The sequence below is a fragment of the Paraburkholderia sp. BL10I2N1 genome (assembly GCF_004361815.1).
Taxonomy (GTDB): domain Bacteria; phylum Pseudomonadota; class Gammaproteobacteria; order Burkholderiales; family Burkholderiaceae; genus Paraburkholderia.
This window is the reverse complement of sequence record NZ_SNWA01000002.1, coordinates 2,861,475-2,917,643: the sequence shown is the minus strand read 5'-3', so window position 1 is coordinate 2,917,643 and position 56,169 is coordinate 2,861,475. Positions and strand designations below refer to the sequence as shown.

Below are 56,169 nucleotides of genomic sequence, written 5' to 3'. Positions count from 1 at the left end.
TGCGGCACCCGGCCTTCACTGCTCTGACGCAGCAGTTCAAGGGGATCGCGATGCAGGTCGCCGATCGCGGCGTGACTCGACCGTTGCGTACGTTCCCGCGCAGCGCGGCCTGCGCCTTGCCGTTCTGCGACGAAAGCCTGTGCAAGGGATCGAAAGGCCGCCCTCCAGATTGTAATAAAGAATCACCATTCTCTGAATGGTTGATTACAATCACCACACACGAGACTGGGTTCAGGAATCAAGAGCCGACTTATCCGATGCAGCGCCCTATTCCATTCTTTCTGACGCATCCCATTTCAAAACGACGTCACCTCGCCGACACTGGCGCTTTCTTGCCGGGATCCGACCTGATCGCAGCAAGCAAGCGCACTCACCTCAATCGACCCGGCGAGAACCTCACGGCGTGAAATCCACCTCCTTCGTCAGATACGGCGTGCTCAGCACTGCCCTGCTGCTTTCTGCCTGCTGTTTCTTCGGCAGGCACCGCTCCCGCACTGACGCCCTTACCCATCTGAACGGTTCGCTCAGCGTCGCCCCCGCGTACGACTTCGTCTATGCCCCGGCGGAAGCCGGCCGTGTGTCGCCGAACCGCATCGAAAACACCGCGATGTCCAGCATCATTCTGAAGAAGAACATCGACGTCTGCGTTCACGATGCGGTAGCCAGCAACCTCAAGCGCGCGGGCATCGACACGGCCGACGGCAAACGCGTCCTCACCGCGCGCATCGAAACGTTTTCCGTAGAAGACGCGCGCTCGCCCGCGTGGTGGACCTTGACGATGCGCTACAGCCTCGTCGATACCGACTCGAAGCGGGTGCTCTACACATCGACGAAAACGGTCCGCCAGGAGTTCCGCACGTTCACGAACAACACCATCGCTCTCGAAGACATCGTCCGTGCGAATGTCTCGACGCTTCTCGACGATCCGGAATTCGCCCAGGCTGTGCACTGATTTCCGGGGTTTCGACGGTTCGGTACAATCGATCGACCCATCGTCGACGGCCACGTGCCGCCCATTCCGTGAGCCCCTCATGTCCCTCACCACCTGGCTGTTCTTTTTGCCCGCCTGCTTCGCATTGAACATGGCGCCGGGGCCGAACAATCTGTTGTCCGTCAATGTTGCGGCGCGGCACGGCTTTATGACGGCTTTCATCACGGGCATCGGCCGGCTCGTCGCGTTCGCGTTGATGATCGTGCTTGCCGGAACGGGGCTGGCGGTCATCCTGCACGCGTCTGCGCTGTTCTTCCTCGCGATCAAGCTGACTGGCGCGGCCTATCTGATCTGGCTCGCGATCCAGCTATGGCGCAGCGACGCCGCGCCCGTCGATACGTCGAAGCAGGGCGATATGTCCATGTGGCGACTCGCGCGGCATGAGTTTCTCGTGGCCGCAGGCAATCCCAAGGCCATCCTGGTGTTCACGGCGTTCCTGCCGCAGTTCGTCAATATCTCGCAGCCGATGCTGCCGCAGTTCACGATTCTCGGCACAAGCTTCCTCGTACTCGAGTGGTTTTCAATCGCACTCTATTCCGCTGCCGGCATGTATCTGGGAAGGTGGCTCACGCGTGCGAAGGTGCGCCGCTGGTTCAACCGCACCTGCGGGACCTTTCTCGGCGCAATCGGCCTGAGTTTCCTGCTGGTAAGGCATTCATGACGGCTGCCTCATGGTTCAGCGAAAACCATAAGCAATGTTGAATGCATTTGGCCAGAAACTTTAACTATCGCCAATCGATACGCGCTTCTATGCTGTGACTATCGCCCGCACTGGCCGCGCCATGCACAGGTGAGGCGCCCCGCGCGGTCCTGCATTCCTGTATTGACGGGCAAACGGCTTTTCATTGTGACAGGGCGTAAATCATGAAGATCTGTGTCTTCGGAGCGGGCGCAATTGGCGGCCTGATGGGTGTGCAACTGGCGCGCGCCGGTGCTGATGTCAGTTTCATCGCACGTGGGCCGCATCTTGCGGCGATGCGTGAACACGGGGCGCGCTTGCTGATCGACGGGGAGGAAGTGTCGGCGAAGGTGCGCTGCACCTCTGATCCGCGCGAGCTGGGCGTGCAGGACTATGTGATCGTCACGCTCAAGGCGCATTCGCTGCCGGGCGTCGTCGAATCGATGCAGCCGCTCTTCGGCAAGCATACGGCGATCATCACGGGCACCAACGGTATCCCTTACTGGTATTTCTATCAGCATGGCGGCAAATTCGCCAGCACACGCCTCGCGAGTGTCGACCCCGACGGCTCGCAGTGGACCCGGCTTGGGCCCGAACGCGCGATCGGCTGCGTGCTGTATCCGGCAGCGGAGATCGCCGAGCCCGGCGTGATCAAGCATGTGTACGGCAAGAAATTCCCTATCGGCGAGCCGAACGGGGAACGTACGCCACGCATCCAGCAGTTTCACGACATCATGCAGGCCGCGGGCTTCGAAGCACCGATCCGCGAGAACATTCGCGACGAAATCTGGCTCAAGCTGTGGGGCAATCTGTGCTTCAACCCGATCAGTGCGCTGACCCACGCGACGCTCGACATCATCACCAGCGATCCCGCGACGCGCGCCCTTTCACGCACGATGATGCTGGAAGCGAAACAGATCGCCGAGCAGTTCAGTGTCCATTTTCGCGTCGACGTCGAGAAGCGCATCGACGGCGCGGGTGCGGTCGGCGCGCACAAGACGTCGATGCTGGTCGATCTGGAGAACCGGCGGCCGATGGAAATCGATCCGCTGTTGACGGTCGTGCAGGAAATGGGCCGCCTTGTCGGCGAACCCACGCCGACCATCGATGTCGTGCTCGCGCTCGTCAAGCAACGCGAACGGATGGCACTCCAGGGAGACTGATTGTTTGCTGCGTTCAATGAGGAAGGGGACCGAATGCGCAGCATTCGATCCCCTTCCCTGCATGCGTCGTCCGACACATCGACACATCGACTCATTGATCGAGACTCATTGATCGAGCGACAGCCACACGCTCTTGGGTTCAGTGAAGTTCTCGATCGCGACGTCGCCATGCTCGCGGCCGAATCCCGAGTCCCCCGCCCCGCCCCACGGCAGACGCACATCGGTATAGCCGTAGGTGTTGATCCACACGGTGCCCGCTTTCAGCTCGTGCGCGACGCGATGCACGCGGCCGATATCCTTGCTCCACACACCTGCGGCCAGACTATAAAGTGTGCCGTTGGCGATGCGGATCGCGTCTGCCTCGTCGTCGAAGCGAATCACGCTCGCCACCGGCCCGAAGATCTCCTCCTGCGAAATGCGCATCTCGTGCTCGACGTTGGCGAACACCGTCGGCTCGACAAAGAAGCCGCGCTCGCCGATCCGCGCGCCGCCCGTCATCAGCGACGCGCCCTCCTTCGTGCCGACGTCGACATAGTCGAGCACTGTCTTCATCTGCGCGGCCGACACGAGGGGCCCCATCGTCGTTTCGCGCGCAGCCGGGTCGCCGACACGTATCGACTTTGCCCGCTCGGCCAGCCGTTCGACCACTTCGTCGTAGATACCGCGTTGCGCCAGAATGCGCGAACCCGCCGAGCAGACCTGCCCGGTATTGAAGAAAATGCCTGACGCCGCGGCGCGCACGGCATTGTCGATATTCGCATCGGCAAAGATCACATTCGCCGACTTGCCGCCGAGTTCGAGCGTCACGCGCTTGAAATTGCCCGCGGCGCCCTGCAGGATCCCGCGCCCGACCGAAGGCGAACCCGTGAACGTCACCTTGTCGACGCCCGGATGCGCCACCAGCGCGTCGCCGACCACGCGCCCTTTGCCGGTGACGATGTTGAGCACACCAGGCGGCACGCCCGCTTCGAGCGCAAGTTCGCCGACGCGCAGCGCGGAAAGCGGCGTGATTTCAGCCGGCTTCACGATTAGCGTGCAACCGCAGGCAAGCGCGGGCGCGATCTTCCACATCCCGATCATCAGCGGAAAATTCCACGGCACGATCGCCGCCACCACGCCGACCGGCTGGCGGATCGTATAGGTCAGTGCATCGGGACGTACCGGCACCACCTGACCGTTGATCTTGTCGCACCAGCCCGCATAGTAGGCGAGCGTATCGATGGCGGCCGGCACGTCCTGACGCAGCACCGCAGCGATCGGCTTGCCCGCGTCGAGGCTTTCGAGTGCGGCAATTTCGTCCTGATGCGTGCGCAACAATTCCGCAAAGCGCCCAAGGATGCGCCCGCGTTCGGCCGCCCGCATGCCGTTCCACACTTTCAGCGCGGCGCGAGCGGCGGCCACGGCCGTATCGACATCGGCCGCGCTGCCCTGCGCGACCAGCGCGATGGGCTCCTCCGTGGCGGGGTTCAGGTCGACAGAGTATTCGCCGCTGCCAGGCGGCAGACGCTTTCCATCGATCAGCAGGTCATGGCGCTTGAGATCTGTGTCGATTTGATTGTTCATCATCGTGCTCCTTGCAAAAGATATTGCCTCGAGCGTACCTGCCAGCACGCTACGTTGCCGCTATGGCACGCGCAGCATCGCGCCATCGTCGGCAGCCGCAACCCGTATGCGGCCGCCTGCACCCGACCATGCTGCAGCCGGCGCATGGGCTTCCTTGAAGAGTTGCGACCAGACCGCCTCCGCGTTCGGCCGAAGCGAGCGATTCTTCCGCCGCACGAGCACGGTCGTCAGCGTGACTTCCGGCAGCAGTTGGCGTGCCACGAGGCGCGTGGACGGCGCGGGCCAACGCGCATCGATGGGCAGGATGCCGACGCCGAGGCCGAGTTCGACCATGCGCAGCACCGCCGCGACGTGCCCCAGCTCCTGCATTGGACGGCCACGCATGCGATGCGTGCCCAGCGCGCGATCGACGGCGGCGCGGCTTCCCGCGTCGGCGTTGAGGGTGACAAGCGCGACGTCTTCGAGCGCGGCCCATGCGAGCGCCGGACGGTGCGCCAGAGCGTGGCTATCGGGGAAAACAGCATGGAGCGGCGTGGAGAACAGGACCTGCGCGTGCAGGCCCACGCCCTGTGCGGAGTCGAGATCGGATACGACGCCAAAGTCGACTGCGCCCTGCTCGACGCTCGCCAGCACTGCGGACTGCGGTTCGTCCTTCACGGATACGATCAGATGTGGAAAAGCCGCCGCGCAGCGCGCGAGACCGCCCGGCAGCCAGCTTGAGGACAGCACCAGATTGCTGGCAATCACCACCACGCCAGTATGGCCTTCGTGCGCGGCGCGACCTTCGCGCAACGTGATGTCGATCTCATCGAGCAGACGGCCGATGCGGCGCTCGAGGCTCGCACCGGCCGTCGTCAGTTCGACCTGACGCGTGGTCCGGTCGAACAGTCTCAACTGGATCGCGTCTTCAAGTTCGCGCACGCAGCGGCTGACCGCCGACTGCGTCAGATCGAATTCGCGCGCCGCGCGGGTAAAGCTCCGCTGGCGCGCGACGGCGACGAACACCTTGAGTTGATGCAGCGAAATATTCATAAGACAGCGAGGTCGGCGCTATTCGCCTGTCTGCTCCGGCCAGTGGCTCAGACGCGAGGCACTTTTGGTATGTGCGACCGGGTTGTCACTCGCCTCCACCCAGCGGGCGCGCATTGGCGCGAGAATGAATTTCGCCGAGACGCCTGCCGCGATCGTGATCACCGCGGCCACGATGAACACCAGATTCCAGCCACCCGTCGCCGACAGCACCGAAGCCAGCGGCACGATCAGGGATGCAGTGCCCTTCGCCGTGTACAGCGTGCCGGCATTCGCGGACGCATACTTGCTGCCGAAAGTGTCGGCGCAGATCGCCGGGAAGATCGAGAAAATCTCGCCCCAGAACAGAAAGATCAGCGCAGCGAAGGTCATGAACGCATACGGGTTCGAGCCGAACTGCATCAGGCCCAGCAACGCCAGCCCCTCGCCGATGAAGATGAAGAACATCGTGTTCTCGCGGCCGATCTTGTCGGAAATGAATCCGCACAGGGGACGCGTGAAGCCGTTGCAGATGTTGTCGATCGAGAGGGTGACGGTCAGGAGCGGCAAGGTCATGCCGAAGAAGGACATCGGGATCCGGGCGAGGCCCCAGTCTTTGGCGATCGGGCCGATCTGCGCGGTGGCCATCAATCCACCGGCAGCCACGCAGACAAATGCCAGGTAGATCACCCAGAACACCGGTGCCTTGATCATCTGGCCGGGGGTGTAGTCGACCTTGGATACCGCGAAATTCCTTCTCGGCGGCGGTGCTGCACGCTTCACGGGCTTTTTCAGCAGCATGGCCAGCACAAGGATGCTGACGCCCTGCAGAATGCCGAAGAAGAAGAACGTGTGCTCGTAACCCTGGCGCGTGATCATGTTGGCGATGGGGATCACTGTCACGGCCGCACCCGCACCGAAACCCGCTGCGGTGAGACCTGCGGCAAGGCCGCGCTTGTCCGGAAACCATTTCAGCGCATTGCCGACGCACGTGCCGTACACGCCGCCCGCACCGACACCCGCGATGAACGCCGCGACATACAACTGCGGCAATGCATTCGCGTAGGAGTTGATCACCCATGCGAGGCCTGCGCACACCGCGCCGACCGCCACCACCGGTCGCGGACCGTATTTGTCGACGAGCCATCCCTCGACCGGCACGAGCCACGTTTCAGTCAGAATGAAAATCGAGAATGCGAGCTGGATCGAAGCTTCTCCCCAGTGATGCCTTGCATTCATCGGTGCGACAAAGAGCGTCCATGCATATTGCAGATTGGCGACGAGCGCCATACACATCATGCCAATGACAAGCTGGCACCAACGGTTCCCTAGAAAGGAAGGTGCTGGCGCATGCTGGTTGATGTCGTCCATTTACCTTGTCTCCGCTATCTATTTAGTGCAGCCGACCCAATTGCCCTGCTGCATTCATTCCACCTTATAGTTATCACCCGAAATTAAATACCATCGGGAATATTTATCACCTGCATCGCCCTTGTTAATTTCATAAGGAATGGCAATGCAAAAATCAGACTGAAAATGAACTGATTAATCTTCAGTTCTCGCACCCCCGCGCTATGCCATATCTCGCCTAACCTTCGCCGCTACGCGTTAACCCGGGGATTCCACTACATAAACCGTTTTCTGACATAATCATGTTAGGGTCTTTGCTGAATTACCAATAATTAAAGTTTGTTATTATGTTGATTCACATATGCTTATACATTGGCCATGACGATGAGAAATGCGACCCTTCGCCAGCTGAAGGTCTTCGAAACGGTGGCACGTCATCTCAGCTTCTCTCGCGCGGCTGAGGAGCTGCATCTGACCCAGCCGGCCGTCTCCACCCAGGTGCGGCAACTCGAGGAACACGCGGGCCTGCCGCTCTTCGAGCAGCTCGGCAAAAAAATCTACCTGACCCCTGCCGGCACCGAGATGCTTCACTACAGCCGCGCGATCATCCAGCAGTTCCACGAAGTGGACGAAGCGATGAGCCAGCTGAAGGGCGTATCGGGCGGCAAGCTGAACGTTGCCGTGATCAGCGCGGGAGACTATTTCTTTCCGCGCCTGCTGGCGGAGTTCACGCGCCGCTATTCGGGTGTCGTGCTCAATCTCGCCGTGCACAACCGCGAAGAACTGTTGCATCAGCTTGCGACCAACCAGACGGATCTCGCGGTCATGGTGCGTCCGCCGCACGAAATCGACTCGATCAACGAGCCTTTCGCGCCGCACCCGTATGTGATCGTCGCCGCGCCCAGTCATCCGCTCGCGAACAAACGGAACATCAAGCTGAGCCAGCTGGCGAATGAAGCGTTCGTGGTGCGCGAGCGCGGCTCGGACACCTGGAATTCGATGGAAGAAGGTTTTGCCGGCCGGCTCGCGAACCTCAAAATCGCGATGGAGATCAAGAGCACCGAGACGATCAAGCAGGCGGTGATCGCCGGCATGGGGATCGCGTTTCTGTCCGCTCACACGATCAGCCTCGAACTGCAGGTCGGGAACCTCGTTGTGCTCGATGTGGAAAGCTTTCCGGTGATGCTCAACTGGTACGTCGTCCATCGCAAGAACAAGCGCCTGCCGCCGGTCGCGGTGGCCTTCAAGCGCTTCCTGATGGAGGAAGGCGCGAACCTGATCGAGCAGATTACGCATCTGCAGGAATCGACCGTCTATAGACGATAGGATATGGTTTTCCAATAAAACTTTAACTATTGCGGATCCATGGTCGTACCTATGCTTGAGGCGAGTCCTTTCACTCGTCCGCATGGGAGCCTGATCATGCTGAATCATTCTTCGATAGCGTCTCGTCCTGTCACGCGTGCAGCCCGCGTTACCGCGGGCAGTCCCGACGATGCCCATCTGAGCGCATACAACGCGGCCTTCAGCGATCTCGGCCTCCGTTTTCGCTGGGATCGCGATACGCTCGACGCGCTCAACGAATTCACCAGCGAAGTGGCGCGGATCACGGCATACATCGAGCGGTTCCATTCGCATCTTTACAAGGCGTACGACGCCGACTTTCTGGCTCAGTTGATCCTGCGTAAGAAGAACCAGTACTTTCACGAATTCAAGCCTGACGGCGACGTCTGATTCCGCGCCCTGACTGCACGCGGATCGATGATGATTGCACGTGCAACCTTCGCTCCGGTCCATTCGGCTTCTCCGCCTGGTTTCGTCTCAAGGGTCCTGCCTTTTGATGTATCAGTGACGCATCCGGGTCAATGACGCATCGCGCGATATCGCTGGCGTCCCCGATAGCGCCACTCGACACCAAACCGGTATGCGCCGGCGCGCTGCACGCTGCATGTGTCGTCGCGCAGTGCCCAGCGTTGCGAAAAGTCGTCGCCTGCAACGTGGTGCGACGGATCTCCACGTAGTTCGATGCGCTCCAGAATCCCGCGCCGATGGACTACGCCGCAGCGGGCATGGGCCCGCGCGCCCGGCCCCGCATAGGCGTGCATGTGCGGGTCGTCAGCCGTCGACATCAAATGCGCACCCAGCGCGGCTGCCAGCAGGCTCAAGGCGAGCAACGCGGCCACGTCGAAGTTCTGGGTGTCTTCGGCGACAAAGGCGTAGCCAAGCCAGGCGCACAGCAGAAGCGCCGCCACGTTGACAATCCTGCAGCCCGCAAACGTGCCACCGTGGCCGCCGATTGCGCCGCGCAGTTTGCAGAACGCGATGAACGATCCGGCGAAGACAAGACCGCCGATAAAGACGGCGACACACGATTCGACGCGCTCGATGCCCACGGGCACAGCCGAAAGGAGGTAGCGCGCGAAACCCGCGCCAATCACGAGGAGCCCGGCGCCGCTGCCGAGGAGCGCCAGAAACCCCGGTCGATGCAGTAGATCGTGCCGGCGCGCCATCCGCACGCAGAGGGTTGCGCCCACAATCGCTGCCAGCATGCCGCTCAATATGTAAGCGGCATCTTCCAGTCCATCCAGCATGCCTCCTCCTTGTGCGACGCCCTGCGGCGCCGCTCCGATCAAGGGGTAATGCTCGTGGCCGTCGCCGCGGCCTGCTCTGTCTCACCCCTTACTGTCGCGAGGGTGTTGCTCAAGGTGCCGATACCGTCGATCGAAATCGCGACGGTCGAGCCATCCTTGATCGAACCGACGCCGAGCGACGTACCGCAGGCAATCACGTCGCCCGGCTCCAGCGTCAGGTCGTGCGAGATGAGACTCACCTGCTGCGCCGGCGAAAACACCATGTCCGAGAGCGGATAGTTCTGCCGCTCCACGCCATCGAGCAGGGTCACGACGCGGCTCGACAGCCAGTCGAGGCCGGACACGATCGCAGGGCCGATGCAGCAGAACGTATCGAAGCCTTTCGCCCGACACCATTGCGGAAAGTGCGGATTCTCGTTCAGCAGGTCCGCCGCGGTCACGTCGTTGACGATCGTATAGCCGAAGATCGACGCCGCCGCTTCTTCGATGCTCGCCGCGCTGCAACGCCGTCCGATCACGATGCCAAGCTCGCCTTCATAGGCGATCTTTCCCGTATATCCGACTGGACGCTGGATCGGATCTCCGGAGCCAATCACTGAACTGGCCGGCTTGATCAGAAACAGCGGATGCGACGGCACCGGCTTGTCGAGTTTCGCGGCCAGTGCATGAAAGTTGTTCCATAAGGCGACGACTTTCCCGGGCGCGCAGGGCGCGAGCCGGGTGAGCACGCGCGTCGACAACACGGCGCCCGTGGGCACCGGCTTGTCGAGCCCCACGTACTCGTGCAGGTAGCCGTTTTCAACGCGGCCGAAGACGATACCTCCGTCGTTCGACATGAAGCGCATCCAGGTATCCACTCTCAGCTCCTCGGCGGTTTGGGCCGCCATCTTGGGCCGCCATTCGTCGAAACGGATCGCGCCGTCCCGATGGCAAATGAAATGCGTCAGTCACATGGCGGCACGCGATAGTGTTTGAAGCCTGCGCGCCGCGTCGTACCGTACCTTGAAGCGCGCTGTCAGATCGCTCCCGCCGCGCGCAGCGCATCGATCTGCGCGGACGTATAGCCGAGTTCGGCCATCACTTCATTGGTGTGCTCGCCAAGCAGCGGCGAGCGCGTGACTTCGGTCGGACTGTCGGACAGCTTGATCGGGTTGCCCACCGTCAGATACTTGCCGCGCTGTGGGTGATCGACCTCGACGATTGTGCCGGTCTTGCGCAGCGACGGTTCTTCCGCGATCTCTTTCATCGACAGGATCGGACCGCATGGGATGTCATATTTGTTGAGAATCTCCATGGCCTCAAATTTGGTCTTTGTCATGGTCCAGCGCTCGATCTCGCCGAAGATTTCCTTCAGATGTGGCAGACGCGCAGCGGGCGTCGCGTAGTCGGGATCGGTGGCCCATTCCTCCTTGCCGATCACGTTGCAGATCTTCGCCCACACCGGCGCCTGGGTGATGAAGTAGATGTACGCGTTCGGATCGGCTTCCCAGCCCTTGCATTTCAGGATCCAGCCCGGCTGGCCGCCACCCGATGCATTGCCGGCGCGCGGCACCGCTTCGCCGAATGTGCCATTCGGGTACTGCGGGTACTCCTTCATCACGCCGGTACGCTCGAGCCGCTGCTGGTCGCGCAGCTTGACGCGGCACAGGTTCAGCACGCCGTCCTGCATGGCCGCCAGCACCTTCTGCCCGCGGCCCGTACTGACGCGCTGGAACAACGCCGTGACGATGCCGAGCGCCAGATGCAGGCCCGTGCCGCTATCGCCGATCTGCGCGCCGGTCACGACCGGCGGGCCGTCATCGAAGCCGGTCGTCGATGCGGCGCCGCCTGCGCATTGCGCGACGTTCTCGTAGACCTTGCAGTCCTCGTACGGCCCCGCCCCGAACCCCTTCACCGACGCCACGATCATCCGCGGGTTGAGTTCCTGGACGCGTTCCCACGTGAAGCCCATGCGGTCGAGAGCGCCCGGCGCAAAGTTCTCGACCAGCACGTCGCATGACTGGATCAGCGCTTCGAGAACCTGTTTGCCTTCCGGGTTCTTCGTATCGATCGTGACCGAGCGCTTGTTGTGGTTGAGCATCGTGAAATAGAGGCTGTCCACGTCGGGGATATCGCGCAGCTGTTCGCGCGTGATGTCACCGGCGCCGGCCCGCTCCACCTTGATCACATCTGCGCCGAACCACGCCAGCAATTGCGTGCAGGTCGGGCCCGACTGCACATGCGTGAAGTCTAGGATGCGCACGCCGTCGAGTGCTTTGCCCATGTCATGTCTCCTTGATGTCCCGCGCGTTTTGCCTGCACATGGTCTGGCGGTCGCTGCCCGGCGCGTATTCGCCTGAACCGCGGGTTTCTTTGCCGTTTCCGAAAACCTGCTGGAGGGCAACACCGGTGTCGAACGATGAAACGACGGCTAGCATGGTCGTCTCCTGGTCATCCGGTTGTAGAGCGGCTCTCGACGGATAAAGCCGACCCGACAACCGTGCATCTTCGCCATCGCCCTCAACCCCGCCCCATACGGTATGTGATATACCACATTCATTCAAGATCATTTTTTCTCCGATTTTCCTGAGATTCGCGATCGGCAACCGCATGTACAGCACGGCTCAGCGCCCTGCATGGGGTCCTGAAACGGTTCGAGGCCGAGGGAAAACACTGATCATGATTCATTCCTCGCTCCCTTTGATATATCACATACCATATTTATATGATCGTCAAGCAAGGCTTTTCCCGTACATCGGCCGTGGCCACCCGTGTTGCCGCGCGGAGTTGATTCTTGGTGTGATTGGAAAGCGACCAGGCGTGGCGCGCGAAACAGCACGCCGTCAAACGAAAAGGCCAGCGGTGACGCCACCACTGGCCTTTTCGTGTTGCTCTTCACTCACCGGTCACATCAGTCGAGAAAGTCGCAATTCGCTTCGACGAACGCTGCGAGATCGAGCGAATGCTGGCGGACCAGACGCTCGGCCAGTTCCGTATCCCGATGCTCCAGCGCTTCGATGATGCGCAGATGGTCGACGATCGAACGCGACGCGCGGTCGCTTTGCGAAATCGTCAGCCGGCGAATCGCGCGGACATGGACAAAGATGTTCTTGATCGTATCCAGAATGATCTGCGACTTCGACAACTCAACTATCGCCTGGTGAAACGCGATGTTCGCATCCGAGTATTCAGCGATGTGCTCCGCCGGCGTGGCATCGCGGAAATTGTCGAACATATGCCGCAACTTCGCGATTTCGGCGTCCGTTGCGTGGAGCGTGGCGAGGCGCGCGGCCATGCTTTCGAGCGCCGCCCACATCTGGATCATCTCGACGATTTCACGCTTGCTCTTGCGCACGATATAAATGCCGCGGCGCGGCACCATGCGCAGAAAACCTTCCTGCTCGAGCAGCGTCATCGCTTCGCGAACGGGTGTACGGCTCACGCCGAGCGTCTCGCTCAGCACGCGTTCGTCGAGGCGAATTTCGTCGCGGGACCGGTAGATGTCCGCGTCCGCGATGGCCTGACGCAGCATCGTGTAAGCCTGATCGCGCAGGCTGGCGGTCGCGTTGATAGGCTGCAGCGCCAGCGTAAGCGGCGCGCCAGCCTCGTTTCCAATGACAGTAGCCACAGACTCAGTTTGACGTTCTGACGACATTCATCGCCTCTTGTTGAACACGCGAACGATGCGGCACAGCGGCAGGACCCGCTTCTCCGAGCCCGACATAACGGCCATGCAGCGAAGCCAGTTCGGCGACCGGCTGCGGAATCCATTTTGTCAGCAATACCGTGGCGGCGGAACCCAGGCCAACCACGCCGATGGCGAGCAGCGACAGAGAAACAAAATCCATTTGAAGCTCCAAATGATTGAATGAAGGAATGACTCAATCATATGCTGCATCGCCGCAAAAATCAATATTCCGTATGTGATATATCAAAAACTGTTGCATCCCTACATCAAGCAGACGCTACCGCGACCGCGAAGTTGATGCGGCTCTCCTGCGCCCGGAGCAGCGCGCCTGCACATTGCGCCGAATTATTCGACGGCCAATCCCGGCATGTCGCGCACGTTCACCCTGACCATCGGCCTTCCCGTCGGCGCGCTCACACCGGACAACCGGCCACACGCCTGCTTATGCATTCGCGTCTCATATTGCCAAGGCGCGCCCTCGTCCCTATCGTTAAGGTCGCGGCAAGTTAAGGCACTGTTTAAGAAAGCACGCACAAATGCCGATAACAAACGATATCCCTTAACGGAGACCACCATGAGCAGCATGACTGAGCCAACTAACAACACCGGCTCGCCCCCGTTCTTCTCGAAACAGGCCACCGTCGCACGGCCCGGCTTCACACGTTGGATGGTTCCGCCCGCCGCGCTTGCGGTGCATCTGTGTATCGGGCAGGCCTATGCGTTTTCCGTGTTCAACGGTCCGCTCACGAAGGTGATCGGCATCACGCAGTCCGCACCGGACGACTGGTCGCTGACCACCCTCGGCTGGATCTTCTCGCTGGCGATCGTGTTCCTTGGGCTGTCTGCCGCGTTCGCGGGCAAATGGCTGGAACATGTCGGGCCGCGTCGCACGATGTTCACTGCGGCCTGTTGCTTTGGCGGCGGCTTTGTCGTGTCGGCGCTCGGCGTGTGGCTGCATCAGATCGCGCTGCTGTATCTGGGGTATGGCGTGATCGGCGGCATCGGGCTGGGGCTGGGTTATGTGTCGCCGGTGTCGACGCTGATCCGCTGGTTCCCGGATCGTCGCGGCATGGCAACCGGTATGGCGATCATGGGCTTCGGCGGCGGCGCAATGATCGCCGCGCCCTTGTCGGTGGCGCTGATGAACCACTTCAAAAGCGACACCAGCGTCGGGGTGGCGGAGACGTTCCTCGTGCTTGGCATCGCCTACTTCATTTCGATGACGATCGGCGCGCTTGCGATCCGCGTGCCGCCGAAAGACTGGAAGCCCGCAGGCTGGACGCCGCCTGACACGGCTCACAAGATGATCACGCGCAACCACGTGCATATCGATCAGGCGCTCAAGACGCCGCAGTTCTATCTGATCTGGCTCGTGCTGTTCCTCAACGTGACGGCCGGCATCGGCATTCTCGGCCAGGCGTCGGTGATGATCCAGGAGAGCTTCAAGAACACAGTGAGCGCAGCCGCCGCCGCGGGCTTCGTGGGCCTGCTGTCGCTCTTCAACATGGGTGGCCGCTTCGTGTGGGCGTCGGCATCCGACTGGGTCGGCCGCAAGAACACGTACTTCATCTTCTTCGTGCTGGGCGCCGTGCTTTACTACTTCGTCCCGAGCTTCGCCGCGTCGGGTAATATCGCGCTCTTCGTGCTCGCGTACTGCGTGATCCTGTCGATGTACGGCGGCGGCTTTGCGACCGTGCCCGCGTATCTCGCGGACATGTTCGGCACGGCCTTCGTCGGCGGCATTCACGGCCGTCTGCTGACGGCATGGGCAGCTGCGGGTGTCGCCGGTCCGGTGCTGGTGAACTACATCCGCGCATACGAAGTCGCCAACGGCGTCGCCAAGGCCGATGCGTACACGATGACGGTCCACATCATGGCAGTCCTGCTGGTGGTCGGCTTCGTGTGCAACCTGCTCGTCAAGCGCGTCGACCAGAAACATCATATGACCGACGCGCAACTGTCGGCCGGTTAATCAGGAGATCCCCATGACCAACCCGAGCGCCGCTCAACCGTCGAGCAAAGGCAAGCTGATCGTTTTCTGGGCATACGTGCTGATCCCGCTGTCGTGGGGTGTCGTGAACACGCTGATTCAGGCGATGAAGCTGTTCAGCTAACCCTTCTCGCTGGAAGAACAAAAGCCGGGCGCAAATCAGCGCCCGGCTTTTTCATTTTTGCTTCCGCGGGTGGCGGCGCTGCAGATCAGCGGGTGGCCTCGCCTCGCTCTCCAGCGGACGCCCGTGGCTCATTGCGCACGCGCCGTCGCCTTGCACCCGGCACCGGCGCGGATTTGCCGGCAGACGCCGTGTGGGTGGTGCGCATCCGGGCAGCCATCGCCTCGAACATCGCCTCGCCAGCCTCGCCGTGCAACTCGCGTAAGACGCGTTGCAGCACGCCTGCCTCGAACCACGCCTTGAACCGTCGATGACACGTTCGGTGATCGGGATAGCGGCTCGGCAGTGTCGACCATGGGCCGCCCGTCGACAGAATCCAGAATGCGGCGTTCAGCACCGCGCGCGTATTGCGCTCTGGACGGCCGCGTGGGTCCTTGCGTGCGCGGAACTCGCGGAACAGCGCTTCTACGCTGTCCCATTGCAGATCGGTCAGGTCGCGGTGAAGCCTCATGAGTGCTCCATCTTTGAATGGTTTGACTTACGATACCCATTCAAAGACGCATGAGAAATCTGATAGTGCTGCAAATTGTGGTCTGGCACTCATTAGCGGTCCGCCGCTTGCGGTCCAACCCACATTGGGTCGGCTGGCGGCGCGGCGAGCCCCCTTGTCACAGCCAGCGCCCCTCTCGAGCCCCGCGAGGCTCGCTTACACGCCCTCTTCCAGCACCAGCAGGTTGTCGTGCGAAAAACCGAGGGCGACCGGCTGGCCGCGTTCGGGCAGGCTGCGATTCGGATCGTTGAACACGTCGAGCGAAATCACCGCCTCGTTCACACGGGCACGGATGCGCACCACCGCGCCGAGAAAACTCACGTCTTCGACCGTTGCTGCCAGCGTGTTGCGTCCTGGTGCCGGCGCTTCGAGCACGATCGCTTCCGGCCGCAACGCAAGCAGACGCTTCTTGCCCGCATCGCCGGAAGCCAGCTCCTGGGTCGTGATGAGTTCCTGCCCGTCGACCACCATCTTCCCCGTCGTCGGGTCCACGACGTGTCCCGCGAGTATGTTGAGCGTGCCGACGAACGACGCGACAAAGCGCGTGCGCGGATAGTTGTAGATCTCGGAGGGTGTGCCCACCTGTTCGACGCGGCCCTCGTTCATCACGACGATCCGGTCGGAAATCGACAGCGCTTCCTCCTGATCGTGCGTCACGAAGATTGACGTGATGCCGAGCTCGCGCTGCAGCATGCGAATGTCCTGACGCAGCGAGATGCGGATCTTCGCATCGAGCGCGGACAGCGGCTCGTCGAGCAGCAGCACCTGCGGCTTGCTGGCCAGCGCGCGCGCCAGGGCGACACGCTGTTGCTGGCCGCCCGACAGTTGCCACGGATAGCGCTCGCCGAGCTGAGGCAGCTTGATGAGCTGCAACATCTCTTCGACGCGCTGACGGATTTCCGCCTCGGGACGGCCCGCCACGCGCAGGCCGAAGCCGATGTTGGCGGCCACCGTCATGTTCGGAAACAGCGCATATGACTGAAACACCATGCCGACCTTGCGCTGCCGCGTGCGCAGATGCGTGACGTCGCGGCCGTCGAGCTGGATCGTGCCGCGCGTCGGCGTTTCAAAGCCTGCGATCATGCGCAGCACGGTCGTCTTGCCGCAGCCGGACGGCCCGAGAAACGTGATGAATTCGCCGCGCTCGATCTTCATGTCGAAGTGATGCAACGCCGTGTTCGATGCGAACGTCTTGTGCAGATTTTCGATTTCAAGGAATGCCATGACTGGACGCCTCAGTTCATCAGGGTTTTTGTGCGGCGAACGAGCGCGCCGAACCGAATACCTGGATCAGCCCCATCGAGGCCCAGGTAATGGCGAATGCAATGATCGCGAGTGCCGACGGCTCATAGGCGCGATTCGCGCCGATCAGCTGCAGATACGGCCCGAACGCAGGCCGGTCGAGCAGGCTCGCCAGCGTGAATTCCCCGATCACCACCGCGAAGGTCAGGAACGCGCCAGACAGAATGCCTGAGCGGATGTTCGGGAAAATCACCTTGAAGAGGATGGTCGGCCAGTTCGCACCGAGACACTCGGCCGCTTCGGTCAGCGAGCGCACGTCGACGGCCCGCAGACCGGCATCGACGGCGCGATACATGTACGGCAGGGACAGCGTCACATAACCGAACACCAGCAACAGATCAGTAGCGCGCTCGCTGGCGGTGAGCGGCAGAATGGAACTGCTGTTATAGATGCGCAGATAGCCGAACACGATCACGATGGCCGGAATCACGAGCGGCAACAACGTGATGAATTCGACGAGCGGCCGCAGCTTCGGCAAGCGCAACTGAACCCAGTACGCAGTGGGCACCACCAGCAGAATGCCGACGACGATCGTCAATAGCGCCATCAGGATCGAATAGCCGAACGACGCCTGGAAGCGCGGGTCGGCCAACACCACCCTGTAGGCTTCGAAGCTATACGCGCCGCGCTTCATGCGCAGACTGAATTCGAATGTCGCGATTAGCGGCACCAGAAAATACACGGTGCCGACGATCATCGCGGTCCATGCACCCACACGGGATTGCGATTTCATCGACGCCCCCTTTCCGCGCGCGAACGCAGCCAGATATAACCGCCGTTCGACAGCCCCGTGACCAGAATCATTCCGAGCGCGAGCGCATAACCGAGGTTCTGGTTGTGCAGCACATCACCGCGAATCTGCGCGAAGAGCAGGATCGTCACGATGTTGAGCGAACTGCCCGTGAGCGCATACGCCGTCGCCACCGCGCCGAACGAATTCGCAAACAGCAGGAGCGTCGCGCCGAGTACGCTCGGCCACAGCACCGGCAGCGCGACATAGCGCCAGTACTGGAAAGCCGTGCCGCCGAGACAATCGCATGCTTCACGCCATTCGCGCCTGAGCCCATCGAGTGCGGGCGTGACAATCAGCACCATCAACGGAATCTGGAAGTAGAGGTAGGTGATCGTCAGCCCCCAGAAGCTGAGAATGCTGAAGCCAGTCGAATACAGATTGATGCCGGTGAACTTCTTCAGCAGCACCGTAACGAGGCCGACGCGGCCAAGCGTGCAGATGAACGCAAACGCGAGCGGCACACCCGCAAAGTTCGATGCGACACCGGAAAACGTCATCAAGGTCGGACGGATCCAGCCGGGCAGCTTGCCCTGCACCGCGGCCCACGCGAGCAGCGAACCCAGCACCGCGCCGCCGATCGACGACGCCGCGCTCACCTTGAAGCTGATCCAGTAAGCGTCGAGCACGGTCGGCTCGAACAGGCCGAGAAAATTCGTCAGCGTGAAATGCCCGTGCGAATCCTGAAACGCGCCGACCATCAGGAAACCGGTCGGCAGGATCAGGAACAGCAGTGCAAACAGGAAGAACGGCAGCACGCCGACCCAGGTCCACAGCGACCCGGACTCTCCGCGGCCCTTCACGTTCGGCGTCGGTGTCAGCACGACGGGAGCCTGAAGCTCCGGCGGTGCGGACCCGAGATTCGATGGACTGCTCATAGGTCACCCTCAGGCAAACAGATTGTCGCGATGCAAGGTCTGCCGCGACAGGAATGGGGCGCCAGATGTGAAGCGGGCGACGCAGACTGCGCGCCGCCCGCCCATTCCAGCTTTGCTGCCCCGCTTACTTCACGTTGGCGCCAACCGCCGCATCCCACTGCTTCGTGACCGTTTCCTTGTAAGCGTCCTGCTGCTGGAGCGTCGGGAATACCGCGGTCTTGTACGCGGCTGCCGGCGGCAGCTTGTCGAGCAGCGCCTGCGGCACTTTCTTCGCGGCCGTCAGTTCGTTGTAGCGGATCGGATGGCAATAACCAGTCAGCCAGCCGATCTGGCCTTCATCCGAGTACAGATATTCCATCCACAGCTTCGCTGCATTCGGATGCGGCGCGTACGCGCTGATCGCCTGCACATAGACGCCCGCGACGACGCCCGTCTTCGGCACCACCACCTGCACCTTCGGGTTGCCCTTCAGCGTGTCGCGGTCGGCCAGTGCGTTGTAGTCCCAGCGGACGATAATCGGCGTCGTGCCCTGAGCAAGCGATGCAGCCTTGCCGATCACCGGCACGAAGTTGCCGTTCTTGTTCAGGTCCGCGAAGTACTTGAGACCGGCCGCGCCCGCCTTCGATGCATCGCCCTTCGCCGACGACAGACCTGCCGCATACACGGCCTGGATCGCCTGGTTGGCCGAACGCGGATCGCCCGCCAGCGCCACGGCGTTCTTGTACTCGGGCTTGTGCAGATCGGCCCAGTCGGTAGGGACCTTGTCGATCATGTCGGCATTGACTTCGAACGAGAGCACGCCGTAGTAGTCGCCATACCAGTAGCCATCGGCATCCTTGGCGGAATCGGGAATCGACTTCCACGTCGATACCTTGTACGGCTGCAGCAGGCCGTCGGCCTTGGCCGTCGGGCCGAACGACAGGCCGACGTCGATCACGTCGGGCGCCTGCGGACCCTTGTTGCCCTTGTTCGCCTTGATCGCTTCGACCTCGTCGCCCGAACCCGCGTCCGGATTCAGTTCATTGATCTTGATGCCGTACTTGGCCTGGAAAGCCGCGATCATCGGACCATAACCGCACCAGTCGTGCGGCAGCGCGATGACAGTCAGCTGGCCTTCCTGCTTCGCGGCCTTGACGAGCTCGTCAGGCGGCGCAGCAGACGCCGTATTCATGCACGTGACAGCCGCTGCCCCGATGGCCGTCATCGAAAGAAAAGAACTTGTCCAGGTCCGGTTCATGGTTTTTAACCTCTGCCGAAAATTGCTACGTTGGGAAAACGACTATTCGAATGGGTCTTCGGCGACACGTCGCGCCTGCTGTACGCCATTGCCCGTTCTTGCTCGTTCTGCATTTACAGCGAAGCAGGCGACGCGGTCCCCGCGCCGGCCCCAATCCTATCGATGCAATCTGTACAAATTGTGTCAACACCCCATCTTGCGAGTTCACTCGCGCGCCTGGGATCGTTCACGGTATAGGCAAGCACGCGCAGGCCCGCTGCATGGATGTCGGCCACTCGCTGCGCGTTGAGATGTTTGTGATCCGCATGCAACGACACGCAATCGAGCTCGCGGACAATTCGCAGCCAGTCGTCGGGAATGGCCCCGAACAGCATGCCGCGCGGCAGCGACGGCGCCGCTTCGCGTGCGGCCGCGAGTGCCTCGAAAGAGAACGAGGACAGCAACGGTTGCGTCTGCGCGCGCCACAGATCGAGCGCAGCGCGCGCGACGAGGTGTCCCGTCTCTACTTCACGGCCCGGGCAGGGTTTGATTTCGATGTTGGCGGCAAGGCCGTCGCTCGCACAACGGGCGGCCGCTTCGGCGAGCGTAGGCAGATGAACGCCCGCAAAGCGCGGGCCGAACCATGCGCCCGCGTCGAGCTGCGCGAGTTCCTGCCACGTTCGGTCGACGGCCGGCCCGTGGCCGTTGGTCGTGCGGTCGAGCGTGTCGTCGTGCAGCAGAAAGATTTCGTCGTCGGCGGAAAGCTTCGCGTCGAACTCGACCATACGATAGCCGTAGCGCACACACGCATCGAAACCCGCGAGGGTATTTTCAGGCGCCAGCGTGCCGCCGCAGCGATGCGCGACCAGCCGCGGATACGGCCAGTTGGCAGACTCGGCATGAGCATTCAGATTTCCCACGTCTTCTTACCTTCAGGATCGACCCGGTTGGACTTCCCTGCTGCGCACCTGACTTCCCGCGATACGCCTTTCGACTGTACTTTCATCAGCGTATTGCCAGATCTGCCGCGCGTGGACGATCGTAGTATCAGTGAACTTGCCGCCGCGCGGTAGTTGGCCTGTCGCGTAGCGGACACATGTCGTCGCGCGGCGCAATCGCAATAGCCGGCCACCCCGGCCGGCAACTCGAGTATGCCGTCTGCATACGACATCCAGATTGCTAAATCCGACATCAGATGTTCGAATCTGGACATTTCATTTCCTTTTCGAACATCTGATGTTCGGATGTGGTCAAATCCGCGATTCGAAGCAAGGCTAAAATCAAATACACAAATTTGCAAGCTGACAATAAAGTGCAACATTGGACAGGTAAAGTACCGCCATAATCGCGCGGGTGGATACCCGCTCAACATCCTCCGGATGGCTTTCACGCCACCGGTCTGGGCCCATCCGAAATGGATCTATCGCCGGGGAAAATGCATGTGGCAGGAAGACCGTCATCAGCGCATTCGCGCATTGCTTTCGACGCTGCAGCGGGTGTCGACCGAGCGCATCATGAGCGACCTCGGCGTGTCGCGCGAAACCGTGCGCCGCGACCTGCTCGACCTCGAAGCGCTCGGTGAACTGAGACGGGTCCACGGCGGCGCGATCAAGCCCGGCGACGAAGCACCCATCGCAGAGCGCGCGCATACGCGCGTCAAATCCAAGATTGCGATTGCGAAGGCGGCGACCGGCGTCATTGCAAGCGGACAGACGCTCTTCATCGACGCCGGCACCACCACCGCCCTGCTCGCGGAGGAACTGGCGAAACTCGCCAATCTGACAATCGTGACGAATTCGATCGACGTGGCGCTCAAGATGCGCGGCGCGACCGAGCCTGGCAACAGCGCGAACGAAGTCATTCTGCTGGGCGGCTCGATCGGCGAGCGCTCGATGGCGACCATCGGCGGCACGACGATCGCGGAGATCCAGCGATATCGCGCGGACGTTGCGCTGCTGTCGCCAGTCGGCGTCGATCATCGGAGCGGCGCAACGAACTTCGACCATGCCGAGACCGAAGTCGCGCGCGCAATGGTCGAGAATGCCGACCGCGTCGTGATCCTCGCCGACTACAGCAAGATCGGTGAACGCAGCCGCATTGCGTATTGCCCGGTCGAGCGCATCGATCTGCTGATCACTAACCGCAAAGCGACCGAAGCCGCGGATTTTCCGCTGCTGAAGAAAAAGCTCCGCAAGGTCATACTGGCCTAGCGCCAGCGTATAACGTGGCGCTCAGAGCCTACGCAGCGGGCCTATTCAGCTGGGCTGTGGATCGCATCCACCGCCCGCTTGCGCAGCCGCGTGTCATGCAGCGCACCAACGGCATCGAGCACCGGGTACGCCGTCGAGCAAAACAATGAATTCAGCCGTTTCATGTCACTGATCAGGTCGAGATGCAGCGCGCTCGTTTCGACACTGCGCAGCGTCTGGCCAGACAGGCGGTCAAGATGCCTGTATGAATAGGCGCGCTCGAGATCGCGGAAGCGCTCCTTCTCCGAGAGCAGTCGTTCCGCACTGCGCAGATCGTTGTTGAGAAATACCGACAGTCCAAGCTGCAGATTGCTGACGAGCCGCGCGTGCAGATCCTCCAGCTCGCCGAGACCTTCTTCGGAGAACGCAAGACGGTGGGCAATCTTCTTTTCTTCGATATCGCCGACAATGTGCTCGATGATGTCGCCCGCATGCTCGAGATTGATCGTCAGCGAGATGATGTCGGTCCAGCGCCGGCTCTCGGCCTCGTCCAGCTGTTCGCGTGAAACACGTGCGAGGTAAGTCTTGACGGCGGCGTACAGATGGTCGACGTCGTCGTCCATGCGTATCGTTTCGCGCGCCTTCTGCAGGTCGTTGCGATGCAGCAGTTCGGCGACGTTGTCGAGCATCGCGCGAATGAGGTCGCCGATGCGCAACGCCTCGCGCGCAGCGTTGGCGAGCGCAAGCGCCGGCGTAGGCAGCGCTGCCATGTCCAGATGAAGGGGACGCAGTTCGGCATTCGGCTCCGCGCGATCCGGCAGCACCCGGACGCAGAGGCGCGCAACCGGTTCGATCAGCGGCACGCAGGCGATACAGCGCAGCGCGTTGTAGATCAGATGGAAACCGACCACCGCTTCACGCGGGATGCTGATCAGCATCGGCAAGCCGGCGGCGAGGAGCGAGGTGAACGGCAGAATCAGCAAGGCCCCGGCCAGCTTGAATGCAAAACTGCCAAGTGCAAGCCGCCGCGCGGCGGTGTTCTGGGCCAGCGTACCGGCCAGCGCCAGCAGACCGCTGCCGAGGTTCGCACCGATCACGAGACAAAGTGCGACCTTGAGCGATATGACGCCGGACGAAGCGAGCGTCGCAGTCAGCAGCACAGCGGCGAGGCTCGAATACGAAATCATCGCGAACGCGGCGCCCACCAGCGCGTCGAGCATCGTGTCCCCTGTCAGCGCGCCGAACATCACGCGTACGCCTGCGCCGTGCATCATCGGTTGCACCGCTTCGACGATCAGGTGCAACGCGAGCAGAATCAGGCCAAGGCCGATCATCGTACGCCCCACCTGCCCCACACGGTTTTGCTTGCGCGACAGAAAGAGCGGCACACCCACCAGCACCAGCACGGGCGACAGCCACGACAGGTCGAGCGTCAGAATCCGCGCCATCAAGGCGGTGCCGACATCGGCGCCCAGCATGATCGCGAGCCCGCTCGACAACGGCAGCAAGCCCTGTGCGGCAAACGACGTGACGATCACGGCGGTCGCGTTGCTGCTCTGCACGAGGCTCGTCACGCCCACGCCCGAGCAGAATGCCTTGACCCGGTTATTCGTGCTGTGTCTGAGGATGCGCCGCAGGTCGGCGCCAAGCACACGCAGGATGCCCGTGCGCACGATGTGCGAACCCCAGACCAGTAGCGCCACGCCGGACAGGAGGTTGAGAAGGATCAGCATAAGGCAGTGCAGGACATGAGCAATACGGCGTGAAGAGTCGTTCGGTCATCCCCTTACCCCGCGCGCCACAGGGCAACAACAAACAGGGATCCATCTCGCTAGTGTTGCACAATTTTGCCTTATTGCAATTTTGTGTATTTAAAACTACGATCGGCCTGGACGTAGAAGACGGACAGGAACGGCCGCGCCCGGCAGAGGCGAGGAACGAGCAGATCGACACACGGAAGAGAAAAAGAAACAAGGGAAAGGGATGAATCGCAATCTTGCGTTGTTCGATCTGGACCACACACTGCTACCGCTCGACAGCGATCAGGCGTGGGCCCATTTCCTGGCTGGTCTCGGGATCGATGGCGGCAAGCGTCACGCCGAAGAAATCGATGAGTATTACCGCCAGTATTCAGCCGGCACACTCGACATGACCGCCTACCTGAACTACACGCTCGCGCCGCTCGCGCGCCACACTCGCGAGCAGCTCGACGTCTGGCACACACAGTTCATGCACGAGGTCATCTCTCCCGCGATTCGCCCTGCTGCGCGTGCGCTGGTGAAGCGGCATCTCGACGCCGGCGATCTGTGCTGCATCGTCACCGCCACGAACGTCTTCATCACGAAGCCGATCGCGAAGGCGCTGGGGGTGGATCATCTGCTCGGGATCGAACTCGGCACGGAAGGTGAACACCCGGACGGCCGCTATACCGGCACATCGGTCGGCGTGCCGAGCTTTCGCGAAGGCAAGATCGTGCGTACGGAAAGCTGGCTGGCAACGCTTGGGCACGCGCTCACGGATTTTGGCAAAAGCTACTTCTATAGCGATTCCATCAACGATGTGCCGCTGATGGAACGCGTGACACATCCCGTCGCGACGAATCCCGACGCCCGACTTCGCGCACTCGCGCTCGAACGGAACTGGCCCGTGATGGACATCTTCGTCTGACAGGCCGCAACGGGAATCGCACCGGTTAGCGTTCGCCGGGTACGGGCCGGTCGGCAATCTGCAGCACTCGGCCCGGATCGCGGCAGTCGTCACACGACGGCGTCCTGGCAGCGACGACGAACCCGGCTTTCACGAGACCGCGCGACGCGGATACCAGGTAAGTCAGGCATCATTGGCGCACCTGTCGAGAGATCGGCGCCATGAAAACCTGATACACCATGAACCCCGAACACCTGCAACTTCTCGTTACCCGCGTCATGCCCTTCGGCAAGTACAAGGGCCGGCTCATCGCCGATCTGCCTGGGCCGTATCTCAACTGGTTTGCGAACAACGGATTTCCGCCCGGAGAGATCGGCCGGCTACTGGCGCTGATGCAGGAGATCGATCACAACGGCCTGTCGTCGCTGCTCGATCCGCTCCGCGAACCTCAGCCCGCGACAGACACCCCTCGCGGGAAATAACGCGGTGTCGGACATGCGCGGGTCGTAGCAGTCACGCGGCGAATTACTCCCCGATCCACGAACCTCGCAGATCGCTGTCGTGCAGTAGTTGCAGCAGCGTGCCCGCCGGGCGGCTGAGCCGCTTCGCCGCAAGCGCGATGAATTCGACATCCGGCAAGGTGGGCAGACTGGCGCTGTTGAGCGGAGGCGTAAGACCACGCGCCGCCAGATATTGCGGCCGCACGGTAATGCCGAGACCGCCGCGCGCAGCCGCGATACACCCCGCATGACTGCTGCTCGTGCAGACCACCTGCCAGCGAAAGCCTGCCTCGGCGAGCGCATCGAGTACCACCGCGCGCGTCACGCTCGGTTCCGCGACAAGAATAAGCGGCAACGGCTGCGCAATATCGACAAGCGTGCCCGTCTTCGCGAGCCATTCGAGCCGTCCTGTAAAGAGCGGCACGCCACGCCTGTCGCCAAGACGCCGCTTGCCGACCAGCAGATCGATCGCGCCGGCGTCGAGCAGTTCATACAGCTTGCCCGTCATGCCGATCGTGATCTCCAGTTCGACGTCCGGATGCGCATTCCGGAACGCAGCGAGCACGGTCGGCAATGGTCCAAGTGCCACGTCATCCGATGAGCCGAGCCGCACGCGCCCCTTCAGGCGTGGTCCGCGAAACTGCGATTCAGCGCGGCCTATCGCCTGCAGGATCACACTGGCGTGCGCGAGCATCGCCTCGCCATCGGGGGTCATCGCGAGCGAATGGGTGTCGCGCACGAACAGCCGCCGGCCGACGCTTTCTTCGAGGCGGCGGATATGTTCGCTCACGCTCGATTGCGTGAGGCCAAGCTGTCGCCCGGCCTCGGTGAAGCTATGGCACGCCGCGACGGTAGCGAAGGTTTTGAGCCAGACCGGATTGAGCATCAGCTATTGTCATCGGCAAAATCGATAACAGTCAATCCCGTTAGAGGGGTTCCCGATCAGCCTCGCGCTGAATATGATGTTCGCATCCCGATGATGTCGCGGCACACTGCCTTCAATTGCCTGGGAGGGTTCGATGCGAAGCGAAGCGCAGCGCCGCCCGGCCCGTTACAGACCCATTCAGATGACCAAGGATTCCACACAGACAGCCTTGCTGTGGATCGTCTCCGCCGGCTTTTTCATGCAGGCGCTCGACACGACGATTGTCAACACCGCCTTACCTTCCATCGCGCACAGCCTTCACGAACAGCCGCTCGCGATGCAGCCTGTCGTCGTCGCCTACACGCTGACGATGGCGCTCCTGACGCCCGCCTCCGGCTGGCTCGCGGACCGCTTCGGCACGCGGCGCGTCTACTTCACCGCAATCCTGATTTTTGTGCTCGGTTCGCTTTGCTGCGCGAGCGCACACACGCTCGGGCAGCTGGTCGTGGCGCGGGTGCTGCAAGGCGTTGGCGGCTCGATGCTGTTGCCGATTGGACGGCTTGCAGTGCTGCGCAGCGTGTCCGGCGAGCAGTACGTGTCGGCGCTCGCGTTCATCTCGGTGGCAGGCCAGGTCGGCCCTATCCTCGGGCCGACGCTGGGCGGCTGGTTCGTCCAGGCCATCTCGTGGCACTGGATCTTTCTGATCAACGTGCCCATTGGCGTGGCCGGCCTGCTTGCGGTGCGACGTTATCTGCCGGACGGCGCGTCGCACTCGGCGCCGCCATTCGATTTCGTCGGCTGCGGAATGCTGTCGCTGTGCATGGTCGCGTTTTCGCTTGCCGTGGATACCCCTGTGCAAGACCATCGGGCGTTGTGGTCAACCGGGCTCTTCGTGCTGAGTGTTGTTGCGGCACTCGCGTACATTCCGCACGCACGAGGCCGGCAGAATCCGCTCTTCAGGCTCGCGCTCTTTCGCGAGCCCAACTTCAGCGTCGGGCTGATCGGCAATCTCATATGCCGCGTCGGCACGAGCGCGGTGCCGTTCCTGTTGCCGCTCCTGATGCAGTTGCAACTCGGCTATACACCGCTGCATTCCGGCCTGATGATGCTGCCCGCCGCGCTGGCCGGCACCGTGGCAAAGCGCTGGATCGCTCCGCTCGTGCGACGCTATGGCTATGAGATGTTCCTGCTCGTCAACACCGTGGTGGTGGGCGCGGCGATCGTTGCGTTTGCATTGATCTCAACGGGTACGCCGCTCGTGACCGAAATCACCGTGCTGGCCATTTTCGGCGCGGCCAATTCGATGCAGTTCGCTGCCATGAACAGCGTGACCCTCAAGGGACTGTCGAGCGAGGATGCAGGTAGCGGCAACAGCCTCTTCTCGATGGTTCAGATGCTCGCGATCGGGCTGGGGGTGTCGATCGGTGGCGGCCTCGTGAACCTGTTCTCGGAGCAGTGGGGATCGGCCGCGATGGGCTTCAGGCTCAGCTTTGTTTGTGTCGGGCTGATCACGCTGGTGTCGGCGCTGGTGTTTCGCGGCATCGATGAAGCGCCCGCGCGTGCGGGCGTGATGCCGGTGCGGGCGGCGGGGCGATAGAGCGTATCAAGCGTAACAGGCAACTCATCCCGTCTGCGCGAAAGCTAAAGGCTCGACCAATCACGAAGCATTCAACGTATCGATGATGGCCTCCGTGATGCCGCTGTGGCCATACGACGCCCGCTGGATCAGCCCGACTGTGCGCAGGATCGGAGGATTCGCGATCGGCACCACGCGCAGCGCCGGGTCCGTCTGCCAGTTCGCGCGATGAAGTAGCGGGAGCACCGCCACACCCACATTCTCCCGCACCAGCGCGGCGATGGTCTCGATCGAGTTCAGCTCCAGATATTCATTGACCGTCGCACCAAGGCTCTGAAGGGCCTGCTCGACCACGCGACCGGTACGCACCCGCCGGTCGAAACGCAGGAAGCCGTGATTCCGCAGAATCCGCAGAGGATCGGTATCGGTAACCTCGCGGCTCACGATCAGCACCAGCGGCTCGGTGTAAAGCGACGTCCATCTGAGTGTGTCGGGCAACACTTCATCCGGCCGCGCCACGACCGCCGCGATATCCACCTCGCCTTCTTCCACCATCACGGCCAGTTCATCCGAGCGCGCCGACAGTAGCCGCACATCCAGCTGCGGATGCGCCGTCTTCAGACTCGCGACCACCAGCGAAAGCGCGCCGATCACCGAAACAACCGCGCCGATCGTCACCGGCCCCTGCATCAAGGCGGCCGGTTGCGGCTCCAGTTCGGCCAGCAGGTCGAGAATCTGCTCGATCTTCGGCTGGATCTCGCGGCCCTGCCGCGTGAGCGCGATCTGCCGCGCGCTGCGATCGAAGAGCTGGCGCCCGAGCGCCTGTTCGAGACCACGCATCTGCAGGCTCACCGCCGCCTGGGTCAGCGCGACCTTTTCAGCCGCGGCGGCAAACGAGCCCGTCTTCGCCACGGCTCGAAAGGTTTTCAGCATCCGGAGTGTCGGCATTGCTCGTTCATCCGATATTCAAGAAAACGTTAAGCATCGAAAAGAAATATTAATATTTTCTGATGTTGCGCGGCGGACATAATCAAATACTGAAAGCCATCGAAAGGATGACCTGCGCGATGTGGAGTGTCGAAGGATGAGCCGTGAAGAGCGTCGACCGGTACTGGAAGTCAGCGGTTTCTCGCTGAAATTCTCCCGCGCACCCCATGTCCCCAATCTTGTCGACAACGTCTCGTTCTCGGTGGGCGCGGGCGAAACCCTGTGCATCGTGGGCGAGTCGGGCTGTGGCAAGAGCGTGACCTCGCTTGCGCTGATGGGCCTGCTGCCGAGCCCGCCGGCCAACGTCGTGGCAGGCTCGGCCATCTTCGACGGCCGGGACCTCTTCAGACAAACCGAGCGCGAACTGGCCGACATCCGCGGCAACCGCATGTCGATGATCTTTCAGGAGCCGATGACGTCGCTGAATCCGGCTTTCACCATCGGCGACCAGATTGCCGAGAGCGTAGAGCGGCATCAGGGCTTAGGCCGCGCCAAGGCACGCGACGAAGCGCTCGCGATGCTGCGGCTCGTACGGATTCCCGCGCCTGAGAAGCGGCTCGACGCTTACCCGCACGAACTGTCGGGCGGCATGCGCCAGCGGGTGATGATCGCGATGGCGCTCGCCAACCGCCCGCAATTGCTGATCGCCGACGAGCCCACCACCGCGCTCGATGTGACGATCCAGGCGCAGGTGCTGGCGCTCGTGAAGAATCTTCAGGCCGAAACGGGCACGGCCATGGTGCTGATCACCCACGACCTCGGCGTGGTGGCCGAAGTCGCCGACCATGTGGCCGTGATGTACGCCGGGCGCATCGTCGAGTACGGCACCGTCGATGACCTCTTCGACGACCCGCAGCATCCGTACACGATCGGCCTGATGGGTGCGATTCCATCGGTCGGCAAACGCGAAGGCCCGCTTGCGACGATCCACGGGTCGGTGCCTTCGCCTGAACAGATGCCGGGCGGCTGCCGCTTCGCGCCACGCTGCCCGTTCGCCGAGCAGCGCTGTATCGACGCCGCGCCGCCCGACAGGCTCCTCGACGGCACGCACCGGGTTGCGTGCTGGGCTGCGCCCGTCGAATTCTCCGCCGCGCCCCGCACGAAGGAGGTGCTGGCATGAGCACGCAATCGTCGTCACTGCAAGGCGCTGTCACGCACACACCGAACCCGCCTATCATCGAAGCCCGCGCGTTGACAAGGCACTTCGGTGGGACGCGGCATCTCTTCGCCCGCACGCCGACCGTCTATGCGGTCAATGGCGTGTCGTTCGCGGTACAGCAGGGCGAGACCTTCGCGATCGTCGGCGAATCGGGCTGTGGCAAGTCGACCCTCGGGCGCCTGTTGCTGCGCCTGATCGATGCCACCGAAGGCCGCGTGCTCTATCAGGGCAAGGACATCACGCAAATCGGCGCCGCCCCGATGCGGCGGCTGCGTCGCGAGATGCAGATCATTTTCCAGGACCCGTTCGCGTCGCTGAATCCCGGCATGACGGTCGGGCAGATCATCGGCGAGCCGATTGCGCTGCATGATCTCGCGCGTGGCGCGGCGCGCACCGAGCGCGTCGCCGAGCTGTTGCGCACGGTCGGACTTCAGCCTGACTATGCCGAGCGCTATCCGCACGAGTTTTCCGGCGGCCAGCGGCAACGCATCGGCATTGCCCGCGCGCTGGCCGGCGAGCCGAAGCTGATCGTCGGCGACGAGCCGGTCTCGGCGCTGGACGTTTCGGTACAGGCGCAGGTGATCAATCTTCTGGAAGCGCTGAAGCAGGATCTGGGGCTGACGCTGATCATGGTCGCCCACGACCTCGCCGTGATCCGCCACATGAGCGATCGCGTCGCGGTGATGTATCTCGGCGAAATCGTCGAACTGGCCCACGTCGACGATCTGTTCGACGCGCCGCTGCATCCGTACACACAAGCGCTGTTGCGGGCCATTCCGGCCAGCAGCCCGAGCCAGCGTCGCAACAAACCAGCGCTCCCGGGTGATCTGCCGAGCCCTACCGCGCCGCCGCCAGGCTGCCGCTTTCACACGCGTTGCCCGCACGCGAAGCCGCGTTGCAAGGATGAGCGGCCGCTTAACGAAACGCTGCCCGGCGGACGACAGGTCGCCTGTCACTTCTGGCGCGAAATCCAGAATGCGGGTGGCGCAACGCCGCTGGTGGCGAGCGTGAGTCCGAAGCTGGTCGAGCGGCTTGGCATCTATCGCGAGCGCCAGGCGCTGGCAAGCGGCGGCGTTTGATCTCGTCACCGCGAAGCAAACCGTTAATTGAACACCAGATGAAAAAGGAAAAGTCCGCATGCGTAGAATGTTGATTGCCGCAGCGCTGGCCGCGAGCGCAAGCACCGCGATGGCCCAGACGATACGTATCGGTTTGCAGGACGACATCGGTTCGCTCGACCCGGCGCGCAGTGCGCAGGTCGTCGACCGGATCGTCTTCAGTTCGCTGTGTAATTCGCTCGTCGATATCAGCCCGGACCTGAAAATCGTGCCGATGCTGGCCACCTCCTGGTCGACCAGCGCCGACGGCAAGACCCTGACCTTCAAACTGCGCCAGGGCGTCAAATTCCACGACGATGAGCCGTTCAACGCGGCTGCGGTGAAGGCCAACCTCGATCGCGCCCGCACGCTGCCCACCAGCAATCGCAAGAGCGAACTGGCGTCGATCGATCACGTCGACGTGATCGACGAGTACACCGTGGCCATCGTGCTGAAAGCACCTGATGCCGCACTGCTTGCCACGCTGTCGGATCGCGCGGGCATGATGCTCGCGCCCAAAACCCTGTCTGACGATAACGGCGTGGCGACCCATCCGGTCTGCTCCGGCCCGTACAGGTTTGTCGAGCGTGTGCAGAACGACCGGGTCGTGCTGCAGAAATTCCCGGGCTATTGGGACGCGGACAAATACCCGATCCAGAAAGTGATCTTCCAGCCGATTCCCGACAGCACCGTGCGCCTCGCGAACGTGCGCTCCGGGTCGCTCGACATGCTCGAACGTCTCGCGCCGTCCGACGTCGCGTCGGTCAGGAACGACAGGAACCTCAACCTCGTGTCGATCAGCGGGCTGGGCTTTTATGACGTCACGTTCAACCTCGCCAACGGTGCGCGCGGCAACACGCCGCTCAAGGACAAACGCGTGCGCCAGGCCTTCGAACTCGCGATCGATCGTGATGCGATCAACCAGGTGATCGGCGCGGGCATCTATACGCCCGCCAATCAGGCGCTGCCGAAAACGAGCCCCTACTTCGATGCTTCGATCAAGACCACGCATCGCGACGTCGCGAAAGCGAAAGCGCTGCTGAAGGCTGCCGGCTACGACCACGTCAACGTCGAACTGACATTCGGCAACAACACCGTGTCGAGCCAGATGGCGCAGATGCTGCAGGCGATGCTGGCCGAAGCCGGCATCAACCTGAAGCTGCGTCCGACCGACTACGCCGCCGCGCTCAACGCCGCGCATAACGGCGACTTCGAAGTGCTGTACACCGGCTGGTCGGGCCGTGTAGACCCGGATGGCAACCTGCATCAGTTCACCACGTGCAAGGGCAATCTGAACTACGGGCACTACTGCAACGGGGAGGTCGACCGGCTGCTGGACGACGCGCGGGTCAAGACTAACGCCGCGGACCGCAAGCCGCTGTACGACTCGGCGGCAAGGATCCTCGCGGATGAAGACCCGATCGTCTACATCTACGTGCAGCCCTGGCCGTTCGTGCTGTCGAAGAAGGTGCAGGGCTTTACGCCCTACCCGGACGGGCTGATCCGTCTGCGCGGCGTCAGCATCAAGAGCTGAGCGGATCATGTTGCGCATCATCGCCAACCGCGTGCTCGTTGCGATACCGACGCTGATTCTGGTGTCGATGATGATCTTCGGCCTGCAGAAGCTGCTGCCGGGCGACCCCGTCATGGCGATGGCGGGAGAAGACCAGAACCCGCAGGTCATCGCGGCGCTGCGCGTCAAATACCATCTCGACGAGCCGACGCCGGTGCAGTACGTGCTGTGGGTTCGCGATATGCTGCACGGCAACCTGGGGAGCTCGCTGCGCACGGATGTGCCCGTCACGAAGCTGATCGCGCAGAAGCTGCCCGTCACGCTGCAACTGGCCGTGATGGGGATGATCGTCGCGATCGGCATCGGCATCCCGGCAGGGATTCTGTCGGCCGCGAGCAAGGGCGGCGCGCTCGATTACGGCGCGAATATTCTCGCGCTGTCGGGCATGTCGATTCCGAACTTCTGGCTGGGCATCATCCTCATCTTCGTTGTTTCGGTGGAATGGCATCTGCTGCCCTCTTCCGGCTACGTCCCGCCCGGCGAAGACCTCTGGCTCAGCATCAAGACGATGATCATGCCCGCGTTCGTGCTCGGCGCGGCGCTCGGTGCGCAGCTGATGCGCCATACGCGCAGCGCGATGCTGAGCGTGCTGCGCACCGACTATATCCGTACCGCGCGCGCCAAAGGGCTATTGCGCGGCACAGTGGTCATCAAGCACGGCTTTCGCAACGCGCTGATTCCTGTTGTGACCGTGCTGGCGCTCCTGTTCGGCGAACTGCTGGCCGGCGCCGTGCTGACCGAACAGGTCTTCACAATTCCCGGCTTCGGCAAGCTCGTCGTCGATGCGGTGTTCAATCGAGACTATGCTGTCGTGCAAGGCGTGGTGCTCGTCACGGCCTTGTGCTTCATCGTCGTCAACCTGTTCGCCGACGTGCTGTACATCCTGCTCAATCCCCGACTGAGGCGAAGCTGATGGCTACTCCCGCCCATCCCGCCGCTGGCGCTTCTGCTTCTGCTTCTGCGCCGCTGCCGCGCAGGCGGCGGCGCGGTCTCACGAAGTTCATGCGCAATCGCGCCGCCGTGGCGGGCGCTTTCATCGTGTTGCTGGTGATTCTGGTGGCGACCCTTGCGCCGTGGCTGTCGCCGTATGATCCGGTAGAGGCAAGCTTCATGACCGTGCGCCAGGCGCCGTCGGCATCGCACTGGTTCGGCACCGATGAGCTGGGCCGCGACGTATTGACGAGGCTCTTGTGGGGCGCGCGTGCTTCGCTGCTGGCCGGCGTTGTGTCGGTCGGGATCGCGGTCGCGATCGGCGTGCCGCTTGGCCTCCTCGCGGGCTACTTCGGCAAGCTGGTGGACGGCGCGATCTCGCGGCTCGCCGATGCGCTGCTGTCGATCCCCTTTCTGATTCTTGCGATTGCGATGGCCGCGTTTCTCGGCCCGAGCCTGACCAACGCGATGGTCGCGATCGGCGTCTCGGCGATGCCGCGTTTCGTGCGCCTGACGCGTGGCCAGGCCATGAGCGTGAAGGCCGAAGATTACGTCGAAGGCGCGCGCGCGATCGGTCTTGGTCATTTCCGGATCATCGTTCGCTACATCCTGCCGAACGTCCTGCCGCCGATCATCGTGCAGGCGAGCCTGACGGTTGCGATGGCGATCATCGCCGAGGCCAGCCTGTCGTTCCTCGGGCTCGGGCAGTTACCGCCGGCGCCTTCGTGGGGATCGATGCTGAATACCGCGAAGGACTTCGTGAGTCAGGCACCGTGGATGTCGATCTTTCCCGGCATTGCGATTTTCCTCGCCGTGCTCGGCTTCAATCTGCTTGGCGACGGCCTGCGCGATGCGCTCGATCCGCGCGAACTGTAACGCTATTCCGGCGTGCCATGCGTGCGCCGTTCACCCCGTTCACTCTTTTCCTCCGAGTTCACCATGACCCGCTTCAACTGGCAAAACCCCTACCCCACGCCGCGCCTGCCGGTCTTCGCGCGCAACATCGTTTCGACGTCACATCCGCTGGCCGCCCAGGCTGGCCTGCGCATGCTGTGGAAAGGCGGCAATGCGGTCGACGCGGCGATCGCCGCGGCCGCCGCCATCACCGTGGTCGAACCGGTGTCGTGCGGGCTGGGCGGCGATGCGTTCGCGCTCGTGTGGGACGGCGCGAAGCTGCACGGACTGAACGCCTCGGGGGTGTCGCCCGCGGCGTGGAGTGTCGACTACTTCAAACGTAAGTACGGCGAGGAAAACGGCCTTGCGATGCAGCCCAAACGCGGTTGGGATACGGTAACCATGCCCGGCGTGGTCGCGGGCTGGGAAGCGCTGCACCAGAAGTTCGGCACGCTGCCGTTCGCCGATCTGATGGAGCCGGCCATCGAGATCGCCGAGCGCGGTCATGCGGTGGCTAGCATCGTCGCGTACAAGTGGGCCGCTGCCGTGCCCGAACTGAAGGATCAGCCGGGCTTTGCCGACACCTTCATGCCGCGCGGCCGCGCGCCCGAAGTGAGCGAACTGGTGCGCTTACCCGGTCACGCCAGGACGCTGCGCAGGCTCGCCGAACTCGGCCCGCGCGCGTACTACGAGGGCGAGATCGCCGAACAGATCGCCGCGTTCGCGCGCGCGAGCGGTGCCGCGCTAACGCTCGACGACCTGCGCAACTATCGCGCCGACTGGGTCGAGCCGATCGGCAAGAACTATCGCGGCTACACGGTGCACGAGATTCCGCCGAACGGTCAGGGCATCGCGGCGCTGATTGCGCTGGGCATCCTCGAACACTTCGACATGGAGTCGCTCGCGGTGGACAACATCGAATCGCAGCATCTGCAGATCGAGGCGATGAAGCTCGCTTTCGCCGACGTCTACCGCTATGTCGCCGATCCGCGTTCGATGGACGTCACCCCCGGGCAGATGCTCGACGACGCCTATCTCGCCTCGCGCGCGAAGCTGATCGATCCGAAGCGCGCCACGCAGTTCGACTTCGGCATGCCGAAGGCCGGCGGCACGATCTACATGTCGGTGGCCGACGAGCGCGGCATGATGGTCAGCTTCATCCAGTCGAACTACATGGGTTTCGGCTCGGGCGTGGTGGTGCCCGATAGCGGCATCGCGCTGCAGAACCGCGGCTGCGGATTCTCGATGGATCCGCAGTCGCCGAACGTCGTCGAAGGCGGCAAGCGGCCGTTCCATACGATCATTCCGGCGTTCCTCACACAGCAGATCGGGGGGCGGCAGGAGGCGGTGATGAGCTTCGGCGTGATGGGCGGCGACATGCAGCCGCAAGGTCACCTGCAGTCGGTGGTGCGCATGCTCGACTACGGCCAGCAGCCGCAGGCCGCGTGCGATGCGCCGCGCTGGAAGGTGAACCGCGACTTCACGATCGACATCGAGGCGACGCTCGATCGAAACACCGCGCGTGCGCTTGAAGAGAGGGGGCACACGATCAAGTCGGTTGACGATCCGTATATGGACTTCGGCTCCGGGCAGTACATCTGGAAGCTCGACCGCAATGAGCCGGAGCGCGGTTATGTCGCGGCCAGCGACAGCCGGCGCGACGGGCTGGCAGCGGGGTTCTGAGGGCCATGGACCGGGATGGAGCCAGGACGGCGCGCGACCAGAGGAAAGACACCATGGAACAGCGCGACGACATGCAACCGTTCTGGGCTGTGCCCGTGGTTGCGATAGCCGGCATTCGCATCCAGCGCGTCATGGGCTACACGGCCATCACTTTCGTCGTGTCGCTCGTGATCTACGCGAGCCCGCTCTGGCTTGTTCCGTAATCCGTCATCCGAGCCCGGCTGCTCGCGCGATCAGGAACAGCCCCGCCCCGACGACGACGGCTCCGATGGCTCGCGCGACGCGCTCACCGGCCGGCGCGACACGTTCGACGGTGATGGCTGCCGTCACGACAGCCATCGCGCGCAGGTCCATGACTCCGATGACAAGCAGGATCGCCGTCAGGCCTCCACTGCAGTAGCTGCAATGTAGACCAAGGCGCAGTCCGTGCCGCCAGGCGGTGCTGGCGTCGGCCGGCAAGGTGCGGCCGCGTCCCGGTGCCTGCCGGCAGCAGGCAAGGTGATGTGACTTCCACGCGGTGAACTGGAGCGCGCCGGCGCTCAGGACAACCACACCGGCCGCGACCGGAACCGCGCGCGCCAGCACCGGCGAGTGCATCTCAAGCGCCGCCAGCGCGACGCCCAGCGCAAAGGCCGCGATGCCGAACGCGGCCCACACGAAGAAGTACCCCACGCTCACCCATGCGGTCAATCGACCCAGGCGCGTCTCGCCTGTCCTGCCGACGGCGAGACGGTAGTTCCACAACATGAGCACCAGGGACGGCAGCATCATCGCTACCATCATCACAACCCACATACCGAGGAACGACGCCGCGGCGCCGGGCAAGGTCTGTCCGGGCATCAGCATCCACGCCATCGACATCGTCCAGCCGCCGGGCATGGGCATCTCGCCCATCGCCGACATGGACGCGGACCAGGCGATCGTTACCGCCGCGCTCGAGGCGAAGAGCAGCGCCGACACGCCGAGGAAGGCTCGCCGGGAAGCCTGTTCGGTAACCACGTGATATCTCCCGTCATCCGGTTGCACCAACGACGCCCGCAAGATGGCTCAGCGCCTGTCGTACTCGTCGTTGCGGCGCCACCAGATGCCCGTCTCGTTGCGGCCCCTGGGGGCGCGGTCGAGCCACTGGTACATGCCCCAGAGGCCATCCAGTCCGCGCGCATAGGTGGAATAGGTGTGATAGACGACACCGTCCTCGAGCACGAACCCGCTCATGCCCGGCCTGTCGCGCGAGTAGGTGGGCGCGTCGGTTCCGCAGGTGGCCGCAAACTGGGCAACCGGCTCCGGGGCCGGCGTCGCATCCATCGCGTGGCCGCCGCGCTGGTAGTTGTATTCGACGACGTTCTCGCGCTGCTGCTCCTCGGTGAACGAGACGTTGAAGTCGAAGTTGAAGTCGCTGCCGGACGAGGATGCCCAGGGAAATGTCCACCCCATCCGCCGCCTGTACGCCTGCAGCTTCGCGAGCGGCGCCCGCGACACCGCCGAAAGCGTGACGTCGTGGTTCGCCAGGTGGACGACGAAGCCATCGAAACCGTCCGCGATCGCCGAGCAGGACGGGCACCCTGCCGTGTAGTCGGGCCCAAACATGAAGTGGTAGACGAGGAGCTGCGAGCGCCCTCTGAAGAGGTCAGCCAGCGAGGCGCTTCCCTCATCGGTCTCGAACTGGTACTTCCTGTCGATCCGGACCCATGGCAACGCCTGACGGCGCCGCGCCAGTTCGTCGCTGCGCCGCGTCAGCTCCTTCTCCGCATCGAGCAGTTCGAGCCGCGCCGCCAGCCACTCTTCACGTGTCCCGGTCATGTGTCTCGTCGTCATGCTTTCCCTCCGTTGTGTATTCTTCGTCGTTCGTTCACGATACGACGTGCTGGTTGATGGTCGTGCTAGATTAGTACCGGGCATCGAACGGTGGGAGTGACAAGTGTGACGGGATTTGGATGCACATGGACTCGCTGATCACGGCCGCGGCGCGTGCGCTCGCGGCGGGTGATCCCCTCGGCGCGCTGAACCGGGTCGCCTTGCGCGACGACGCGCCAGCGCTCGCGCTTCGAGGCATCGCGATGGCCCAGCTCGGCGATCTCGTTCGAGCGAAGGCGCTCGTGCGAAGTGCGGCGCGCGCCTTCGGTCCCAAAGAGGCCGTGGCGCGCGCGAGATGTATCGTCGCCGAGGCCGAGATCGCGCTCGCCTCGCGCGACCTGGGCTGGCCTGCGAAGGCGCTCGACGCAGCGCGGGCGACGCTCGAAGCGCACGGCGACCGGGTGAACGCCGCGCACGCGCAGTATCTCGAAGTCCGGCGCCTCCTCCTGATCGGGCGCCTCGGCGAGGCCGAGCGAACGCTCGCCGGGCTCGACCCCGCGCCCTTCCCGCCTGCGTCGAAGGCTGCCCACGAACTGATCGTTGCGGGCATTGCGATACGACGCCTCCAGACCAGGACGGCGCGCGCTGCGCTCGTCCGGGCCGGGGATGCCGCGCGCCGTGCAGGTATCCCCGCGCTGACGGCGGAAGTCGAACGCGCCTCCCTGGTCCTGAAGACGCCCGCGGCGCGCCTGATTGCACGCGGCGAGGAGCGGTTCCTCCTGCTCGATGAGGTTGGAGCATTACTGGCGTCGAAGGCGCTCGTCGTAGACGCGTGCCGTCATGTCGTGCGTGACGCAGGTACGGTGGTCTCGCTCGCAACGCGTCCGGTGTTGTTCACGCTCGCACGCGCGCTCGGCGAAGCGTGGCCGGAAGACGCGCCGAGAGACGCGCTTGTCGCACGGGCATTCAGGGCCAGGCGCGCCGACGAATCGCATCGCGCCCGGTTGCGCGTCGAAGTCGGGCGGCTTCGCACGGCGCTCCGGGCGCTGGCCGACGTGAGCGCGACGAAGCGCGGTTTTGCGCTCGTGCCGCATCGCGCACGCGAGGTCGTCGTGCTGGCGCGGCCCGTCGAAGAGGAGCATGCGACGATGCTCGCCTTTCTCGCCGACGGTGAATCGTGGTCCAGCTCAGCTCTCTCGCTCGCGCTTGGCGCCAGCCAGCGCACCGTGCAGCGGGCACTCGACTCGCTTGCGGCAGCAGGCAAGGTGCAGTCGTTCGGTCGCGGCCGGGCGCGTCGCTGGATGACCCCGCCCGTGCCGGGATTCACGATGACCTTGTTACTCCCCCTCGACTACCACGTGACCAGGATGGAAGCATGAATCGATCAGCAGCAGAAATCGTCTGTGAGTACGGACCCTTTCCGGGTGTCGACAGCGTGGGTGGAGTCACCTATGACGGTCAGCACGTCTGGTTTGCGTCCGGAGACAAGCTGAACGCGTTCGATCCCGCAAACGGGAAGATGCTGCGTTCAATCGATGTCGCCGCGCATGCAGGAACGGCCTTCGACGGTCAGCACCTGTTTCAGATTGAAGGGGATCGCATCAAGAAGATCGATCCGACGACCGGCCGTGTGCTCGCCTCGATCCCGGCGCCCGACGTCCACGGCGGTAACTCCGGGCTCACCTGGGCCGAAGGGACGCTGTGGGTGGGACAGTATCGGGACCGGAAAATCCATCAGGTCGATCCCCAGACAGGGGCGATTCTTCGCACCATCGAGTCCGACCGCTTCGTCACCGGGGTCACATGGGTGGACGGAGAGTTCTGGCACGGCACCTGGGAAGATGACGCGAGCGAATTGAGACGAGTCGACCCTCGAACCGGAGAGGTCCTGGAGAGACTCGATATGCCGGCTGGAGTCGGCGTGTCGGGGCTCGAGTCCGATGGCGGCGAGCAGTTCTTCTGCGGAGGCGGTAACAGCGGGAAGGTGAGAGCCGTCCGCCGACCCAGGCGAGCCTCCGCGGCCGACAGCGACTCGGAGATTCCCGTCGACGCTACGAGCAAGGTTTAAACGAGCCTCCTCACAAAGTCGGCGCTCGAGGCGAATGCCGTTGCTGTAGCCAATGATCGCTATCCCGATCATCAACTGACGGACGCCGTGTCTGACTACAGTGTCCGGCTTTGCCGGACACTGTCCGCTGTTATGCCGCACTGGCGCTGTATATTTAGTATGACTTTAGTCAGGGAGATCTAAAAATGAATCCTGATGTTGATGCATATCTAAGCAAAGCCAAAAAATGGCAGAAAGAGTTTGAGAAATTGAGAATGATCATTCTGGATTGCCAGCTGGGCGAAGAATTGAAATGGGGCGTTCCTTGCTACACATTTCAGAGAAGAAACATAGTTCTAATTCATGGATTTAAAGAATACTGTGCGCTTCTGTTTTTCAAAGGTGCCTTGTTAAAGGATTCAGAGGACATTTTAATCACGCAAACGGAGAATACGCAGGCGACGCGCCAGATACGGTTCACCAATACTCGAGAAATAGCTGAGATGGAAGCCGTCTTGAAATCGTATATTCATGAAGCCATCGAAGTGGAAAAATCCGGCTTGAAAGTGGCTTTTAAAAAGACTACGGAATTCATAATTCCGGAAGAATTTCAAAATAAACTGGATGAAATCCCTGCTTTGAAAACTGCTTTTGATACGCTGACCCATGGACGACAAAGAGCTTACATTCTTTATTTTTCCGCACCCAAACAGTCCAAAACCCGGGATTCAAGAGTTGGAAAATGTATTCAGCAAATCCTCAATGGAAAAGGATTGGATGATCAGTAAATAAGATCAATCAAATTTCAAGAAATTATCTCACTTTGCGTTCATGGAATTGCATGACGGTGTAGCCGACGCTGAAGCATTCCTCGACAGCGCGCAAGACTCCCGGCGTCCGATACGTTCAACAGGATCAACGGATTTCCTGCGCGCTGAAGTGATCGACAAAATGCACCCTTGTCAGTGCCGCCCATGCCCGTCTGTGGAAACACGACGCGCCGTTCCACTCTGTGCGATCACGACGTCCACAACGAAATGTTGACTCACGGGCGCTCCGCAACCGGGTTCATCAACCACCGCGATACATCGGGTCGATGCTATCAGGTGCGGAACGTCGGCCAGACTCCGACTTGCCCGATCCGTTACCACCGACGCCACTGTGCTTTTTGTCAACCACACTACCGTTGCCGTTTTCCGCGGCCTTTGTATGAACGGCTTGACCGCGTTGCGATGCTGGCGCACCGGGGTCGCCGCAACCGACGGATGCTGTGCCGTAACCGCCCGCGTAGGAAGGAACAGCCAGCGATGCGAAGCTTGCGACTAACAAGGCTGCGATAAATCTTGCTTTCATGACGACTCCAATAAGCCTGGTGAACATACGAATGCGCCTGAATCAGATCGATTGCGGGGCACTTTTGGGCGTTGCACGGGATATGCCAATCCTGATCCGCACACCCTTAGAACGATCGTAACCACCTGAAAGTAAAGAAGATCGGTCTCGGTCCCGACAGGTTTTATAACCAGACTCAGGAGCCGCGATGTCTGGCTGTAGCCAACGCTTTTTTGGGCCGTTGTCTCCGATCGTCCAACAGCTCAAAGTCTGCGCACCCTGGCGCGACGAACTTGAGAACGCCAGCCATCACCTCGGCATCGTCTGCGGAAAATCTCGCGCCGCTTCAAGGCTGGGTGTTTTCTATTGAGCAACTGAGTCAGGATTCGGACCCGTTTGCTCAAAAGCCCGTCATACCATCAGATGCGGCGGACGCCTGAGCCCTCATTGCGGAGAACGAAGCGTGGTGTTTGCCACAAGGGCCTGACTTGATGGACTCCGAACGATCCCTAAGCGACGTACGCCCGGCGGGCTTCATAGGCGAGTACGTGATCGCAGGTAGCACACGACATCACGAACGAACTGTCCGATCTTCGGCCCGTCCTGCTCATTCAGGCAGGCAAGGTAGTCTCGATCGATGTCGGAAAGGGTGGTTTTCTTTATGGCAATTGCCCTTTCCTTTTACCTGGTCCATCCCGGAAATCGAAGCGGTTCTCTCCCGTCCTTGGCCGCCGTTTCGAGTTGCCAGGCTTTGCGCATGTGGCGGCACAGCCAACGCGCAAGCAAAACAGCGCGTCGGCATCTTGCAGATCCGGTTTCGACGATTGCACGTACCGTTCAATGTCCGGCTAGTTTTGGTATCGACTAACTCCCAGATCGTCAGCGACAATTGCCGGCGTTTTACCCGACATCAAGTCCGCCAGTAGTCGTCCGGAACCGCAGGACATGGTCCAGCCGAGCGTGCCGTGGCCGGTATTGAGCCACAAGCCCTTGATCGCGGTCGGCCCGACAATCGGCGTCCCGTCCGGGGTCATAGGCCGCAGGCCCGTCCAGAAACTCGCCCGCGTCACGTCGCCTGCATGCGGGAACAGGTCGGTGACGACATATTCCAGCGTCTCGCGCCGGGTGCCGTGCAGTTCCTTGTCGAAGCCCACCAGATTCGCCATGCCACCCACGCGAATTCGATCCTCGAAACGGGTAACCGCGACTTTGTAGGTTTCATCGAGGATGGTCGAGACCGGCGCATGCGCAGCATCGGTAATCGGCACGGTGATCGAATAGCCCTTCACCGGATAGACCGGAATGCTCACGAGGCCGCGCAGCAGTGCGGTGGAATAGCTGCCTAGCGCCACGACGCAAGCGTCTGCTGTGATGGTTTCGTTATCGCAACGCACGCCCTGGAGCGCGCCGCCTTCGACCACAAGGCCATCGATGCGGCGATTGAACAGAAATTGCACGCCCTGCGCCTGCGCCATCTCAGCGAGTGTGGTCGTGAAGACATGGCAGTCCCCGGTTTCATCGCCCGGCAAACGCAGGCCCCCTACCAGTTTGTGCTTCGAACCTTCCAGCGCCGGTTCGGCACGCGCAAGCTGGTCGCGCGACAGCAACTCAAAAGACACGCCCATTTCCTGCAGGACGGCAATGTCCTTGGCGCTACCATCCATCTGTTTTTGCGTGCGGAAGACCTGCAGCGTCCCCTGCTGGCGAGCTTCGTAGGTAATACCTGTGGTCTCGCGCAGAGCCATGAAGCAATCGCGGCTATATTCGGCCAGGCGCACCATGCGCGCCTTGTTGACGGCATAACGTGCTTTAGTACAGTTGGCCAGCATCTGCGTCAGCCATTGCACCTGAAACAAGGTGCCGTCCGGCAGGAGTGACAGCGGCGGATGCTTCTGCAGCAGCCATTTGATGGCCTTGGCCGGTACGCCCGGCCCGGCCCACGGCGATGCATAGCCCGGTGAAATCTGGCCGGCGTTGCCGAAGCTGGTCTCAAGTGCCGCGCCGGGTTGGCGATCAAGCACCGTCACCTCATGACCAGCGCGCGCCAGATACCATGCGCTCGTGACACCGACCACGCCCGCTCCGAGAATCAAGATTCGCATCAAGGCCTCCACCAGGAATGACTGCCTGTTCTGATTCAGGTGCAAATGCAAAGTTTGGATAAAGGGGCTATGTCGCAGAAGTCGTTCCCTCGTCTTCCTGTACCTCCTGTTCCAGGCGACGGCGCGAGATCCAGCCGTGGCGTCGGACACAAAGCCCGACCTGTTGAATAGTATGCGATCTCTGCCCGCGCCATGGGTATCCGGAAACCCGCATATCCATTGCGCTGGCTCGATGCGCGAAACAGTTTGCCATCGCTGCCTGCCGCCACACGGGGGCCGGCGATATGGAAGCGTGTACCGGTATTTGGATATGCGGCCATGATGCATCGCACACTGCCGCAATCCACAGCGACCGGGAAACTACCCGCCGGCACGACAATGAAAAAATGTCGGCGACCTGCTTGACATCACGCAGCGAGATCCTACACTAAACCATATGGTTAAGTTTCAGGAGCCCGCGCTGGATCGCACCTTCGCCTGATCACTGCAGGAGGACGTACAAATGGAACAGCATCGAATCGTTTCAAGGGAAGAATGGCTCGCTGCGCACAAGGCGCATCTGGCCGAGGAAAAGGCTTTGACGCACGCACGCGACGCGCTTGCGGCGAAGCGCCGCGCGTTACCGTGGGCAAAGGTCGACAAGACCTATAGCTTCGATACGCCGCATGGCCGCAAGACGCTGGCTGAACTGTTCAACGTCCGCAGCCAGCTGATCGTCTATCACTTCATGCTAGGGCCGGACTGGGACGAGGGGTGCCCGGGCTGCTCGTTCTTGTCCGATCATATCGACGGTGCACTGCTGCATGTCGAGCAGCGCGATGTCGCCTATGTCGCTGTATCGCGCGCACCACTTGCGAAAATCGAAGCGTTCAGGAAACGCATGGGCTGGCATTTTCGCTGGGTGTCGTCGCATGGCAGCGACTTCAACTACGACTATCACGTGTCGTTCACGCCCGAACAGCGGGCCAAAGGCAAGGTGTACTACAACTTCGACATGACCGAAGTCACGGCGCAGGGCTTCGATAGCGACGAACTGCCGGGTGTCAGCGTGTTCTATAAGGACGAGGCCGGCGATGTGTTCCATACGTTCTCCGCATATGGACGCGGCGCCGAGCCGCTCATCGGCGCCTACAACCTGCTCGACCTCACGCCGAAGGGACGCGACGAAGAGCACAACATGATGGACTGGCTGCGTCATCACGATCGTTATGCCGAGGTTCGTAGCGATGCGGGTGCAGGTGCCAGCGCGGCTGCGGCCGCGCAGGCAGCGCAACACGAAGCGGGACGATCTTGCCACTAGTACAACATCCCGTAAATAGGTTGAATAATTAACTGCCTCGGATATCATGTCTGGATGAGTCGAGGCCGCCATGCAACGCCAGTGAAGCTGGCGAATAAAGAACGACAGGAACTGCTATCGCTGATTGAGCGGAAAACGGCTACGCAGCGAGATGTGATGCGGGCGCGTATCGCGTTGTGGGCCCACGAGGGTCACTCCAATACGGTGATTGCGCGGGAACTGGGTGTCTCGGTGCAAACGGTCTGCCTGTGGCGCAAGCGCATTGCCCGGCAAGGTGTCCTGGGTATTCGCGAGGGCGAGCGCAGTGGCCGTCCGCCACGCATCACGCACGAAGCGCGACTGCAGTTGATTGCGCTGGCGTGTGAAGCACAGGAACCTGAGGGACGGGTCACGCCGACACTCGACGAGATTGCGGCGCGTGCCGTGGAGCGTGGCGTCGTCGGGCAGATCAGCCGCAGTCACGTGCAGCGCATTCTGCAGGCCGGCGACGTACGCCCGCACCGGGTCCGGCAATGGCTGCACAGTCCGGACCCGGCCTTTCGCGAGAAGGTCAACGTGATTTGCAAGCTGTACCGCAAGGCGCCGCGAAACGCGGTAGTGCTCAGCATCGACGAGAAGACCGGCATTCAGGCCATTGAGCGCAAGCACCCGGGACGGGCACCCGCGCCAGGACGGCTGCGTCGCCGTGAATTCGAATATATCCGTCACGGCACCCAGGCGTTGATTGCTGCGCTCGATGTGCATACCGGAAAGGTGTTGGCAGAGTGCCGCGAGCGGCGCACCCAGGACGATCTGGTAGCCTTCATGGAACGCGTGGCAGCCGCGTACCCGGACAAACAGGTGCACGTGGTTTGGGACAATCTGAACTCGCATCGCGCCCAGGCCGTCTGGCAGGCGTTCAATGTGCGGCATGGCAAGCAGTTTCATTTCCACTTCACGCCGTTGCACGCAAGCTGGGTCAATCAGATCGAACTCTGGTTTGCCCGTTATACGCGCCGGGTGCTGCGCCATGCCAGCCACACCAGCACCGCGCACCTGCGCGAGCGCACCGGGCAGTTCGTCGGCGAGCACAATCAGGCCGCACGCCCCTTCAAATGGAGTTTCCGGGGCTATCCGCTGCAAAGCGGTGCATCGTAATCGAGGAACGCAGATGCCAGCTGTACCCGCCAAACACCACGCTGCTGAACTGCAGCGTCAACTGCGCAGCCTGCTCGGCCATGAGCAGATTGTCACGCAAGCCTACGGGCGCCACTTGCTGATCAAACGTCTGGACGATGAGGAGCCAACCGTCGTGGCGCGCCTCACCGAGCTCGGCCGCAATCGATATGGCGCCGCCTTTCGCAGCCATAGTGGGCGTTGGGAACCGCTGCCGGGCACGGGTTCGCTCGACGAAATGGCCGACGTGGTCGTCACGCTCCTGCAGCCTTATTTGCAGCCCGATAATTATTAAACGTATTTGCGGGATGTTGTACTAGTGCCACCGTTTCGCTCTTTAGCAGCAGAACTAGCGGACGCTTACCCGCGAAGCCTGGGACCGGAGTCGACAGGGCCCGTCTGTTCCCAAAGCGCGCTATTTCCTTTTGAAAGCAGCGCGCCGCTCTGCGCGCTCCTTCGCAAACTGACTGCCCAGTGAGGCATCCAGATCTTTTCGTTCGACCGGGATACCGCACTCGGGGCATACCGTACCCAGACCCACATCGTGACCGCATTCACGATGCACGAAATGCACCGCAATCTCTTCGCTCTTGTCCTTACACCAGGTTTCGCCCCATGCACGTAGCGCGTGGATGACCGGATAAAACGACCTTCCCTTCTCGGTCAGCCGATATTCGTGGCGCAGCGGCTTTTCGCTATATGGATGACGCTCGATCATCCCATCGGCCTCAAGAGACTTCAGACGCGTCGCCAACATCTGTGGCGTCGCCTCGGTCTGAATCTGTATTTCTTCGTAGCGCGATGCGCCCATGTACATCTCTCTGAGAATCAGGATGGTCCAGCGATCACCCACGATTTCCAGCGACCGCGCCACCGGACATACCGTATCTGCTGTCTCCGCTCGACGTGCCACAGTGAATCTCCCAACATAACTATTAATTTCATAGTAACACATTCCAGATGTCGCATGCATACGCACACGCCCGCCAGGCCTCCTTCAGGCGAGATTCGGGATCATGCACCTCTCCACACCAACCGGCCGAAAACGCACATAGCGGAAGTCGATCGCGCAGCACAACTCGCCGATGAAGCACATTCGATAGTTATAACCGTATGAGCCTTCCGAACCTGCCGCGTTTCTCGAATGCGTCGCCGACGGCCTCGAGGCCATCACGCCCGAGCTCGCGGTCCCGGCAGTCCGCGCCCCGATCCGGCACTAACGGGATCGGAGCGGCTCAATCCCTTGATGAGCCATCAACCATCTCATTTACCCGGAGACGAACAGGAGCAGCAAGCACAACGTCTGAATCGATAATAATCAGCTTGCGTCAGCCGCCAGAGAGAATTGCGTCCACTATCTCGTGGCGTCCTTCGCCTTCGCACCGCCGCTTTGGTGGCCCGGCACATCGCCCGTCGTCCCACCCTTGCTCTTTGGGATCGAAATCAGCGTAACGCCATCCACTTCACCAACCACGCGTCCGCGCTGGTTACGGAGAATCGCACGCACACTGGCACTATCACCACTACCCGGACAACCGACCAGCATCGCCATGTGATCGAGATAGTTGGAAGTCGCAGGTGACTCGCCGAGCCGGCGACACGCGTCTCCGGCCTTGGGATACCCTTGGCCCATCGGCACAAGCGATGCGGGCCACGCGAAAGGCTCCGGTGCGGCGGCTGCACTCCCCGGATGATTACCCAAGCCCACCGCGATGAGCACAACTGCAGCGAACGTTGCCGTCGAAGGGACAAAATTGATAGCGTTCCTCATCGGACTTCCTTCTGGAGTCGACGCCGGCGGGCGATATCAGCAAATGCGGACAGCCAACTGGCCCGGCAGATCAATCACTATGCCTTCTCCAGGAACTGCCGGACAGAGGGCGAACGCGCGGCCCAAAGAAAGGCTATCGGTGGGCGTCGGAATACCAGGGACGCACATCCCCTTGCGGCGAACGTTTAACGTGGCCGGTTGCCGTAGGTCATGCGGTTAGCATATATCGACGACAACGTCGGAGCGCACTCGGGATCCACGCAATGACGCCGGCCCTCATGCAACAGGCGTGCGGATCGGCTACGATCACGAATACGGCGAGCGCAGGGCGGTGCAAAAGGTCAAGCTGACAAACATTCACCGGCCGCTCGACGATCGACATTTCGATCGTGTCCAGCCTACGTGAGTTACACGTTCAGGCCGCGCGCCCGTCCTAACCACGCCCATGAAAATCAGCACAGCGATTCGAAGCTGTTGCCAGCCTGGGCTCAACGTCGAATACGTATGCCATATTTCGGAATCGGTCTTCACGTCATTATCGCGATTTACTTTGCCGTGCATGCGGTACGCAGCGGCCAGGGCATGTACTGGCTTTTCATCCTGTTTGCGTTCCCGATGCTGGGCAGCGTGGTGTATTTATTCGCCATCTACCTGCCGAGCCTGCGCCACTCGCGCAGCGCCCGCGTCGCCACGCGGGCCATCGCGCAGTTCGTCGACCCCAATCGTGCCGTGCGCGAGGCGCGCGCCGAATTCGACCGTGCGCCCACCGTCCAGCATCGCATGCGGCTAGGTGCTGCATTGTTGGCGGCCGGCAACGCCGGGGAAGCGCTCGAGCACTATCAGGCCGCCGCGAACGGCCCCTTTGCCAACGACCCAACGCTATTGCTAGGCCTCGCGCAGGCGCAGTTTTCAGTCGGTAACCATGCGGCAGCCGACGCGACCTTGTCGAGCCTGTTCGCGGTCAATCCGCAGGCACGTCGTCAATCGGAACCTGCCTTGCTCCATGCGCGCACCCTGTCCGCATTGGGAGCGCCCGGCACACGCGCGGCCTTCGAGCAGGCGCTGACCTGCGCCAGCGACGCAGCACCCCGCTGCCTGTTCGCCGACTGGCTGGCCGGGCAAACGGATGAGGCGGACCACCGCCGGGCCACCAGCCTGTACGCGGAAATCGCGCATGACGCCAAATACTGGCCGCGCCACGCCAGGGAACACAACCGGGAATGGCTGCAGCGCGCACAGGCAGCGCTAGCCCTGTCGTCGACGCGCCGATGACTGGCAATCACGTTTGCCAGGCGACCTTGCAGCAGGACGAAGCACGGAATCGTCGATGACGATTCCGTTCCTGGTCATTCGCCGCTCCGGAAGCGGCCAGTCGTCAGTCGCCGCCGAATGACGCAGACGAGTCCGAAAATATCCGTTCGAGATTTTCGGAAGCGGGCGCTCGCCGCTACCCGCCTAAAGATTTGAATTAACTGGCCGTTAACGCAGAGACATCAATTTTCGTTCCGAAACCCTCTCATGGCATCCACGACGCAGGATGTCGACCGCGCCCGTGCACCATGCCGATGACAATAACAAGCCCGACCCGTGCCGATCTCACACGAACCATCGTGGCGATCGTGATCGGTAACGGCTTCGTCGCTTACGACTTCACGGTCTACAGCTTCTCGGCGGTCCTGATCGGGAATCTGTTCTTTCCATCCGCCAACCCGGCGGCGTCCCTTCTGCTGTCGCTCGCCACCTTCGGCGCAGGCTTCGTGATGCGCCCGCTTGGCGCGATCATGATCGGCCACATCGCGGACGGCCACGGCCGCAAGGCCGGCATGACCCTTTCGCTCACCCTGATGACCATCGGCACCTGGATGATCGCGTGCCTGCCGACCTATGCATCGATTGGTCCGCTGGCGACGGTGCTTATCGTCGTCGCGCGGCTGATGCAGGGGCTCGCGGCAGGCGGGGAGATCGGGCCGGCGTCGGCATCGCTGATGGAGTCAGTGCCGTATGAGCGACGTTGTTTCATGGTGAGCTGGCGCGGCGCGAGCCAGGGCGCGGCTGCATTTGCAGCGGCGCTGGTCGGAGCGGGCACCACTGCGCTAGTTTCGCCCGCGGCGATGCAGGAATGGGGATGGCGCATTCCTTTCATGCTGGGCGGCCTGATCGGCCCGGTCGGCTGGTATCTGCGCCGCCGCATGCCCATGGCCGCCAGTGAAAAGACTGTCCGGTTCATGCCCGGACGCATGTTCGCGGAGCACGCTCGCCCGCTCATCTACGGCATTCTTTGCATGGCCGCGCCTTCGGTGAGCATCTATATCACCGTGTTCCATATGCCGGCCTACCTCGTTCGGACACTGCATCGGCCAGCCGCGATCAGCCTGCTGACAGCCTGCCTGTCCGGACTCGCGATCCTTGTGGTCACGCCGCTGGCTGGCCGTATCGCCGACCGCCTCGCCAGCCGCAAGACGCTTCAGTATCTGACCATGACGGCGTCGCTGGTCGCAGCATGGCCTGCGTTCTGGGCGCTAACGCACGGGGTCAGCGACGTCGTCGCGCTCGTCATCATCACCGCATTCGTGGCGCTTGCGGTGAACAACGCCGGCGCGGGTTCGATGCTGATGCTCGAGGCTTTTCCGCGGCATCGGCGAGCCGCGGCGCTGGCCGTGATCTACAGCCTGGGCGCGGTCATCTTCGGTGGATTCTCGCCGTTCTTCGTCGCCTGGCTCATCAGCCTGACCGGCAACCCGATGGTCCCCGCGTGGTATCTGATGGCGGCGACCGGCGTCACGCTCGTCGCACTGAACCGCTTTCCCGAACATCGTTCCGCTGAACGTGTCCCGTACGGTGGTCACGTAGCCGGTTGACTACGCCGGCACACACCCGTCACATACCATCCTTACGTGCCGCCGTTTAGCAGTTCGACGGCACGGGCGCGCATGTCCTGGGGGCTGATATCGAAGGCGCGACGAAACGCCCGCGTGAAATCCGATGCGCTCTTGAAGCCAAGCCCGTAGGCGATTTCCATCACCTGCAGGTGCGGGAAACGGACCAGTTCTTCGGCAGCCTCGCGTAACCGGCGATTGCGGATATACGTACCAAGCCCGCCCTCATGCTCGAACCAGCGATAGATGGTCGCGCGCTTCAGTTGCAGTTCGTCGACGACGCTTGCGGGCGTGAGATTACCCTGATGCAGATTGGCTTCGACATAACGCCGCACCTGCCCCATCACGGCGGCCTGCAACGAAGCGCGGCCGGCGCCCGTCACGCGCGACTCCTTACGGAACGCGGCGATGAGCAGTTGGGCGCCAGCCGTCAGCGCGTCTGTGGCGCCGTGACGGTCGAGCTTCGGCATTTCCCTGCTGATTGCCGCCGCGTGATCCAGAATCAGGTGGCCAAGCGGCGAGCCTTGCTGGACGATCCGGCCATGGATCGACCCGGCGTCCGGCAGACCTGCCTCCACGATATCCCTCGGTACAAACAGACTCAGAAGGCGACAGGCCGGCCGTTCGTTCCTGAACGGCTGGTTCAAGTCGAACGCGACGATGCCTTTCACCGGCTCGGCGGCACTGCGCTTGCGATGCATGCCGGTGACGTTGCCGATCTCTCCATCGAGGAACACGTGAAAGACGAAATCCCGGCGCGAATCGGTGGAAACACGCGCCACCGAGCGCTCGAGCATCAGCGCGTCCGTGCTGCAGTCCGTGAAAATCATCCCGCCGACCGCATAAAGGTCGATGTGGCCGGCGAACCCTTGTGCCAGTTGCCTCTTTGAAGGCGGTACGTCGACCACATGCCCCACGCGCGAGCGCCAGGCCAGCAGTTGCTCGCTGGCGGCGAGCGAGTGCGTGCTGAAACGGGTCGTCGCGATACCGGAACCTGCTGCTGCGTCGCGGGCTGATTCGTTCGGCATTGGGCGCTGCGTCATTTGTGCCATTCGAGGAGCGATGAAATGCAGTGCGGTCACGGCAGGCGCGGGGTACGCGGCCGTTAGTGTCTGGAATTGAGACGCATGGTAAAGCGTATCAAAAAAAACCGCGATATTGTCTTAGCCGTGAAGGCTCAAAACGCTTTTGCACTGGATGCGGGGGCTCCAGGTCTGCGCCCGACCCACACGCCATACCATCGTGCACCCTCGCGATGTTGTGCGGTGGGTCATCGCGGGCCCGCGGCATCGCCTTAGTGGCAGATCTGCGACGGAAGATCAGAGACAGACATGAGCGTCACCAATAAACAACCGGCGACCAAGGTCGCGGGGCTGCTACCAGCTCGCCTCGCCGACGACCAGCTCGACCATTTCGAGTGCATGGTCCAGTACGTCATCCGTGAAGACACGGACGACGCCTTATACGGGTTCGACCATAAGTACTGGGAAAAGCGCATCCGGGCGCTGGTGGAAACTCACGACCTGGTGACCACACAGCGCTATCGCGTGATGATGCTCCTGGACCTGCTCGAGCGGAACGCGCTGATCAGAACGCACAGCCGCACGGCAGCCTGATTTTGGCCATTCAACGCATCGCCGGATGCGTCCAGCTGCCCTCTACTTCGATCACCGTCTTCACCGAATTGGCCAGATAACACGCCTCGTGCGCCTCATGGTGCAGATGACGCAGCGCCTCATCCGATGGCACCTTGTCACCGCCGAACGAGACGGCCGGCTTGAGCACCACGCGGGTCATCACTTCCTTGCCCGCGTCATTCTTCGCCATCGTGCCTTCGGCCTCGTCGCGATACGCCTCGATCACATACCCCTCCTGCGCCGCGATCGACAGAAACCACAGCATGTGACAACTGGAAAGCGCGGCGATGTAACCCTCCTCCGGGTCGACCGCCACTGGATCCGAGAATGGCACGCGCACGACATGCGGTGAACTCGATGCGGGCACGACCGTCCCGCCGTCGAAACTCCATTGGTGGGCTCGACTGTAACGATTGTCCGTGAACTTGCTCCCGTTACCGCTCCAGGCGACGGTTGCCGTATAAGTGGCCATCAGAGTCAATCCTCGTTTGAAGAAGCCTGCACTGTCCGCGACGCGGTCAGATCGGCGTAAGCACCGCTTCACCCGCAAAATGACGCGTAGCGTTGTCGATAAAATTCCGTACCGATGCCGCATTCGACTCGGGCGACGTGCCACCGGTATGCGGCGTAAGCACGACATTCCTTAAAGGCAGCAACGCCTGCGGCGGATGCGGCTCGCCCTCGTAGACGTCCAGTCCCGCCCCTGCGATCGTTCCTTCCGTGAGCGCAACAGCCAGCGCCGCCGTATCCACCACGCTCCCGCGCGATACGTTGATCAGAAAACCCTTCGGCCCCAACGCCTCGAGCACTGCCCTGTCGATCAGATGATGCGTCGATGCACCGCCTGGCGTGGCGATCACGAGATAGTCGCTCCATTGGGCGAGCGCCAGCAGGCTGTCGAAATAGCGGCTTGTCGCGCCTTCGCGCGGTCTGCGGTTGTGATAGCCGGTCTCCAGATTGAAGCCCGCCGCGCGCCGCACCACCTTCTGTCCGATGTTGCCAAGACCTACGATGCCGAGCCGCTTGCCCGACACCGCAGGCCGCATCGGCAGCGCGTCGCGCCAGACGCCATTGCGCGTCGCGATATCCCGTTGCGGCACGTCTCGCACCACCGCCAGCAGCAGCGCGAACGCGTGATCGGCCACACAGTCGTCGTTGGTGCCTGCACCGTTGACGACAACGATGTTGCGCGCCCGCGCATGATCGACGGCGATGTTTTCATAGCCCGCGCCGAGTGCACCGACGAATTCTAGCTGTGGCAGCTGCTCGATCTCTGCGGCCGTGAGGCCAGTCGTGCCATTGCTCAGCACCGCACGGATCGTGCCGCCGTGGTCGGCAATGGCCTGGCTGCGTTGGGCGGGAGTGGGAGCGTGGATGATGTCGAACGAAGCGGAGATATCCGCGTGGCTGTCCCCAAGGAGGGGAATCAGCACCAGCAATGAAGGCTTCATGACCGGGCGTGAATTCTGTGAGAAAAGCGCTGGTTGAGAAAGCTGCGGCAGGCGAAGTATATCCGGCAGCCGCCATTTCCGCCTACGCCTACGCCTACGCCTACACCTACACCTACACCTACGCCTGCACCTGCACCTGCACCTGCACCTGCGCCTGCGTCATCAGCGGATCGACGCCCGCTCCCGCGCAAGCGTCGCCAAAGGCGCTTCCGCCGACGCCGGCAGATCGAAGTATTCCGTATGCCGGGGCGCGCCTGCGCGCTTCGTACATGGCGCCCTCCGCTGCGTCGCTGCATCAAAGCCAGCCGAGCCAGCGCCACCACGTCGCGGCAGCGTCGCTGCATCAAAGCCAGCCGAGCCAGCGCCACCACGTCGCGGCAAACAGCATCAGCAGCAGATAGCCGACCACCGTCAACACCACGCCGACGCGCGAAAACTGTTTTGCAGTGAACGTGTCGGTGGCGAGGCACACCATGTTTTGCGGCGCATTGATCGGCAGCATGAAACCAAAGCTCACGACGTAACCGAGCAGCATCGTCAGACCGAGCCGGTTGAAGTCGCCCTGCATCGACTGCAGCACGGATATCAGAATCGGCAACATCGCAGAAGTCAACGCCGTTGCACTCGCGAAACCGAGGTGTATCAGGATCAGGAACGCCGACAGAATCGCGAATGCCGTGAAGGGGCTCGCGCTGTCGAGGCCCGTGTGCTGCGCGACCAGTTCGCCGAGCCACTGGCCGGCCTGTGTCGTGAGTAGCGCGGTGCCAAGGCTGATGCCAACCCCGAACACGATGACCGTGCCCCACGGAATGCGGCCCTGCACCGTTTTCCAGTCCATCACGCCGATCCGCGGCAACATCAGGATCACGAGGCCCACATAGGTGACCGACGTGGTATCGAACGGATGCAGCTTGCCTTCGGTCGCCCAGAACAGCAGCAGACCGATCGACACCGCCAGCAAACGCTTCTGCGGACCTGTCATCGGGCCGAGTTCGACGAGCGCGCGCGCGACGGCCTCCTTGCCGCCCGCGAGGCTGTCAGTTTCGGGCGGCAACATCTTCAGCACGATGAAGAGGAGCACCGCCGACATTACGATCGCCCACGGCGCGCCAGCGATCAGCCAGTCGAGCCAGGTGACGCGCGCGCCCATCATCTTGTCCATGAAGCCCACGGTCAGCAGGTTCTGCGCGGCGGCGGTCTGAATCCCCACGTTCCAGATGCTGGTGGCCTGAGCCACGACAATCATGATCCCGGCCGCGATGTTCGAACGCCTGTCGACGCCGAACGCGGCGATCACCCCCATCATGATCGGTACCACGCAGGCGCTGCGCGCAGTGGCGCTCGGCACCACGAGCGACAGCACGATGGTCACGGCGATCGAGCCGATCAGGATGCGTCGCGTGGTGGTGCCGATCAGCGACAGCGTAAAGAGCGCGATACGTTTGTCGAGCCCGGTGACCGTCATTGCGGCCGAGATGAACAATGCGCCCGCAACCAGCGCCAGCGCGGAATTGGAAAAACCGGCCAGCGCCATGCTGATTGCTGCCGAGGTGCCGTACAGCACGCCGGGATCCTTGATCGTCGGCGCAGTACCGACAAGAAACGCGATCAGCGACGTGATGATGATCGCGCTCGCCTCGTACGACACCGCCTCGGTCAACCAGACCACCACCGCGAACGCGAGAATCGCGAGCATCCGTTGACCTGCCGGCGGCAACGTATCGGGCAGCGGGAGAAACAGCACGACAACGAGCGCAATCACCCCTGCAATCAGACCGACCGGCGGGCCGTGCTTCACCGGAGCGGGCTGGGCGGACGTCCTGGCGGATTCGACCTCGGGCTTCGGAGAGCTCATCGTGTGTGCTCCTGTTCGCTTCCTGTTCGACCCACGCGCCACGCCACGTGTGCTGGCGAAATCACCGACCCGTCAGAACGTCCCAAGAATCGAGCCAAGAACGATCACCACGACGAGCGCGAGAAGGGCGCCGACGATGCCGACCATGACGATGTCCCGGTAGCTGTCGCGGTGGGTCGACCCGCACACACCCAGTAGCGTGACGACGGCGCCGTTATGCGGCAGGCTGTCGAGGGTGCCGGAAGAGATGACCGCGACGCGATGCAGCAGTGCCGGGTCGATGTTATGTTGCGCGGCAAGCTGCATGTACGTGCTGCCGAGCGCATCGAGCGCGATGGTCATGCCACCCGATGCGGAACCCGTCAACGCAGCAAGCAGATTGGTGGCGACGGCAAGGGAAACGAGCGGACCGCCGCCGATCCCGAGCACCCAGCTGCGCACGAGCTCGAACGCCGGCAGCGCCGCGATCACCGCGCCATAGCCGACGAGGCTGCCGACGCTCAGCACGGGCAACACCGATGCGTTCGCCCCCGCATCGATACTTTCACGCAACGCCGCGAGGCGCGAGCGATTCAGGAGCAACAGTGCGACGATCGCGATGGCGAGCGCCACGCACACGCCCCACACGCCTGCCACCGCCGATAGCGACGTGCTGCCCCAGCGCGCCTCTGCCAGATAAGAGGCATCGATACGCGGCAGGACAATCACGTTCATGACGAAGTTGCCGCACACGACGAGCACGAGCGGAACAATGGCGATGCCGAACGGCGGCAGTTGCTCACTGACGTGCCCTTGCTCGATCTCCCTCGGATCGAAACTCTGCGAAACGATTGCGCGTTCACGCACGAGTTCGTCGTCGGCTTCCCGCGCGCCAACGCCGACCGTCTCGAA

At 62.3% G+C, this 56,169-nt stretch carries 56 protein-coding genes and 2 pseudogenes (2 of these 58 running past the window's edge); 27 read left to right on the top strand and 31 right to left on the bottom strand.

The window, feature by feature from the left end:
- A pseudogene (locus B0G77_RS35500) lies at positions 1-170 on the bottom strand (DUF2252 family protein); its annotated part reaches 67 nt to the left of the window's first position; the annotation flags it as partial.
- 233 nt (positions 171-403) lie between these two features.
- On the opposite strand from B0G77_RS35500, the gene B0G77_RS35490 reads away from it, so the two are divergent.
- From B0G77_RS35490 to B0G77_RS35480, 3 genes are all read left to right on the top strand, one after another.
- A complete protein-coding gene (locus B0G77_RS35490) occupies positions 404-952 on the top strand; it encodes a hypothetical protein (protein WP_243751349.1) in 549 nt (182 codons plus the stop codon).
- A 79-nt stretch (positions 953-1,031) separates the two neighbouring features.
- The gene (locus tag B0G77_RS35485) at positions 1,032-1,652 is read left to right on the top strand and encodes a LysE family translocator (RefSeq protein ID WP_133666425.1); all 621 of its coding nucleotides are present in this window, start codon (positions 1,032-1,034) and stop codon (positions 1,650-1,652) included.
- 203 nt (positions 1,653-1,855) lie between these two features.
- Positions 1,856-2,833, top strand: coding sequence for a 2-dehydropantoate 2-reductase (locus tag B0G77_RS35480; protein ID WP_133666424.1), 978 nt, complete (start codon positions 1,856-1,858; stop codon positions 2,831-2,833).
- Positions 2,834-2,938: 105 nt separating this feature from the next.
- Here the strand turns inward: B0G77_RS35480 and B0G77_RS35475 are convergent, their stop codons facing one another.
- From B0G77_RS35475 to oxlT, 3 genes are read right to left on the bottom strand one after another with little or no spacing between them, the layout of a single operon-like run.
- The gene (locus tag B0G77_RS35475) at positions 2,939-4,399 is read right to left on the bottom strand and encodes an aldehyde dehydrogenase family protein (protein WP_133666423.1); all 1,461 of its coding nucleotides are present in this window, start codon (positions 4,397-4,399) and stop codon (positions 2,939-2,941) included.
- 57 nt (positions 4,400-4,456) lie between these two features.
- Positions 4,457-5,428 (bottom strand): LysR family transcriptional regulator, encoded by a 972-nt coding sequence (locus B0G77_RS35470; protein ID WP_133666422.1) that lies wholly within the window; start codon positions 5,426-5,428, stop codon positions 4,457-4,459.
- 18 nt (positions 5,429-5,446) lie between these two features.
- Entirely contained in the window at positions 5,447-6,775 is a 1,329-nt protein-coding gene (gene oxlT / locus B0G77_RS35465; RefSeq protein ID WP_133666421.1) for an oxalate/formate MFS antiporter, read from the bottom strand.
- 357 nt (positions 6,776-7,132) lie between these two features.
- Here oxlT and B0G77_RS35460 point away from each other — a divergent pair, with 357 nt between their 5' ends.
- Both B0G77_RS35460 and B0G77_RS35455 read left to right on the top strand, forming a co-directional pair.
- Positions 7,133-8,080: a LysR family transcriptional regulator gene (locus B0G77_RS35460; RefSeq protein ID WP_133666420.1), complete on the top strand. Its 948-nt coding sequence runs from the start codon at positions 7,133-7,135 to the stop codon at positions 8,078-8,080.
- Between the two features lie 99 nt (positions 8,081-8,179).
- A complete protein-coding gene (locus B0G77_RS35455) occupies positions 8,180-8,488 on the top strand; it encodes a hypothetical protein (protein WP_133667015.1) in 309 nt (102 codons plus the stop codon).
- Positions 8,489-8,616: 128 nt separating this feature from the next.
- Here the strand turns inward: B0G77_RS35455 and B0G77_RS35450 are convergent, their stop codons facing one another.
- From B0G77_RS35450 to B0G77_RS35430, 6 genes are all read right to left on the bottom strand, one after another.
- Entirely contained in the window at positions 8,617-9,345 is a 729-nt protein-coding gene (locus tag B0G77_RS35450) for an NAD(P)(+) transhydrogenase (Re/Si-specific) subunit beta (RefSeq protein WP_133666419.1), read from the bottom strand.
- 38 nt (positions 9,346-9,383) lie between these two features.
- Positions 9,384-10,202 (bottom strand): fumarylacetoacetate hydrolase family protein, encoded by an 819-nt coding sequence (locus B0G77_RS35445; protein WP_133666418.1) that lies wholly within the window; start codon positions 10,200-10,202, stop codon positions 9,384-9,386.
- 158 nt (positions 10,203-10,360) lie between these two features.
- A complete protein-coding gene (gene frc / locus B0G77_RS35440) occupies positions 10,361-11,608 on the bottom strand; it encodes a formyl-CoA transferase (protein ID WP_133666417.1) in 1,248 nt (415 codons plus the stop codon).
- Position 11,609: 1 nt separating this feature from the next.
- Positions 11,610-11,762, bottom strand: coding sequence for a hypothetical protein (locus tag B0G77_RS43615; protein ID WP_166656331.1), 153 nt, complete (start codon positions 11,760-11,762; stop codon positions 11,610-11,612).
- 473 nt (positions 11,763-12,235) lie between these two features.
- Complete coding sequence (locus B0G77_RS35435) at positions 12,236-12,979, bottom strand: GntR family transcriptional regulator (RefSeq protein WP_133666416.1); 744 nt, start codon at positions 12,977-12,979, stop codon at positions 12,236-12,238.
- A complete protein-coding gene (locus tag B0G77_RS35430) occupies positions 12,957-13,172 on the bottom strand; it encodes a hypothetical protein (RefSeq protein WP_133666415.1) in 216 nt (71 codons plus the stop codon). The genes B0G77_RS35435 and B0G77_RS35430 overlap by 23 nt, the downstream gene beginning before the upstream one ends.
- A 414-nt stretch (positions 13,173-13,586) precedes the next feature.
- On the opposite strand from B0G77_RS35430, the gene B0G77_RS35425 reads away from it, so the two are divergent.
- Entirely contained in the window at positions 13,587-14,984 is a 1,398-nt protein-coding gene (locus tag B0G77_RS35425) for an OFA family MFS transporter (RefSeq protein ID WP_133666414.1), read from the top strand.
- Positions 14,985-14,997: 13 nt separating this feature from the next.
- The gene (locus B0G77_RS35420; RefSeq protein ID WP_133666413.1) at positions 14,998-15,126 is read left to right on the top strand and encodes an oxalate:formate antiporter; all 129 of its coding nucleotides are present in this window, start codon (positions 14,998-15,000) and stop codon (positions 15,124-15,126) included.
- 85 nt (positions 15,127-15,211) lie between these two features.
- On the opposite strand, the gene B0G77_RS35415 is transcribed toward B0G77_RS35420, so the two are convergent.
- The 6 genes from B0G77_RS35415 to ugpQ all read right to left on the bottom strand — a co-directional run bounded on the left by B0G77_RS35415 (position 15,212) and on the right by ugpQ (position 20,779).
- The gene (locus B0G77_RS35415) at positions 15,212-15,634 is read right to left on the bottom strand and encodes a transposase (protein ID WP_133666412.1); all 423 of its coding nucleotides are present in this window, start codon (positions 15,632-15,634) and stop codon (positions 15,212-15,214) included.
- Positions 15,635-15,829: 195 nt separating this feature from the next.
- Positions 15,830-16,897 (bottom strand): ABC transporter ATP-binding protein, encoded by a 1,068-nt coding sequence (locus B0G77_RS35410; protein WP_133666411.1) that lies wholly within the window; start codon positions 16,895-16,897, stop codon positions 15,830-15,832.
- A gap of 19 nt (positions 16,898-16,916) precedes the next feature.
- Positions 16,917-17,708, bottom strand: a complete 792-nt coding sequence (locus tag B0G77_RS35405) for an ABC transporter permease (protein ID WP_133666410.1) — start codon at positions 17,706-17,708, stop codon at positions 16,917-16,919.
- Positions 17,705-18,643: an ABC transporter permease subunit gene (locus tag B0G77_RS35400; protein WP_133666409.1), complete on the bottom strand. Its 939-nt coding sequence runs from the start codon at positions 18,641-18,643 to the stop codon at positions 17,705-17,707. Before B0G77_RS35400 ends, B0G77_RS35405 begins: the two co-directional genes overlap by 4 nt.
- Before the next feature lie 124 nt (positions 18,644-18,767).
- Entirely contained in the window at positions 18,768-19,847 is a 1,080-nt protein-coding gene (locus B0G77_RS35395) for an ABC transporter substrate-binding protein (protein WP_243751426.1), read from the bottom strand.
- A 146-nt stretch (positions 19,848-19,993) separates the two neighbouring features.
- Positions 19,994-20,779, bottom strand: a complete 786-nt coding sequence (ugpQ, locus tag B0G77_RS35390) for a glycerophosphodiester phosphodiesterase (RefSeq protein WP_133666407.1) — start codon at positions 20,777-20,779, stop codon at positions 19,994-19,996.
- Positions 20,780-21,298: 519 nt separating this feature from the next.
- Here ugpQ and B0G77_RS35385 point away from each other — a divergent pair.
- Complete coding sequence (locus tag B0G77_RS35385; RefSeq protein WP_133666406.1) at positions 21,299-22,069, top strand: DeoR/GlpR family DNA-binding transcription regulator; 771 nt, start codon at positions 21,299-21,301, stop codon at positions 22,067-22,069.
- Positions 22,070-22,110: 41 nt separating this feature from the next.
- Here B0G77_RS35385 and B0G77_RS35380 read toward each other — a convergent pair whose 3' ends face one another.
- Positions 22,111-23,781, bottom strand: a complete 1,671-nt coding sequence (locus B0G77_RS35380) for a Na/Pi cotransporter family protein (RefSeq protein WP_133666405.1) — start codon at positions 23,779-23,781, stop codon at positions 22,111-22,113.
- Positions 23,782-24,031: 250 nt separating this feature from the next.
- Between B0G77_RS35380 and B0G77_RS35375 the strand changes: the two genes are divergently transcribed.
- Together B0G77_RS35375 and B0G77_RS35370 are read left to right on the top strand one after the other, a co-directional pair.
- Positions 24,032-24,715: an HAD family hydrolase gene (locus B0G77_RS35375; RefSeq protein WP_133666404.1), complete on the top strand. Its 684-nt coding sequence runs from the start codon at positions 24,032-24,034 to the stop codon at positions 24,713-24,715.
- Between the two features lie 218 nt (positions 24,716-24,933).
- The gene (locus B0G77_RS35370) at positions 24,934-25,176 is read left to right on the top strand and encodes a DUF3820 family protein (RefSeq protein ID WP_133666403.1); all 243 of its coding nucleotides are present in this window, start codon (positions 24,934-24,936) and stop codon (positions 25,174-25,176) included.
- A 43-nt stretch (positions 25,177-25,219) separates the two neighbouring features.
- Here B0G77_RS35370 and B0G77_RS35365 read toward each other — a convergent pair whose 3' ends face one another.
- On the bottom strand, positions 25,220-26,080 hold the full coding sequence (locus B0G77_RS35365) for a LysR family transcriptional regulator (protein ID WP_133666402.1): 861 nt from the start codon (positions 26,078-26,080) through the stop codon (positions 25,220-25,222).
- A gap of 133 nt (positions 26,081-26,213) precedes the next feature.
- Between B0G77_RS35365 and mdtD the strand changes: the two genes are divergently transcribed.
- A complete protein-coding gene (gene mdtD, locus B0G77_RS35360; RefSeq protein WP_133666401.1) occupies positions 26,214-27,656 on the top strand; it encodes a multidrug transporter subunit MdtD in 1,443 nt (480 codons plus the stop codon).
- Positions 27,657-27,716: 60 nt separating this feature from the next.
- Here mdtD and B0G77_RS35355 read toward each other — a convergent pair whose 3' ends face one another.
- On the bottom strand, positions 27,717-28,583 hold the full coding sequence (locus tag B0G77_RS35355) for a LysR substrate-binding domain-containing protein (RefSeq protein WP_133666400.1): 867 nt from the start codon (positions 28,581-28,583) through the stop codon (positions 27,717-27,719).
- A 136-nt stretch (positions 28,584-28,719) separates the two neighbouring features.
- On the opposite strand from B0G77_RS35355, the gene B0G77_RS35350 reads away from it, so the two are divergent.
- From B0G77_RS35350 to B0G77_RS35320, 7 genes and pseudogenes are all read left to right on the top strand, one after another.
- A complete protein-coding gene (locus B0G77_RS35350) occupies positions 28,720-29,742 on the top strand; it encodes an ABC transporter ATP-binding protein (RefSeq protein ID WP_133666399.1) in 1,023 nt (340 codons plus the stop codon).
- Positions 29,739-30,860, top strand: coding sequence for an oligopeptide/dipeptide ABC transporter ATP-binding protein (locus tag B0G77_RS35345; RefSeq protein ID WP_133666398.1), 1,122 nt, complete (start codon positions 29,739-29,741; stop codon positions 30,858-30,860). The genes B0G77_RS35350 and B0G77_RS35345 overlap by 4 nt, the downstream gene beginning before the upstream one ends.
- Before the next feature lie 58 nt (positions 30,861-30,918).
- Positions 30,919-32,412 (top strand): ABC transporter substrate-binding protein, encoded by a 1,494-nt coding sequence (locus B0G77_RS35340; RefSeq protein WP_133666397.1) that lies wholly within the window; start codon positions 30,919-30,921, stop codon positions 32,410-32,412.
- Between the two features lie 7 nt (positions 32,413-32,419).
- Positions 32,420-33,364, top strand: a complete 945-nt coding sequence (locus tag B0G77_RS35335; protein ID WP_133666396.1) for an ABC transporter permease — start codon at positions 32,420-32,422, stop codon at positions 33,362-33,364.
- On the top strand, positions 33,364-34,257 hold the full coding sequence (locus tag B0G77_RS35330; RefSeq protein ID WP_133666395.1) for an ABC transporter permease: 894 nt from the start codon (positions 33,364-33,366) through the stop codon (positions 34,255-34,257). Before B0G77_RS35335 ends, B0G77_RS35330 begins: the two co-directional genes overlap by 1 nt.
- A gap of 63 nt (positions 34,258-34,320) precedes the next feature.
- Entirely contained in the window at positions 34,321-35,958 is a 1,638-nt protein-coding gene (locus B0G77_RS35325; RefSeq protein ID WP_133666394.1) for a gamma-glutamyltransferase family protein, read from the top strand.
- Positions 35,959-36,029: 71 nt separating this feature from the next.
- Positions 36,030-36,161 (top strand): annotated as a pseudogene (locus tag B0G77_RS35320) (TIGR00366 family protein); the annotation flags it as partial.
- A gap of 4 nt (positions 36,162-36,165) precedes the next feature.
- On the opposite strand, the gene B0G77_RS35315 reads toward B0G77_RS35320, so the two are convergent.
- On the bottom strand, positions 36,166-36,957 hold the full coding sequence (locus B0G77_RS35315; RefSeq protein WP_243751346.1) for a DUF2182 domain-containing protein: 792 nt from the start codon (positions 36,955-36,957) through the stop codon (positions 36,166-36,168).
- Positions 36,958-37,005: 48 nt separating this feature from the next.
- Positions 37,006-37,773 carry a DUF899 domain-containing protein gene (locus B0G77_RS35310; RefSeq protein ID WP_133666393.1) on the bottom strand — a complete coding sequence of 256 codons (768 nt, stop codon included), beginning with the start codon at positions 37,771-37,773 and terminating at the stop codon, positions 37,006-37,008.
- A 125-nt stretch (positions 37,774-37,898) separates the two neighbouring features.
- On the opposite strand from B0G77_RS35310, the gene B0G77_RS35305 reads away from it, so the two are divergent.
- The 3 genes from B0G77_RS35305 to B0G77_RS35295 all read left to right on the top strand — a co-directional run bounded on the left by B0G77_RS35305 (position 37,899) and on the right by B0G77_RS35295 (position 40,587).
- The gene (locus B0G77_RS35305; RefSeq protein WP_133666392.1) at positions 37,899-39,131 is read left to right on the top strand and encodes a helix-turn-helix domain-containing protein; all 1,233 of its coding nucleotides are present in this window, start codon (positions 37,899-37,901) and stop codon (positions 39,129-39,131) included.
- Positions 39,128-39,820 carry a PQQ-binding-like beta-propeller repeat protein gene (locus tag B0G77_RS35300; protein WP_133666391.1) on the top strand — a complete coding sequence of 231 codons (693 nt, stop codon included), beginning with the start codon at positions 39,128-39,130 and terminating at the stop codon, positions 39,818-39,820. The genes B0G77_RS35305 and B0G77_RS35300 overlap by 4 nt, the downstream gene beginning before the upstream one ends.
- A gap of 185 nt (positions 39,821-40,005) precedes the next feature.
- Positions 40,006-40,587 carry a YdeI family protein gene (locus tag B0G77_RS35295; RefSeq protein ID WP_133666390.1) on the top strand — a complete coding sequence of 194 codons (582 nt, stop codon included), beginning with the start codon at positions 40,006-40,008 and terminating at the stop codon, positions 40,585-40,587.
- A 283-nt stretch (positions 40,588-40,870) separates the two neighbouring features.
- Here the strand turns inward: B0G77_RS35295 and B0G77_RS35290 are convergent, their stop codons facing one another.
- Both B0G77_RS35290 and B0G77_RS35280 read right to left on the bottom strand, forming a co-directional pair.
- Positions 40,871-41,179 carry a hypothetical protein gene (locus B0G77_RS35290; protein WP_243751345.1) on the bottom strand — a complete coding sequence of 103 codons (309 nt, stop codon included), beginning with the start codon at positions 41,177-41,179 and terminating at the stop codon, positions 40,871-40,873.
- 800 nt (positions 41,180-41,979) lie between these two features.
- Complete coding sequence (locus B0G77_RS35280) at positions 41,980-43,233, bottom strand: D-amino acid dehydrogenase (RefSeq protein WP_133667012.1); 1,254 nt, start codon at positions 43,231-43,233, stop codon at positions 41,980-41,982.
- 502 nt (positions 43,234-43,735) lie between these two features.
- Here B0G77_RS35280 and B0G77_RS35275 point away from each other — a divergent pair.
- The 3 genes from B0G77_RS35275 to B0G77_RS35265 are packed head-to-tail and all read left to right on the top strand — an operon-like array spanning position 43,736 to position 45,983.
- Entirely contained in the window at positions 43,736-44,533 is a 798-nt protein-coding gene (locus B0G77_RS35275) for a thioredoxin family protein (protein ID WP_133666389.1), read from the top strand.
- Positions 44,534-44,587: 54 nt separating this feature from the next.
- Positions 44,588-45,670, top strand: a complete 1,083-nt coding sequence (locus B0G77_RS35270; protein WP_133666034.1) for an IS630 family transposase — start codon at positions 44,588-44,590, stop codon at positions 45,668-45,670.
- Positions 45,671-45,683: 13 nt separating this feature from the next.
- Positions 45,684-45,983: a hypothetical protein gene (locus B0G77_RS35265; RefSeq protein WP_133664562.1), complete on the top strand. Its 300-nt coding sequence runs from the start codon at positions 45,684-45,686 to the stop codon at positions 45,981-45,983.
- A gap of 120 nt (positions 45,984-46,103) precedes the next feature.
- On the opposite strand, the gene B0G77_RS35260 is transcribed toward B0G77_RS35265, so the two are convergent.
- Together B0G77_RS35260 and B0G77_RS35255 are read right to left on the bottom strand one after the other, a co-directional pair.
- On the bottom strand, positions 46,104-46,562 hold the full coding sequence (locus B0G77_RS35260; RefSeq protein WP_243751344.1) for a helix-turn-helix domain-containing protein: 459 nt from the start codon (positions 46,560-46,562) through the stop codon (positions 46,104-46,106).
- Positions 46,563-47,042: 480 nt separating this feature from the next.
- The gene (locus B0G77_RS35255; RefSeq protein WP_208116541.1) at positions 47,043-47,459 is read right to left on the bottom strand and encodes a hypothetical protein; all 417 of its coding nucleotides are present in this window, start codon (positions 47,457-47,459) and stop codon (positions 47,043-47,045) included.
- 504 nt (positions 47,460-47,963) lie between these two features.
- Between B0G77_RS35255 and B0G77_RS35250 the strand changes: the two genes are divergently transcribed.
- Positions 47,964-48,731, top strand: coding sequence for a tetratricopeptide repeat protein (locus B0G77_RS35250; protein WP_133666388.1), 768 nt, complete (start codon positions 47,964-47,966; stop codon positions 48,729-48,731).
- A gap of 293 nt (positions 48,732-49,024) precedes the next feature.
- Positions 49,025-50,317, top strand: a complete 1,293-nt coding sequence (locus tag B0G77_RS35245; protein WP_133666387.1) for an MFS transporter — start codon at positions 49,025-49,027, stop codon at positions 50,315-50,317.
- Positions 50,318-50,349: 32 nt separating this feature from the next.
- Here B0G77_RS35245 and B0G77_RS35240 read toward each other — a convergent pair whose 3' ends face one another.
- The gene (locus B0G77_RS35240) at positions 50,350-51,363 is read right to left on the bottom strand and encodes a helix-turn-helix domain-containing protein (RefSeq protein WP_243751343.1); all 1,014 of its coding nucleotides are present in this window, start codon (positions 51,361-51,363) and stop codon (positions 50,350-50,352) included.
- 303 nt (positions 51,364-51,666) lie between these two features.
- Between B0G77_RS35240 and B0G77_RS35235 the strand changes: the two genes are divergently transcribed.
- The gene (locus B0G77_RS35235) at positions 51,667-51,951 is read left to right on the top strand and encodes a hypothetical protein (RefSeq protein ID WP_133666385.1); all 285 of its coding nucleotides are present in this window, start codon (positions 51,667-51,669) and stop codon (positions 51,949-51,951) included.
- A 10-nt stretch (positions 51,952-51,961) separates the two neighbouring features.
- Here B0G77_RS35235 and B0G77_RS35230 read toward each other — a convergent pair whose 3' ends face one another.
- The 5 genes from B0G77_RS35230 to B0G77_RS35210 all read right to left on the bottom strand — a co-directional run.
- Positions 51,962-52,444 (bottom strand): OsmC family protein, encoded by a 483-nt coding sequence (locus B0G77_RS35230; protein WP_133666384.1) that lies wholly within the window; start codon positions 52,442-52,444, stop codon positions 51,962-51,964.
- Positions 52,445-52,490: 46 nt separating this feature from the next.
- Positions 52,491-53,423, bottom strand: a complete 933-nt coding sequence (locus B0G77_RS35225) for a 2-hydroxyacid dehydrogenase (RefSeq protein WP_133666383.1) — start codon at positions 53,421-53,423, stop codon at positions 52,491-52,493.
- 118 nt (positions 53,424-53,541) lie between these two features.
- Positions 53,542-53,694: a hypothetical protein gene (locus B0G77_RS43610; RefSeq protein ID WP_166656330.1), complete on the bottom strand. Its 153-nt coding sequence runs from the start codon at positions 53,692-53,694 to the stop codon at positions 53,542-53,544.
- Positions 53,695-53,766: 72 nt separating this feature from the next.
- Entirely contained in the window at positions 53,767-55,278 is a 1,512-nt protein-coding gene (locus B0G77_RS35215; protein WP_133666381.1) for a DASS family sodium-coupled anion symporter, read from the bottom strand.
- Between the two features lie 72 nt (positions 55,279-55,350).
- Positions 55,351-56,169 carry the 3' portion of an SLC13 family permease gene (locus tag B0G77_RS35210; RefSeq protein WP_133666380.1) on the bottom strand. 669 nt of this gene lie beyond the right edge of the window, so the window shows 819 of its 1,488 coding nt (coding positions 670-1,488); its start codon lies beyond the right edge, outside the window — the gene reads right to left on this strand; it ends in the stop codon at positions 55,351-55,353.

Bases quoted from the DNA above. Each gene is read 5' to 3' on its own strand.
- B0G77_RS35350 (WP_133666399.1), top strand. From the start codon at position 28,720: ATGAGCCGTGAAGAGCGTCGACCGGTACTGGAAGTCAGCGGTTTCTCG.
- B0G77_RS35340 (WP_133666397.1), top strand. From the start codon at position 30,919: ATGCGTAGAATGTTGATTGCCGCAGCGCTGGCCGCGAGCGCAAGCACC.
- B0G77_RS35270 (WP_133666034.1), top strand. From the start codon at position 44,588: ATGAGTCGAGGCCGCCATGCAACGCCAGTGAAGCTGGCGAATAAAGAA.
- B0G77_RS35295 (WP_133666390.1), top strand. From the start codon at position 40,006: ATGAATCCTGATGTTGATGCATATCTAAGCAAAGCCAAAAAATGGCAG.
- B0G77_RS35355 (WP_133666400.1), bottom strand. From the start codon at position 28,583: ATGCCGACACTCCGGATGCTGAAAACCTTTCGAGCCGTGGCGAAGACG.
- B0G77_RS35400 (WP_133666409.1), bottom strand. From the start codon at position 18,643: ATGAGCAGTCCATCGAATCTCGGGTCCGCACCGCCGGAGCTTCAGGCT.
- B0G77_RS35345 (WP_133666398.1), top strand. From the start codon at position 29,739: ATGAGCACGCAATCGTCGTCACTGCAAGGCGCTGTCACGCACACACCG.
- B0G77_RS35460 (WP_133666420.1), top strand. From the start codon at position 7,133: ATGACGATGAGAAATGCGACCCTTCGCCAGCTGAAGGTCTTCGAAACG.
- B0G77_RS35420 (WP_133666413.1), top strand. From the start codon at position 14,998: ATGACCAACCCGAGCGCCGCTCAACCGTCGAGCAAAGGCAAGCTGATC.
- B0G77_RS35375 (WP_133666404.1), top strand. From the start codon at position 24,032: ATGAATCGCAATCTTGCGTTGTTCGATCTGGACCACACACTGCTACCG.
- B0G77_RS35245 (WP_133666387.1), top strand. From the start codon at position 49,025: ATGACAATAACAAGCCCGACCCGTGCCGATCTCACACGAACCATCGTG.
- B0G77_RS35380 (WP_133666405.1), bottom strand. From the start codon at position 23,781: ATGCTGATCCTTCTCAACCTCCTGTCCGGCGTGGCGCTACTGGTCTGG.
- B0G77_RS35235 (WP_133666385.1), top strand. From the start codon at position 51,667: ATGAGCGTCACCAATAAACAACCGGCGACCAAGGTCGCGGGGCTGCTA.
- B0G77_RS35430 (WP_133666415.1), bottom strand. From the start codon at position 13,172: ATGGATTTTGTTTCTCTGTCGCTGCTCGCCATCGGCGTGGTTGGCCTG.
- B0G77_RS35385 (WP_133666406.1), top strand. From the start codon at position 21,299: ATGTGGCAGGAAGACCGTCATCAGCGCATTCGCGCATTGCTTTCGACG.
- B0G77_RS35480 (WP_133666424.1), top strand. From the start codon at position 1,856: ATGAAGATCTGTGTCTTCGGAGCGGGCGCAATTGGCGGCCTGATGGGT.
- B0G77_RS35240 (WP_243751343.1), bottom strand. From the start codon at position 51,363: ATGCCGAACGAATCAGCCCGCGACGCAGCAGCAGGTTCCGGTATCGCG.
- B0G77_RS43615 (WP_166656331.1), bottom strand. From the start codon at position 11,762: ATGCTAGCCGTCGTTTCATCGTTCGACACCGGTGTTGCCCTCCAGCAG.
- B0G77_RS35475 (WP_133666423.1), bottom strand. From the start codon at position 4,399: ATGATGAACAATCAAATCGACACAGATCTCAAGCGCCATGACCTGCTG.
- B0G77_RS35410 (WP_133666411.1), bottom strand. From the start codon at position 16,897: ATGGCATTCCTTGAAATCGAAAATCTGCACAAGACGTTCGCATCGAAC.
- B0G77_RS35365 (WP_133666402.1), bottom strand. From the start codon at position 26,080: ATGCTCAATCCGGTCTGGCTCAAAACCTTCGCTACCGTCGCGGCGTGC.
- B0G77_RS35450 (WP_133666419.1), bottom strand. From the start codon at position 9,345: ATGCTGGATGGACTGGAAGATGCCGCTTACATATTGAGCGGCATGCTG.
- B0G77_RS35425 (WP_133666414.1), top strand. From the start codon at position 13,587: ATGAGCAGCATGACTGAGCCAACTAACAACACCGGCTCGCCCCCGTTC.
- B0G77_RS35470 (WP_133666422.1), bottom strand. From the start codon at position 5,428: ATGAATATTTCGCTGCATCAACTCAAGGTGTTCGTCGCCGTCGCGCGC.
- B0G77_RS35255 (WP_208116541.1), bottom strand. From the start codon at position 47,459: ATGAGGAACGCTATCAATTTTGTCCCTTCGACGGCAACGTTCGCTGCA.
- B0G77_RS35250 (WP_133666388.1), top strand. From the start codon at position 47,964: ATGCCATATTTCGGAATCGGTCTTCACGTCATTATCGCGATTTACTTT.
- B0G77_RS35435 (WP_133666416.1), bottom strand. From the start codon at position 12,979: ATGTCGTCAGAACGTCAAACTGAGTCTGTGGCTACTGTCATTGGAAAC.
- B0G77_RS35300 (WP_133666391.1), top strand. From the start codon at position 39,128: ATGAATCGATCAGCAGCAGAAATCGTCTGTGAGTACGGACCCTTTCCG.
- B0G77_RS35330 (WP_133666395.1), top strand. From the start codon at position 33,364: ATGGCTACTCCCGCCCATCCCGCCGCTGGCGCTTCTGCTTCTGCTTCT.
- B0G77_RS35280 (WP_133667012.1), bottom strand. From the start codon at position 43,233: ATGCGAATCTTGATTCTCGGAGCGGGCGTGGTCGGTGTCACGAGCGCA.
- B0G77_RS35310 (WP_133666393.1), bottom strand. From the start codon at position 37,773: ATGACGACGAGACACATGACCGGGACACGTGAAGAGTGGCTGGCGGCG.
- B0G77_RS35335 (WP_133666396.1), top strand. From the start codon at position 32,420: ATGTTGCGCATCATCGCCAACCGCGTGCTCGTTGCGATACCGACGCTG.
- oxlT (WP_133666421.1), bottom strand. From the start codon at position 6,775: ATGGACGACATCAACCAGCATGCGCCAGCACCTTCCTTTCTAGGGAAC.
- B0G77_RS35225 (WP_133666383.1), bottom strand. From the start codon at position 53,423: ATGAAGCCTTCATTGCTGGTGCTGATTCCCCTCCTTGGGGACAGCCAC.
- B0G77_RS35415 (WP_133666412.1), bottom strand. From the start codon at position 15,634: ATGAGGCTTCACCGCGACCTGACCGATCTGCAATGGGACAGCGTAGAA.
- B0G77_RS35405 (WP_133666410.1), bottom strand. From the start codon at position 17,708: ATGAAATCGCAATCCCGTGTGGGTGCATGGACCGCGATGATCGTCGGC.
- B0G77_RS35215 (WP_133666381.1), bottom strand. From the start codon at position 55,278: ATGAGCTCTCCGAAGCCCGAGGTCGAATCCGCCAGGACGTCCGCCCAG.
- B0G77_RS35305 (WP_133666392.1), top strand. From the start codon at position 37,899: ATGGACTCGCTGATCACGGCCGCGGCGCGTGCGCTCGCGGCGGGTGAT.
- B0G77_RS35395 (WP_243751426.1), bottom strand. From the start codon at position 19,847: ATGACGGCCATCGGGGCAGCGGCTGTCACGTGCATGAATACGGCGTCT.
- B0G77_RS35230 (WP_133666384.1), bottom strand. From the start codon at position 52,444: ATGGCCACTTATACGGCAACCGTCGCCTGGAGCGGTAACGGGAGCAAG.
- B0G77_RS43610 (WP_166656330.1), bottom strand. From the start codon at position 53,694: ATGTACGAAGCGCGCAGGCGCGCCCCGGCATACGGAATACTTCGATCT.
- B0G77_RS35370 (WP_133666403.1), top strand. From the start codon at position 24,934: ATGAACCCCGAACACCTGCAACTTCTCGTTACCCGCGTCATGCCCTTC.
- B0G77_RS35485 (WP_133666425.1), top strand. From the start codon at position 1,032: ATGTCCCTCACCACCTGGCTGTTCTTTTTGCCCGCCTGCTTCGCATTG.
- frc (WP_133666417.1), bottom strand. From the start codon at position 11,608: ATGGGCAAAGCACTCGACGGCGTGCGCATCCTAGACTTCACGCATGTG.
- B0G77_RS35275 (WP_133666389.1), top strand. From the start codon at position 43,736: ATGGAACAGCATCGAATCGTTTCAAGGGAAGAATGGCTCGCTGCGCAC.
- B0G77_RS35325 (WP_133666394.1), top strand. From the start codon at position 34,321: ATGACCCGCTTCAACTGGCAAAACCCCTACCCCACGCCGCGCCTGCCG.
- B0G77_RS35290 (WP_243751345.1), bottom strand. From the start codon at position 41,179: ATGTTCACCAGGCTTATTGGAGTCGTCATGAAAGCAAGATTTATCGCA.
- mdtD (WP_133666401.1), top strand. From the start codon at position 26,214: ATGCGAAGCGAAGCGCAGCGCCGCCCGGCCCGTTACAGACCCATTCAG.
- B0G77_RS35265 (WP_133664562.1), top strand. From the start codon at position 45,684: ATGCCAGCTGTACCCGCCAAACACCACGCTGCTGAACTGCAGCGTCAA.